General features: G+C 62.7%; 46 protein-coding genes and 1 pseudogene. 23 read left to right on the forward strand and 24 right to left on the reverse strand.

Annotation, left to right across the window (positions count from 1 at the left end; all coding sequences use genetic code 11):
* From Q0602_RS20675 to Q0602_RS20705, 7 genes and pseudogenes are all read left to right on the forward strand, one after another.
* A pseudogene (locus tag Q0602_RS20675) lies at positions 1–457 on the forward strand (lyase family protein); the annotation flags it as partial.
* Positions 458–857: 400 nt separating this feature from the next.
* Positions 858–1,943, forward strand: a complete 1,086-nt coding sequence (fic, locus tag Q0602_RS20680; RefSeq protein ID WP_298847603.1) for a protein adenylyltransferase Fic — start codon at positions 858–860, stop codon at positions 1,941–1,943.
* A gap of 665 nt (positions 1,944–2,608) precedes the next feature.
* Positions 2,609–4,795, forward strand: coding sequence for a sigma-70 family RNA polymerase sigma factor (locus Q0602_RS20685; protein ID WP_298847605.1), 2,187 nt, complete (start codon positions 2,609–2,611; stop codon positions 4,793–4,795).
* 4 nt (positions 4,796–4,799) lie between these two features.
* Positions 4,800–6,302, forward strand: coding sequence for an ATP-binding protein (locus tag Q0602_RS20690; RefSeq protein WP_298847607.1), 1,503 nt, complete (start codon positions 4,800–4,802; stop codon positions 6,300–6,302).
* Positions 6,299–9,166, forward strand: coding sequence for a Z1 domain-containing protein (locus Q0602_RS20695; protein WP_298847608.1), 2,868 nt, complete (start codon positions 6,299–6,301; stop codon positions 9,164–9,166). The genes Q0602_RS20690 and Q0602_RS20695 overlap by 4 nt, the downstream gene beginning before the upstream one ends.
* The gene (locus Q0602_RS20700) at positions 9,150–10,154 is read left to right on the forward strand and encodes a PD-(D/E)XK motif protein (protein ID WP_298847610.1); all 1,005 of its coding nucleotides are present in this window, start codon (positions 9,150–9,152) and stop codon (positions 10,152–10,154) included. Before Q0602_RS20695 ends, Q0602_RS20700 begins: the two co-directional genes overlap by 17 nt.
* A 1-nt stretch (position 10,155) precedes the next feature.
* Positions 10,156–11,961 carry an AIPR family protein gene (locus Q0602_RS20705; RefSeq protein ID WP_298847612.1) on the forward strand — a complete coding sequence of 602 codons (1,806 nt, stop codon included), beginning with the start codon at positions 10,156–10,158 and terminating at the stop codon, positions 11,959–11,961.
* A gap of 111 nt (positions 11,962–12,072) precedes the next feature.
* Here the strand turns inward: Q0602_RS20705 and Q0602_RS20710 are convergent, their stop codons facing one another.
* Complete coding sequence (locus tag Q0602_RS20710) at positions 12,073–13,773, reverse strand: DNA cytosine methyltransferase (RefSeq protein ID WP_298847615.1); 1,701 nt, start codon at positions 13,771–13,773, stop codon at positions 12,073–12,075.
* Between the two features lie 84 nt (positions 13,774–13,857).
* Between Q0602_RS20710 and Q0602_RS20715 the strand changes: the two genes are divergently transcribed.
* Positions 13,858–14,292 carry a very short patch repair endonuclease gene (locus Q0602_RS20715; RefSeq protein WP_298847699.1) on the forward strand — a complete coding sequence of 145 codons (435 nt, stop codon included), beginning with the start codon at positions 13,858–13,860 and terminating at the stop codon, positions 14,290–14,292.
* Between the two features lie 58 nt (positions 14,293–14,350).
* On the opposite strand, the gene Q0602_RS20720 is transcribed toward Q0602_RS20715, so the two are convergent.
* A complete protein-coding gene (locus Q0602_RS20720) occupies positions 14,351–15,214 on the reverse strand; it encodes a YicC/YloC family endoribonuclease (RefSeq protein WP_298847617.1) in 864 nt (287 codons plus the stop codon).
* 173 nt (positions 15,215–15,387) lie between these two features.
* On the opposite strand from Q0602_RS20720, the gene rph reads away from it, so the two are divergent.
* Both rph and poxB read left to right on the forward strand, forming a co-directional pair.
* Positions 15,388–16,110, forward strand: a complete 723-nt coding sequence (rph, locus tag Q0602_RS20725) for a ribonuclease PH (protein ID WP_298847619.1) — start codon at positions 15,388–15,390, stop codon at positions 16,108–16,110.
* Positions 16,111–16,327: 217 nt separating this feature from the next.
* Positions 16,328–18,064, forward strand: a complete 1,737-nt coding sequence (gene poxB / locus Q0602_RS20730) for a ubiquinone-dependent pyruvate dehydrogenase (protein ID WP_298847621.1) — start codon at positions 16,328–16,330, stop codon at positions 18,062–18,064.
* Here the strand turns inward: poxB and Q0602_RS20735 are convergent, their stop codons facing one another.
* On the reverse strand, positions 18,065–18,673 hold the full coding sequence (locus Q0602_RS20735; RefSeq protein WP_295036394.1) for a TetR/AcrR family transcriptional regulator: 609 nt from the start codon (positions 18,671–18,673) through the stop codon (positions 18,065–18,067). It lies immediately after the preceding gene.
* 177 nt (positions 18,674–18,850) lie between these two features.
* Between Q0602_RS20735 and Q0602_RS20740 the strand changes: the two genes are divergently transcribed.
* Complete coding sequence (locus tag Q0602_RS20740) at positions 18,851–19,267, forward strand: RidA family protein (RefSeq protein WP_295036393.1); 417 nt, start codon at positions 18,851–18,853, stop codon at positions 19,265–19,267.
* Between the two features lie 69 nt (positions 19,268–19,336).
* Here the strand turns inward: Q0602_RS20740 and Q0602_RS20745 are convergent, their stop codons facing one another.
* Positions 19,337–20,254 carry an AraC family transcriptional regulator gene (locus Q0602_RS20745; RefSeq protein ID WP_298847624.1) on the reverse strand — a complete coding sequence of 306 codons (918 nt, stop codon included), beginning with the start codon at positions 20,252–20,254 and terminating at the stop codon, positions 19,337–19,339.
* Positions 20,255–20,429: 175 nt separating this feature from the next.
* Between Q0602_RS20745 and Q0602_RS20750 the strand changes: the two genes are divergently transcribed.
* The 3 genes from Q0602_RS20750 to mmsB all read left to right on the forward strand — a co-directional run bounded on the left by Q0602_RS20750 (position 20,430) and on the right by mmsB (position 24,335).
* Positions 20,430–21,740: a hypothetical protein gene (locus tag Q0602_RS20750; RefSeq protein ID WP_298847626.1), complete on the forward strand. Its 1,311-nt coding sequence runs from the start codon at positions 20,430–20,432 to the stop codon at positions 21,738–21,740.
* 90 nt (positions 21,741–21,830) lie between these two features.
* Positions 21,831–23,324 (forward strand): CoA-acylating methylmalonate-semialdehyde dehydrogenase, encoded by a 1,494-nt coding sequence (locus Q0602_RS20755; RefSeq protein WP_298847628.1) that lies wholly within the window; start codon positions 21,831–21,833, stop codon positions 23,322–23,324.
* A gap of 120 nt (positions 23,325–23,444) precedes the next feature.
* Entirely contained in the window at positions 23,445–24,335 is an 891-nt protein-coding gene (gene mmsB, locus Q0602_RS20760) for a 3-hydroxyisobutyrate dehydrogenase (RefSeq protein WP_298847630.1), read from the forward strand.
* A gap of 10 nt (positions 24,336–24,345) precedes the next feature.
* Here mmsB and Q0602_RS20765 read toward each other — a convergent pair whose 3' ends face one another.
* Together Q0602_RS20765 and Q0602_RS20770 are read right to left on the reverse strand one after the other, a co-directional pair.
* On the reverse strand, positions 24,346–25,113 hold the full coding sequence (locus tag Q0602_RS20765) for a glucose 1-dehydrogenase (RefSeq protein ID WP_298847632.1): 768 nt from the start codon (positions 25,111–25,113) through the stop codon (positions 24,346–24,348).
* Positions 25,114–25,138: 25 nt separating this feature from the next.
* Positions 25,139–26,518, reverse strand: coding sequence for a GntP family permease (locus Q0602_RS20770; protein ID WP_298847634.1), 1,380 nt, complete (start codon positions 26,516–26,518; stop codon positions 25,139–25,141).
* A gap of 731 nt (positions 26,519–27,249) precedes the next feature.
* On the opposite strand from Q0602_RS20770, the gene Q0602_RS20775 reads away from it, so the two are divergent.
* Positions 27,250–29,436, forward strand: a complete 2,187-nt coding sequence (locus tag Q0602_RS20775) for a prolyl oligopeptidase family serine peptidase (protein ID WP_298847636.1) — start codon at positions 27,250–27,252, stop codon at positions 29,434–29,436.
* Positions 29,437–29,485: 49 nt separating this feature from the next.
* Here the strand turns inward: Q0602_RS20775 and Q0602_RS20780 are convergent, their stop codons facing one another.
* The 4 genes from Q0602_RS20780 to Q0602_RS20795 form a co-directional block, all read right to left on the reverse strand.
* On the reverse strand, positions 29,486–30,418 hold the full coding sequence (locus tag Q0602_RS20780; protein WP_298847638.1) for an amidohydrolase: 933 nt from the start codon (positions 30,416–30,418) through the stop codon (positions 29,486–29,488).
* A gap of 11 nt (positions 30,419–30,429) precedes the next feature.
* Positions 30,430–31,710: a TRAP transporter large permease subunit gene (locus Q0602_RS20785; protein ID WP_295036382.1), complete on the reverse strand. Its 1,281-nt coding sequence runs from the start codon at positions 31,708–31,710 to the stop codon at positions 30,430–30,432.
* Positions 31,707–32,258, reverse strand: a complete 552-nt coding sequence (locus tag Q0602_RS20790) for a TRAP transporter small permease (protein ID WP_298847642.1) — start codon at positions 32,256–32,258, stop codon at positions 31,707–31,709. Before Q0602_RS20790 ends, Q0602_RS20785 begins: the two co-directional genes overlap by 4 nt.
* Positions 32,259–32,322: 64 nt before the next feature.
* Positions 32,323–33,342 carry a TRAP transporter substrate-binding protein gene (locus Q0602_RS20795; RefSeq protein ID WP_298847644.1) on the reverse strand — a complete coding sequence of 340 codons (1,020 nt, stop codon included), beginning with the start codon at positions 33,340–33,342 and terminating at the stop codon, positions 32,323–32,325.
* Positions 33,343–33,765: 423 nt separating this feature from the next.
* Between Q0602_RS20795 and gshB the strand changes: the two genes are divergently transcribed.
* The 4 genes from gshB (at position 33,766) to Q0602_RS20815 (ending at position 36,470) form a co-directional block, all read left to right on the forward strand.
* The gene (gene gshB / locus Q0602_RS20800; RefSeq protein WP_295035821.1) at positions 33,766–34,731 is read left to right on the forward strand and encodes a glutathione synthase; all 966 of its coding nucleotides are present in this window, start codon (positions 33,766–33,768) and stop codon (positions 34,729–34,731) included.
* A 136-nt stretch (positions 34,732–34,867) separates the two neighbouring features.
* Positions 34,868–35,425 carry a YqgE/AlgH family protein gene (locus Q0602_RS20805; RefSeq protein ID WP_149436222.1) on the forward strand — a complete coding sequence of 186 codons (558 nt, stop codon included), beginning with the start codon at positions 34,868–34,870 and terminating at the stop codon, positions 35,423–35,425.
* Entirely contained in the window at positions 35,425–35,895 is a 471-nt protein-coding gene (gene ruvX, locus Q0602_RS20810) for a Holliday junction resolvase RuvX (RefSeq protein ID WP_298847645.1), read from the forward strand. Before Q0602_RS20805 ends, ruvX begins: the two co-directional genes overlap by 1 nt.
* A 23-nt stretch (positions 35,896–35,918) precedes the next feature.
* Positions 35,919–36,470: a cupin domain-containing protein gene (locus Q0602_RS20815; RefSeq protein WP_298847646.1), complete on the forward strand. Its 552-nt coding sequence runs from the start codon at positions 35,919–35,921 to the stop codon at positions 36,468–36,470.
* 44 nt (positions 36,471–36,514) lie between these two features.
* Here Q0602_RS20815 and Q0602_RS20820 read toward each other — a convergent pair whose 3' ends face one another.
* Genes Q0602_RS20820 through Q0602_RS20830 form a run of 3 tightly spaced genes read right to left on the reverse strand, consistent with a single transcriptional unit; the run spans position 36,515 to position 40,200 of the window.
* Complete coding sequence (locus tag Q0602_RS20820; protein ID WP_298847647.1) at positions 36,515–38,014, reverse strand: aldehyde dehydrogenase; 1,500 nt, start codon at positions 38,012–38,014, stop codon at positions 36,515–36,517.
* Positions 38,011–39,414 (reverse strand): aspartate aminotransferase family protein, encoded by a 1,404-nt coding sequence (locus tag Q0602_RS20825; RefSeq protein WP_298847648.1) that lies wholly within the window; start codon positions 39,412–39,414, stop codon positions 38,011–38,013. The genes Q0602_RS20820 and Q0602_RS20825 overlap by 4 nt, the downstream gene beginning before the upstream one ends.
* 39 nt (positions 39,415–39,453) lie before the next feature.
* Positions 39,454–40,200 (reverse strand): gamma-glutamyl-gamma-aminobutyrate hydrolase family protein, encoded by a 747-nt coding sequence (locus Q0602_RS20830; RefSeq protein ID WP_149436181.1) that lies wholly within the window; start codon positions 40,198–40,200, stop codon positions 39,454–39,456.
* Between the two features lie 244 nt (positions 40,201–40,444).
* Between Q0602_RS20830 and Q0602_RS20835 the strand changes: the two genes are divergently transcribed.
* Positions 40,445–41,821 carry a glutamine synthetase family protein gene (locus tag Q0602_RS20835; protein WP_298847669.1) on the forward strand — a complete coding sequence of 459 codons (1,377 nt, stop codon included), beginning with the start codon at positions 40,445–40,447 and terminating at the stop codon, positions 41,819–41,821.
* A 136-nt stretch (positions 41,822–41,957) separates the two neighbouring features.
* Here the strand turns inward: Q0602_RS20835 and Q0602_RS20840 are convergent, their stop codons facing one another.
* From Q0602_RS20840 to Q0602_RS20880, 9 genes are all read right to left on the reverse strand, one after another.
* A complete protein-coding gene (locus Q0602_RS20840; protein ID WP_298847671.1) occupies positions 41,958–43,271 on the reverse strand; it encodes an FAD-binding oxidoreductase in 1,314 nt (437 codons plus the stop codon).
* A gap of 172 nt (positions 43,272–43,443) precedes the next feature.
* Entirely contained in the window at positions 43,444–44,532 is a 1,089-nt protein-coding gene (locus Q0602_RS20845; protein ID WP_298847672.1) for a spermidine/putrescine ABC transporter substrate-binding protein, read from the reverse strand.
* Positions 44,533–44,593: 61 nt separating this feature from the next.
* Positions 44,594–45,958 carry a glutamine synthetase family protein gene (locus tag Q0602_RS20850; protein WP_295035800.1) on the reverse strand — a complete coding sequence of 455 codons (1,365 nt, stop codon included), beginning with the start codon at positions 45,956–45,958 and terminating at the stop codon, positions 44,594–44,596.
* Positions 45,959–46,037: 79 nt separating this feature from the next.
* Positions 46,038–47,105, reverse strand: coding sequence for a PotD/PotF family extracellular solute-binding protein (locus tag Q0602_RS20855; RefSeq protein ID WP_298847674.1), 1,068 nt, complete (start codon positions 47,103–47,105; stop codon positions 46,038–46,040).
* A gap of 71 nt (positions 47,106–47,176) precedes the next feature.
* On the reverse strand, positions 47,177–47,989 hold the full coding sequence (locus tag Q0602_RS20860; protein WP_298847676.1) for an ABC transporter permease: 813 nt from the start codon (positions 47,987–47,989) through the stop codon (positions 47,177–47,179).
* Positions 47,986–48,897 (reverse strand): ABC transporter permease, encoded by a 912-nt coding sequence (locus Q0602_RS20865; protein WP_298847678.1) that lies wholly within the window; start codon positions 48,895–48,897, stop codon positions 47,986–47,988. The genes Q0602_RS20860 and Q0602_RS20865 overlap by 4 nt, the downstream gene beginning before the upstream one ends.
* An 11-nt stretch (positions 48,898–48,908) precedes the next feature.
* A complete protein-coding gene (locus tag Q0602_RS20870) occupies positions 48,909–50,039 on the reverse strand; it encodes an ABC transporter ATP-binding protein (RefSeq protein WP_298847680.1) in 1,131 nt (376 codons plus the stop codon).
* 29 nt (positions 50,040–50,068) lie between these two features.
* The gene (locus Q0602_RS20875) at positions 50,069–51,361 is read right to left on the reverse strand and encodes an FAD-binding oxidoreductase (protein WP_298847682.1); all 1,293 of its coding nucleotides are present in this window, start codon (positions 51,359–51,361) and stop codon (positions 50,069–50,071) included.
* Positions 51,362–51,813: 452 nt separating this feature from the next.
* Positions 51,814–52,986: an aspartate carbamoyltransferase gene (locus Q0602_RS20880; protein WP_298847702.1), complete on the reverse strand. Its 1,173-nt coding sequence runs from the start codon at positions 52,984–52,986 to the stop codon at positions 51,814–51,816.
* A gap of 167 nt (positions 52,987–53,153) precedes the next feature.
* Here Q0602_RS20880 and Q0602_RS20885 point away from each other — a divergent pair, with 167 nt between their 5' ends.
* Positions 53,154–54,008, forward strand: coding sequence for an SDR family oxidoreductase (locus Q0602_RS20885; protein WP_298847684.1), 855 nt, complete (start codon positions 53,154–53,156; stop codon positions 54,006–54,008).
* 200 nt (positions 54,009–54,208) lie between these two features.
* On the opposite strand, the gene Q0602_RS20890 is transcribed toward Q0602_RS20885, so the two are convergent.
* Together Q0602_RS20890 and uraD are read right to left on the reverse strand one after the other, a co-directional pair.
* Positions 54,209–55,138: an IclR family transcriptional regulator gene (locus tag Q0602_RS20890; RefSeq protein WP_298847686.1), complete on the reverse strand. Its 930-nt coding sequence runs from the start codon at positions 55,136–55,138 to the stop codon at positions 54,209–54,211.
* Positions 55,139–55,208: 70 nt separating this feature from the next.
* Positions 55,209–55,748, reverse strand: coding sequence for a 2-oxo-4-hydroxy-4-carboxy-5-ureidoimidazoline decarboxylase (gene uraD / locus Q0602_RS20895; protein WP_298847688.1), 540 nt, complete (start codon positions 55,746–55,748; stop codon positions 55,209–55,211).
* 108 nt (positions 55,749–55,856) lie between these two features.
* Between uraD and uraH the strand changes: the two genes are divergently transcribed.
* Positions 55,857–56,243, forward strand: a complete 387-nt coding sequence (uraH, locus tag Q0602_RS20900; protein ID WP_298847690.1) for a hydroxyisourate hydrolase — start codon at positions 55,857–55,859, stop codon at positions 56,241–56,243.
* Positions 56,243–57,610, forward strand: coding sequence for an 8-oxoguanine deaminase (locus Q0602_RS20905; protein WP_298847692.1), 1,368 nt, complete (start codon positions 56,243–56,245; stop codon positions 57,608–57,610). The genes uraH and Q0602_RS20905 overlap by 1 nt, the downstream gene beginning before the upstream one ends.
* Positions 57,611–57,671 lie beyond the last annotated feature (61 nt).

Here is a 57,671-nt window from a genome sequence, read left to right on the forward strand (position 1 = left end):
CTCGATCATGCCGGGCAAGGTCAATCCGGTGATCCCCGAGGCGGTCAACCAGGTGGCGTTCGAGGTGATCGGCAACGACCTGGCGCTGACCATGGCCGCCGAGGGCGGGCAGCTCCAGCTCAACGTGATGGAGCCGCTGATCGCCTACAAGCTGTTCGACTCCATCCGCCTGCTGACCCGCGCCATGCACATGCTGCGCGAACACTGCATCGACGGCATCACCGCCAACGAGGCGCACTGCCGCGAGATGGTCGAGAAGTCGATCGGGCTGGTCACCGCGCTCAACCCGCACATCGGCTACGACAACGCCACGCGCATCGCCAAGCAGGCGCTGGCGAGCGGACGCGGCGTGCTGGAGCTGGTGCTGGAGGAGAACCTGCTGGATGCCACCGCGCTCGCCGATATCCTGCGGCCGGAGAACATGATCGCGCCTGGGCTTGCGCCGCTGCGGGGGTAGATGAGTCACTAGAAAGTTAAGGTAGGAATGCATTCTGGTTGGCTCCAGTTTGGCATCTCGAGGTCTAGCCAGATGCGGTATCCGCTTGGTGGAGCCGTCGACCTCCGCGCCTGAAAACGAGATATGGTCGTCGTATGTCACATCCGGCTATCGATGGCGCCAGGAGGGTGTGGACGAGGCGTCTTGGTCTCAGTGATCTGTATAGAATGTTCCGCTTTCTATACAGGTCGCGTGATTCATGTCGAGATTTTGGCGTTTTCTCTATACGACGCGTAGACGTGTCGATAGCATCGACATGACCGCCGCGTCATGTCGATTTTTTTGAATACCGTGAACATGATCTGTCGGATGAGTCGATAGCATCGACACAAGCTAACTGGAACTGTCTCGAGAACTCCCTATGCCCTGGCAGCCCGACACGCCGTTCAACGACATTCCACGCTTGCCGCCAGAAGTCGGCGATATCGAGACGAGGGCCATCCTCAAAGCCTGTATCGAAGCGCGCGCGGCACTGGCCGAACTGAAACAGGCTGGCGAGCTGCTGCCGGATCAGGGGCTATTGATCAATCTGCTGCCAATGCTCGAGGCGCAGGACAGCTCCGAAATCGAGAACATCGTCACCACGACCGACAAGCTGTTCCAGTTTGCCGAAGAAGATACACTCGCCGACCCGGCGACAAGGGAAGCATTACGCTATCGGACGGCGCTCCATGACGGCGTCCGCCAGATCCAATCCCGCCCGCTGACCGTCGGCACTGCTGAAATCATTTGCACAACGCTCAAGGGCATCGAGATGAGTGTCCGCAGGGTGACGGGTACGACGCTCAGCAATCAGCGCACCGGCGAAGTCATCTATACGCCTCCCGTCGGCGAGCCGTTGCTTCGTGATCTGTTGGGGAACTGGGAACAGTTTCTGCACGTCGAAGATGATCTCGACCCCTTAGTCAGAATGGCGATCGCGCACTATCAGTTCGAGGCCATCCACCCGTTTCTGGATGGCAACGGCCGTACCGGACGTATTCTCAATATCTTGTTTCTCATCGAACGCAACCTGCTGACGCTGCCGAGCCTCTATCTGAGCCGCTATATCGTCCGCCACAAGAGCGACTACTACCGCCTGCTGCTGTCCGTTTCCGCCGGCGACGATTGGGAGCCCTGGATTCTGTTCATGTTGAAGGCAGTCGAGCAGACGGCACGCTGGACGACGGCAAAAATCGCGGCGATTCGGCGCCTGATGGGCGAGACGCGCGATCATATTCAAAAGGCGCTACCCAAGCTCTACAGCCACGCGCTGGTACAGCTGATTTTCGAACAGCCGTATTGCCGTATCGGCAATCTCGTCGAGCGCGACATCGCCAAACGCCAGACCGCGTCTGTCTATCTCAAGCAGTTGGTGGAAATCGGCGTGTTGGAAGCGAGGCAGGCCGGAAAAGAACGGCTTTTTATCAATGCACCGCTCATGGCGCTGATGCGGGACGACGGATAGCCGTTGCCTGAAAGTCAGCGCGTCGCCAATGCTGCCGAGCGCCGGCGACACGCCAGTCAGCGCGGGGCGGAGGTTGAGCGCTACCAGCAGCAGCGCGACAAGCGTCAGAATGTCCCGGCGGGGCATCGCGGAAGTCGCTAAGAGGCCATCCTTGGAAATCGAAAGGTATTCCTTCACGGCGGCAAAGCCAAGGACACAAAGGTTGCCGATCACAGCCAGAATCGGGATGGTTTTACGTCGATAGTCGAGGGTTGGTAGTGGTTTTGACTTCAGAGACGGGCTCTGGGCGTCGTGATGTGCTGTTAAGCGTTCAAGGGGTGGAGTTAGTGCTAGGAAGGCGAAGGCCCGCTATTGTCCAACGGGAGTATCGGAATTTGAAATAGGGGTGTTCGTTATTTCAACTTGGGACATAAAATGAAATAGTCTCGCAATATGCGTTAACTTCGAGGCAAGGCGAATGTATCGCGACTTGACCGGTCACCATCTTCCCAGCATCGCTGGCAGCATTATTTGTCAGGCGTTCGTGCCGACGCCGTTGCTGCCCAAAGCACAGTTGTTTCTCTATCTCGCGCTCAGATTGCTGAGGCTGGATACAGAACCTGCCACCAAGGAGTAGCAAGATCAGCAGATCGTGCTTCTCAACAGGAGGGGGTGCCATAAAGATCATGGATAGGCTGTCCTGGGACCTTAGTAGGTGCGCCCAGCAGATAAGCGAAACTGAAAGCCTCGTTCTTGACCCCGTCGAGATCCGGCTGATTGCTGAAGGTAGGCTCGAAAGGCTTGCCGATTTTGCGGCGTCCTCTCGCGTGCATGCTGTCGACCCAAAGGGCGACACGTCGCTCCATCTTGCGGCGCGCAAAGGAAATCTTGCTGTTTGCGATCTCTTAATTCGGTCGGGTGCTGACCCTAGGGCACTGAATCATGACTGGCAGACACCCGCTGACGTGGCATTTGCCGAAGGCAACCGCTTGGCCGCACAACTCCTCTTGGCCGCACAACTCCTCTCCTCGCTTGTTGCGACTTCACTGGCGACGGCCAGCGAGCACGATGATATATCGGAGATCGACACGGCCCTGGGCGGAACTGACGCGGGGTTAGAGCATGGTTTCGATATGGTTAGAGAGATTGAGTCGGATGATACGACCGACGACCCTGATGACATCCTGAGTTTTGAGGCCGAGGCAGAGCCTGAGGAATTCTTCGACCAACATACAGGGGAAACTGCGTCGGGGGAGTTCATTGCGCTCGTCAGCTCGGCATCTGTAGTTTCCGACGAACAGGACGGGGATTGGCATTTAGACCTTTCTCCCGCGCCGATTGCCGGAGAGGGGATTGGCGCCAGCGCCGCAATACAAGCGGATCACGGTGCAGAACATGACTTTCTCAAGGTTCGCAACCGCGGTCGGAAATCACTTAAGCGCGCTGTCATTCAGAGCGGAACGCGGCTTTCGATCGATCCGAAGATCTGCATCAGCTGGGCACAAGAAATATTGGCAAAGGGCTGGTGCTCTATTGATGATGTCGACCAGTTAATTTTCCTCTGCGAAGGTAATGGTGACCTCGACGAACTACGCATCAACCTTCAGCGCACTTTGGAAAGTGCGGGTTTTGACTTTATCGGTCAAGCCCAGGAGTACGAAGCTGGGCTTTGGAATGCCAGATCAATCGTATTGCCTATGGAGCTTGCTGAAGCGATTGAGGCGACCCTGACTCGCAAGACGAGTTTTCCAGGAACGCAACGCTTCGTGATGGATAGGGCAAACGAACTGCAGCTATTAGAACCAATGGTTCGTGCGAAGCAGGAACTCCAATTGGAAATTCTTACTTCCGAAATTGTCGTCGAAATGATCGTCGATGTCCTAGACAGCATCCGCGACGGGACCCGGGAACCCGGTTCGGTTTCGTTGCGGACAATCATTCCGTTGCGCCCCGATCACACCGAAACGGCCGAGGTGATGTCAGCTGTTGAAGCCTTGAGGTCTTGGCAAGCCAATGGTCGCGTAATGGATGGAAAACAGCGACGAGAAGCACTTGCGGCGCTTGAGGCCCTAGACCTTTCTCTTGTGTTCCACAAAGAGTTAGTTCGATCTTTCAAGAAAGGAAGGGAGAGCGTCGATCATTCAATCCGGTTGGGCGAGCTGATTTCAAGGTACGAAGCAGCCAACGAGCGGTTAATTATTGAGCACCTTGCCTATGCGCGGCGTTTCTCAGCAAGGAATGTGGAGGACGGTGAGGACCCGGAAGATGTTTTTCAGGTGGCTTTTACGGGCTTGCAGCGCTCGACGAGGCGCTTTGACCCGACGCGTGGGACCAGATTCGTAATCTATTGTACTTTCTGGATGAAGCAGGCGCTGAACAGATGGCGTGCAGACGAGGGTGCTTCTATCCGTGTCCCTGTGCACAGGCATGAAAATCTCGTGAACCTTGATTGTGCGTTCAAAAATCTGGACATTTGGGCGAATGGCAGGGTTTCCGACAATGAACTCGCTGCGGAGCTGGAATGGACACTTGATGAAGTGCGGCAGTTCCGCAGCATCCCCCGCGAGGCCGAGTATCCCGACAGCATTGATGACTGGGACGATCTGCTGCCCGAGCCTGCGGAAGAGGATGTATTCGATCAGGCTGAAACAGAAGCGATTGTCACGGATATTCTTGCCGAGCTGCAAGAGCGTCAGGCAGACGTAATCCGAATGCGCTTTGGCATCGGATGTGATACCCAAATGACCCTGGAAGAGATCGCTCAGCTCTATGGACTTACGCGAGAGCGTATCCGCCAGATTGAAGCCAAGGGACTCGGCCGCCTGTCCCTTCCGGGACGCAAGCGTCGCCTTCGAGAACTGCTGGGAATGTGATGGCATGAGTGTACGGAATGCTCCTCCTCATGCGGGGGCGATGCTCGAGTCTCTGCGGGGCCTCGGTTATGCGCCTGCGACCGCACTTGCCGATCTGATCGACAATTCGATCTCGGCGAATTCGCGAGAGGTATCTATTCATCTAGAGTGGGCCGGTCCGGAAAGTTGGGTGCGGGTCGTCGACGACGGCGATGGCATGGACGATAGAACCCTTGAGACTGGCATGCGGCTCGGTGCACGCGATCCGAAGGCTGAACGCGCTGCCAGCGACTTGGGGCGCTTTGGGCTGGGATTGAAGACAGCAAGCTTCTCGCAGGCTCGGCGACTGACCGTGGCTAGTCGGAAGAACGGCGGGCCGGTCGTGTGCCTGCGCTGGGATCTCTCTCTTGTTGGTCAAGAACCAGGTACAGAATGGCCACTCTTTGAAGGCCCTGCGCCGGGGTCAGAGCATCTGATTGCGCCACTTGTGAAGATGGAACACGGCACGATCGTGCTTTGGGAAAACCTTGACCGTATCGTGACCGATGGGTTTAACGCCACAGACATGATCGAGCTTGTTGATCGTATCGAGGCGCACCTTGCGATGACCTTTCATCGCTTTCTTGACGGCCCGCAGCCCGACCTTCGCCTTCTGCTCAATAGTAGAGAAGTGAAGCCTTGGGATCCGTATCTTGTGGGGCACCCCGGCAAGGCACTCGAAAGCCCCGTGTATCGGATCCTCCACACCACTGGTGTGACAGCTCAAGGCCATGTCCTTCCTCATCGCGACATGCTCAAGCCCGCCGAGCAGGAAGTCGCAGCGGGGCCTGGAGGATGGACGCAGCAGGAGGGTTTCTATGTCTACCGCAACAAGCGCCTCCTTCTCGCGGGAAGTTGGCTGGGCCTCGGCGACGGCGGTAAGCCATGGTCGTGCGATGAAGCCCACAGGCTTGCCCGCATCCGGCTCGACATACCGAACAGCGCTGACGCCGATTGGAAGATCAATGTCCTGAAATCGACGGCCAGTCCACCAGTAAGGCTGCGCTCTCAGCTCCATCGTTTGGCATCGGAAGCACGCGACACGGCGAGACGGGTTTTCGCCCACCGTGGGTATATCACCCCAGCTTCTGGAACGCGCTCGAGCGCGGTAGCAGGGGCTTGGCAGGTGAGGCGTTCGGTACAAGGGACATCCTACCGGATTGCCCGTGACCACGACCTCGTTGCCTCGATCCTTAATCGCGCCGGTCCGGTCAAGTCCGATATTCTTTCTCTTCTCAGGCTCATCGAGGAGACCGTTCCTGTTCAGCGTATTTGGCTGGATACGACGGAAGATAAGGAAACGCCAAGGACAGGTTTCGTCGGAGCGCCCGACAACGAAGTTATGGAGACGCTGTCCTCTATGTTTGAAGCGCTGGTGACGTTTCGCGGACTTAGCCCGACCGAGGCGCGCGAACGGCTCGGTCGCACGCCCCCATTTGATCGACATCTCGATCTGGTTTCAGCCCTTGAGGTAAAAGACAGGCAATGACGATTTTAAACCAGAAGGCCTTCGATTCAATCCTTTCCATCGCGCAGAACATGCTCCGACTTGCGGCGGAGCGTGCCCAGAGTTCCGTCACCCCGGAGATGATCGAGAAGGAGCTCAACAAGCTCACAATCATGATGGAAGAGGACTTTGCCCTTGTTGATCGGGATGCACTTGTAGACGAGCTGATCCGTCGATCAAGCCGCACCGTGGGTGACAACGCTACGCTATCCAGCGGTGAGGACCATATTGCTTGGCTCGATGCGGAAAGGAAGAAAGGCTGGACGTACTGGCAGCGCTACTCCGAATACATGGAGACACGCATCCCTTGGACGGCCCTCGACGCCCTAGACGTGGCAACGGATGAAGTCCTGTCGCAACTCGAGGACCCGATCCGGGAAGGCGCATGGGATCGTCGCGGTCTGGTCGTAGGTCATGTTCAGTCGGGAAAAACCGGCAATTATACCGGACTGATCTGCAAAGCCGCCGACGCCGGTTACAAGATCATCATCGTGTTGGCTGGCCTGCACAACAACCTCAGAGCCCAGACCCAGATCCGCCTCGATGAGGGCTTTCTTGGCTTTGCCACTATCGCTGACGCTGAAGAGCTTCCAGCAGTAGGGGTGGGACTGATCGACAAGGACATGTCGGTCCGTCCCAACGCTGCAACCAATCGCAGCGACAAGGGCGACTTCAATACGGCCGTTGCGGCGAAGATGAACATAAGCCCGGAGCAGCGACCATGGTTGTTCGTGGTCAAGAAGAACAAGACGGTGCTGGAGCGCCTGCTGCACTGGATCCGCAACCGTGTCGCCAATCACATCGACCCCGAAACAGGTCGTAAACTCGTCACCAACCTGCCTCTCATGGTTATCGACGACGAGTCCGATCACGGATCTGTCGATACGGGCGAAGATATCGTAGACGAGTTCGGCATACCGGATCTCGAACACGAACCCAAGACTATCAACAGATTGATCCGGTCAATACTCCACCACTTCTCGCGAAAAGCATATGTCGGCTACACGGCGACGCCTTTCGCAAACATCTTCATTCATGACCGTGGGGAGACTCAGGAGCACGGACCGGACCTCTTCCCCGCAGCCTTTATCACCAGCCTTGCGGCGCCATCGAATTATGTCGGACCGGGTCGTGTCTTCGGATCAGCTTCCAGCACGCCGGAAGACCTGCCTCTGGTGCGCCCGCTGTCGGACGATGAGTTCCAGCCGTGGATGCCGACACGACATAAGAACGGCTACCGGCCGCGATGGCGGGGGGGGGACCGTGTGCCGGACTCGCTCGCAGAAGCGATCCGCTCCTTCGTCTACGCCTGTGCCGTGAGGAAGCTGCGCGGACAGGGCAGCAAACACTCCTCGATGCTCATCCACGTTACCCGCTTTACCTCGGTACAGAACGCTGTCGTCAACCAAGTCGCAGAGTACGTGCGAGATCTGAAGGGCCGCTACAACCGCGGCATCGAGCTCGAGAACCTCGAGGCGTCCATGCGCAAGGAATATGAAAAGACCTTCCTGCCAGGCATGAAGGGAATCCGCTCTGCCCTCGTCGAAGGAGAAACGCTAGAGGACTTCTCGTGGGCGGACATTCGTGGCGTCCTCCCCGACGTCCTATCAGACATTCGCGTGCGCGAAATCAACGGGACGGCCAAGGATGCACTCGACTACGCCGAAAATGATGCCACTGGCCTCAAGGTGATTGCCATCGGCGGTGACAAGCTGGCGCGTGGTCTGACGCTCGAGGGTCTCTGCACGAGCTACTTCCTTCGAACCGCACGTATGTACGACACACTCATGCAGATGGGGCGATGGTTCGGCTACCGCGACGGCTACCTCGATGTCTGTCGCCTCTACACATCGCAGGAAATGGTGGAGTGGTTCGGCCACATCGCCGATGCGGCCGAAGAGCTGCGCCAGGAGTTCGACAACATGGTCGCGGCTGGCGCCACGCCAAAACAGTTTGGTCTCCGGGTGAAATCGCATTCCGTGCTGACGGTGACCTCTCGGGCCAAGATGAGAAACGCTCGCGCGATGCAGCTGACCTATTCGGGCGATCTTCTGCAGACCATCGTGTTTCCCAACCGCAAGGAAGACATCACTGCAAACTTCAATGCCACGGATCGGTTCATCAGCACGTTAGGTCCATCGACCGATCTGAACGATCAGTATTTCCTTCCACAAGGTCAGAAGTGGAACGGTCACCTTTGGCGGGATGTGTCAGCCCTGAACGTCATTTCGTTCCTGCGGGACTACAGGACCCACTCCGCCAGCTTCCGGATCATGAGTCCGCTGATCGCGGACTTCATCGAGGAGATGAACAAGGATCGTGAGCTGACGAACTGGACGGTCGCACTGATCGGGAAGGACAGCGGCCCGGACGACAAGCACCGCACGGTAGGTGGTTGTTCGGTCAACATGCTCCAGCGCAAGCGCACGACCGAACATGCGGATCGATACTCGATCAAGACCCTGATCTCGCCTCGCGATCAAGCAATCGATCTGACGGAAGCGGAATGGAAGGCTGCACTGGAGCTCAGCCGGAAAACGTGGCGCAACGACACCGATCGCAACGAGGGCAAGGAGCCTCCATCAGAGCCGAGAGGTCCCCAGATCCGTCACGTTCTCGGGGAAGGCGACACCGAAGCAGGCGTCCGGGCTCGCCGGGAGCGTGGTCTCCTGATGCTCTATCTGCTCGATCCCGAGAGTGCCGGCGTCGATGAACTGAAGAATGCCGATCCGGTCGTCGCCTGGGCAATCAGTTTTCCGTCAAGCACTTCCGAGAGAAGGGTGTCCAACTCGAGGTACATCGCCAACAGCGTACTGTGGGGGGGCCTCAATGAGTGGGTGGACTGAAGAAGGACTCGCACGTGCGTGGCGAGCGCTTGCACGTCAGGAAGCGGCGGAAGATTGGCGATTTGTGCATCTCACCGATATGGGCGCCGTCTCGGTCGAGGCGGGGTGTCACTTCCCCCTCGGACGGGAAGCCTTGATCGTTTCCTTTCCCGGATCGTGGCCGGTGAACCCGGCAAGGCTTCCTGAGGGCAAGGGCTTCGACGTCTCCTGCATTGAGGGTCAGTCCGTATTCACAGGCAAGACGGCGATTGCTCTCGTCAGGCGGCCGGAGGGCTCCCCCGACATCTTCGCCATCATGGTCGTGGATGTCTTGAGAACTCTGGATACAGCAGCCAACAGCGCGGGCCGCGATGTTATGGAGACCTTCCTCGAACGGGTCAGGGAATGGCAGGCTTTCATGGCCCGAACGCACCGTCCTCTTTCGTCCGATGCGCAGATCGGCCTGCTCGGCGAACTCTGGATGCTCAGGCTGCTCACGGACACCTCCCTCGGAGCCGGTGCTCTCGACTGCTGGCAGGGGCCGTTGCGGGCGGCTCAAGACTTTCACGTTCGGGATGGCGCGATAGAGGTGAAGAGCACGGTCCGGACCGGCAGCTTCCTCGCACGGATCAACAGCATCGAACAGCTGGATGGTGACCGGGAGCCCAACTTCCTGTGCGCCTTTCGCTTCGAGGAGAATACCGATGGGATCTCGCTCGTAGATCTTGTGACTGAACTCCGAGAGAGGTTCGGACTGGCCGGAGTGCAACGCGGGTTCGAAGCGCTGCTCATGGTGATGGGGTACCTCGACGAGCATGCAGCGCTCTACGGGCGCACACTTACATTGAAGGACGCAAGGGCGTTCCGCGCGGAAGGTGACATGCCGCGTCTCACGCGCGCTGCGCTTCCAGCTGCCATCCGCTCAGCTGCCTATTTGCTCGACCTCGACGCGCTCGAAGCCCCCTCGATCGGACTTTCGGAGTTGATCAACGAATTTGGACTGGATTGACATGAGCCTCGACGATTTTCACCGCAACTTTCGTTCCGATCTGCAGACCATCATCGCCGAGCGCGTAGAGGCCGGCGAAGGCCCATTTCCTTCGGATGAGCTCGTTTTTGCGGAAATGGTCATGGAGCATGTTGAAGAAACCGGGATCTGCGAGGCACCAACCGTTTGCCACTGGAGCGGCAAGGTCGGCAACGCGAAACTCCGCATTACGGGCTATGCGCTCAGCTCCGATGAAACAGCTCTCGACCTCTTCGTGACCCACTATTTCGGGACAGAAGAACTGAGCGATCTCAGGGACTCGGATGCCACCGCAACCGCAAGCGAAGGCGTTCGCTTTCTGTTTCGAGCGGCAAGCGGCAACCTCGATGCAAAGATCGATCCGACGCATCCGGTCAGGGATCTGGTTGCGACCATTCGTTCTCACTGGGGCGACATCGACCGACTTCGTGTGTTCGTGATTACCGATGGCCGAACCAAGAACAAACGCTTCTCGAATAAGGAAGTTCACCAGAAGATAGTGGCCGTCGAAGCCATGGATATGGAACGGCTGTTTAGGCATACCGAAGGCAAGCCGCGGGATGAACTCGCTGTCAGTCTCGTTCAATCGATCGGTCGCCTCCTCCCCTGCGTCCATGTCCCAGACCCTGATGCGGACTACGAGTACGTCCTGACAGCAATTCCGGGGCAGCTCATCCGCGATCTCTACCTGCGGTTCGGTACCCGGCTCCTCGAGGCCAACGTCCGGACTTTCCTCGGCGCCAAGCGCGCAGTTAATAAAGGAATCGTGGAAACACTCCGAAAGGAGCCGGAACATTTCTTGGCTTTCAACAATGGGCTGGTTCTTGTCTGCGACGAGGCCTCATTCGAGCGAACTGACGAAGGGAGTCTGGGCCTTGCCTTCATAAAGGGGCTGCAGATCGTGAATGGTGGACAGACAACTTCATCGATCTACTTCGCATCGCGTGATGATCGAACAATCGACCTTAGCCACGTCATGGTTCCCGCCAAGATCATCATCCTAAAGGGCTCACAGGACGAAGCTCGCGAGAGCCTGATAAGCAATGTCTCACGCTACGCGAACAGCCAGAATGCCGTGAAAGTATCGGATCTTTCGGCAAACCGGCCGTTCCATGTACAACTCGAAAAGCTTGCAAACGACATTTGGTGCCCGGATGGTGTGACCCGCTGGTTCTATGAGCGTGCTGCCGGCGCGTATAACGTCATGCTGCTTAGGGAGGGGACCACACCGGCCAAGCGGAGGAAACTGCAGACAATGGTCGGGCCCCGTCGCAAGCTAACAAAGAACGACGTCGTCAAATATCATGAGGCTTGGCGCGGTAAGCCCTACAACGTGGCTCTCGGTGGTGAGAAGAACTTCGCTGCTTTCATGGCCGCCCTCGATGATGACCCGTCGATCGTCCCGAATCCGCTCGACGCTCGATGGTATCGGACGATGATTGCCAAAGTCATTTTGTTCAAGGCAATCGAGAGCATGATCAAGACAAAAGATGCAAAAGCTATCTTTCGTCAAGGGTATGTGAACATTGCTACTTATGTTGTTGCAATTGTCGCAGATCGTCTTGGAGACAAACTCGACCTTGAACAGATATGGAGAAACCAAACCATCTCCACAAGCCTTCGTAATCTGCTCTGGGATTGGGCCATAATTGTGAACGCGGAGTTCAATAGAATCGCTCCTGGTCAGCAGTTTTCTGAGGTCGCAAAACGCGCAGATACATGGGCAAAGATGAGGAACGCTGAGTTTTCAAGGCCGCCTAGTTATCTTCAGGAGCTGCGTAGCTTATGATGTGAAAATTAAGCTTGAGATTCACATATAATGTCCAAAAAAACAGGCGGGGCGGCAAAATAAGTCATGTTTAACAAGAAGATTTCCTGTTCCACTTGATGCGGATACGTATCAAATCGAACTGATGCGTGATATGTCTTGGTCATGGTTTTTACGTATCAATTCTAGCGCGCTTGCTACTTGGTTAGCTATAAGACGAGCCAGTAGGGGCGGTACTGCATTGCCTACCTGAACATACTGTTGGGTGCGGTTTCCCTCAAAATAGTAGTCATCCGGAAAGGTTTGAAGCCTTGCGGCCTCTCGCACGGTTAAGCTTCTGCATTGACTCGGATCGTAGTGGATGAAGTAATGTCCGTCCTTTGAAATGTGGCTAGTTATGGTCTTGGACGGTTGGTTTTCCAGTATGACACTGAATCTATCGGCAAATTTGCCAGACTTCCAGTTTGCATGGCTAGGAGTAAGGGAGTCGAGATAGATTTCCTGACTGCCCTTCGGTGCACGCCCTGTGACCTTGGCAAAAGAGGCACAATAGAGATACCTGGCTAGGTCCTGTTCCATATGGGCCCGTGTTTCATGGTTGTACCAAGGGCCCTTTTTATTGGGAGCCTGAGAGCCGTGGTACCACTTGCCTAGCCTGTTGGTAGGCCGGATGAGCCTAATGACGGACTCGGAGCTGGGTTTCCTTTTCAGCTCCATGGCCGGTTTGTTAGAGATTCTGCGCAATTCCTCAACAATGAGTTTTCTGTCGGTCGCTTTGACGTGCTCACTGCTATGGACAGTGAGCTCGTCTGCAATCCTGGTTGCTAGGTGTTTGATGATGTCGCACCAAGCTTCATCCGAGTCCTGTTGACGGCTCAGTCCGCTGCGCAGCATGGGAAGCTCGGCAAGCACATCGGCTGCGGTTACCTGCTCATCCAACCCGGCTTTCGGGATTTTTAGAATATCGGCGAGAGTTGGAGCGCCTAAATCTTGCACAATATTGTTCCTGACACCGACGAGAATCACTCTGTGCCGAGCTTGGGGAATGCCATGACGTTCGGCTCTTATGGTAAAAGCTCCATATTTGTCCTCTGCTAGGGGAGAAGATTCGAATAATGTTCCGCCATCCGGATAGTAGACATCGGAATTCTCAAGCGAAAAGATAGTGTATCCGTCCTTTGCGTATGAAGAAAACTCTGTTCCTTGAATCCCGGTAGCTGCAGCCGGATCACGTAGATCGCTGAGAATTTGACCAAATATTCTGTCTCGGCCGACCTTTGACGTAAGTATTCCTTTGACATTTTCCATGACAAAAATGGATGGCTGAAATCTTGCAATGATGTTCAGATATTCTTTGTACAGAAAATGTCGATCATCTTTTTCTGGTCGATAATCCTTGTTGCCGCGATTGCGAGAGCGACCTGCGAGAGAATAGGCTTGGCAAGGCGGGCCGCCTATCAGCACCCAGTCTTGTTCGGTGTCCAGCTCCTCTCCAAGGCGTTTTTCCAGGATTTCGTTTCCATCCTCGCTGCCCAGTGTCAGGCAGAGGGCCTCCTGACGAGCTTGCTCCCATAGATGTTGCGTACTCTCGTTTTCAGACGGATGAGTACCACCCTGAAGATAGCTATAATAGGTCGACATGCCGAGCTCACTGTCACGTAGTAGCCTGTAGAAAGCCCGCAGTGTCAGTGTGCGATGGGCAGAAGGCTCTTTCTCTACGGAGATCAGCGTCTGGAATGCCCGTGAACCATCGGACATTCGAATCGAATTGAAGCCTTCACCCAGCCCTCCGGGGCCGGCAAACAAATCAACTATCTGAATGGGCTTCATCATTTGTCAAATCTGCAACGTGTTAATTGAAATAATAGGGCGGAAGTGATGGCTGATATCGTTGATTCCCCGACTCGCTCCCGAATGATGCGGACGATTAAGGGACAGAACACTCATCCGGAAATCGTTCTGAGAAAGTATCTGCATGCCCGTGGATACCGCTTCAGGCTGCATCGGAAAGGCCTCTCCGGCTCTCCGGATATTGTTCTTCCTCGTCATAATCTGGTGATCTTTGTACACGGCTGTTTCTGGCATAGACATGCCAACTGTTTCTATACCACGATGCCGAAGACTAGGCCGTCTTTTTGGCAGGCCAAGTTTGAGGGCAATACTCGTCGTGATCGGACTGCATACGGAGCCTTGAATCAGGCGGGCTGGCGTATTCTTGTTGTATGGGAATGCGGTATCAAACATTGGCGCGAACAGATGTGCGACATTCCCGAGCTGATTCAGACAACCGATCAATATCATGAATGGCCTGCCAAACCTCCTAGAATGGGTAGAAAGCCGCGACAGACCTAACCATCTCGACCAAGGCATGATACCAAGTTATCTGGGTTGAGCTAGGAGTATCAAACACTCACTCCAGATTCTGAATCTGCTCCCGCATCTGCTCGATCAGCACCTTCAGTTCCACCGCGCAGCGGGTGGTATCGGCGACGATGGCCTTGGAGGAGAGGGTGTTGGCTTCGCGGTTGAGTTCCTGCATCAAAAAGTCGAGGCGCCGTCCGACCGGCCCTTTCTGCTTCAACTGACGTTCCACTTCGGTGACGTGGGTTTCCAGCCGGTCGAGTTCCTCGGCGACGTCGGCCTTGTGCGCCATCATCACCATTTCCGCTTCCAGCCGCTGCGGGTCGAGTTCGGTCTTGGCGGTTTCCAGTCGCTCCAGTAGCTGCGCGCGCTGGCGCTCGAGAATCAATGGCAGGTGTTCGCGCACCCGGTTGACCTGTTCGCGGGTGCCGCTCAGGCGCTCGCGAATCAGTTCCGCCAGGCGCTCGCCTTCGCGGGCGCGGCCGGCGTCCAGATCCCCGAGCGCCGCGTCGAACAGCTCGAGTGCGGCGGCCTTGACGCTCTCCAGGTCGAGACGCTGGGTGGCCATCACGCCGGGGTGAGCGAGCAGTTCCAGCGCGTTGGGCATCGGCGCTTCCGGCAATTGGGCGCGAATCCGCTCCAGCGCCTGGGAGAGCGCGGCGAGCTGATCGGCGTTGATCCCCGGCGCGGCGTTGTCTTCGGCTGGGTCGAAGCGCAGAGAGCATTCCACCTTGCCGCGGGCGAGACGCTGGCGCATGGCGTCGCGGAACTGCGGCTCGAGATCGCGCAGGGTATCGGGGAGGCGGAAGTGCGGCTCCAGGTAGCGCTGATTCACCGAGCGCAGTTCGAGCTGCAGGCTGCCCCAGTCGGCATCACGGGTCTGGCGTGAGAAGGCGGTCATGCTGTGGGGCATGGGAGTTCCTTGAATCGTCGAGCTGATCGATCGAGTGTAACCCATCCGTGAAGCCGTTGGCCGCCGCTCGCCGGCGGTGAATGTGCAGCCGAGCCGTGTAGAATGGCCGGCCTGCTGTGAAGCGTCGAAGGCGTGGCGCTTCTGTCATTGATGTTTTGGATCGAGAGGCTTTCATGCGCCCGAGTGGACGACAACCCGATCAGCCCCGCGAGGTCACGCTGACCCGCGGTTTTACCCGTCACGCCGAAGGCTCGGTGCTGGTGAGCTTCGGGGATACCCAGGTGCTGTGCAACGCCAGCGTCGAGGCCGGCGTGCCGCGCTGGCTGCGCGGCAAGAACCAGGGCTGGGTGACCGCCGAGTACGGCATGCTGCCGCGGGCGACCCACACCCGCGGCGGCCGTGAGGCGGCACGCGGCAAGCAGGGCGGGCGCACGCTGGAGATCCAGCGCCTGATCGGCCGCAGCTTGCGCGCGGCGGTGGATCTGAAGAAGCTCGGCGAGTTCACCATCACGGTGGACTGCGACGTGCTGCAGGCCGATGGCGGCACGCGTACCGCCTCGATCACCGGGGCCTGCGTGGCGCTGATCGAGGCGCTGCAGTACATGCAGCGCAAGAAGATGATCAAGACCGATCCGTTCCGTCAGCTGGTCAGCTCGATCTCGGTGGGCGTCTACAAGGGCACCCCGGTGCTCGATCTGGACTATCCGGAGGACAGCGCCGCGGACACCGACATGAACGTGGTGATGACCGAAGACGGCAAGCTGATCGAGGTGCAGGGCACGGCGGAGGCCGAGGCGTTCTCCCGCGCCGAGCTCAATAACATGCTCGACCTGGCCGAGAGCGGCTGCCGGGCGCTGTTTGCCAAGCAGCATGAGGCGCTGGGTATTCGCCGCTAGTTCGTTGTAGTGATGGCGGCCACCATGGCCGCCATTTCGGGTTTTCTCATCTTCATTCCCTCTAGTTTCTCTTTCTCTTCTCCCTTCTCCCTGTCGTTCCAGCAAGATCGCGTCCGGCTGCAGGGATGCGCACGTCGACTAGACTAAAGCCCAAAGCTATTGGGCAGAGAGGCAATTCTTGTCGTCATTGCCCGTCGTCCATGTCAGGGAGACAACTGTGGCCGAACCGACCATCGCGGATCTCATCATCGAGACGCTGGACCGCGCCGGCGTGCGTAACATCTGGGGCCTGCCGGGCGACTCGCTCAACGGCCTGACCGAGAGCCTGCGACGCCAGGAGCGGATTCGCTGGCGCGGCGTGCGTCACGAGGAGGTGGCGGCACTCGCCGCCAGCGCCGAGGCCGATGCCACCAAGCGGTTATCCGTCTGCGCCGGCTCCTGCGGCCCGGGCAACCTGCACCTGATCAACGGCCTGTACGAGGCCCAGCGCGCCAACGTGCCGATGCTGGCGATCGCCGCGCAGATCCCCTCCAGCGAGATTGGCCTGGGCTACTTCCAGGAGACCCACCCCGAGAACCTGTTCCGCGAGTGCAGCGACTACTGCGAGCTGGTGTCGTCGCCGGCGCAGATGCCGCGGGTGCTGGAAACCGCCATGAACGTGGCGATCACCCAGCGCAGCGTGGCGGTGGTCGTGATACCGGGGGATATCGCGCTGCAGCCGGCACCGGTCAAGGCCTCGAACTGGTCCGAGCCCGTGCGTGCCGTACCGGTGCCGCCGGAGCCGGCGCTCGACGAACTGGCCGAGCTGATCAACGGCGAGCAGCGCGTGGCGATCCTTGGCGGCTACGGCTGCGACGGTTATCACGATCAGGTCGTCGCCCTGGCAGAGCGGCTGAAGGCACCGGTGATCCATGCGCTGCGCGGCAAGCAGTCGCTGGAGTACGACAATCCCTATGATGTCGGCATGACCGGACTGATCGGCTTCAGCTCCGGATACCACGCGCTCAAGGATTGCGACTTCCTGTTGATGCTGGGGACCAACTTTCCCTATCGCGACTTCTTCCCCGAGCACGGCAGGATCGTCCAGATCGACGAACGTGGCCCGCACCTGGGCCGGCGCAGCCCGTTGCTGAAGGGGCTGGTGGGCGATATCGGCGCCACCCTCGAGGCGCTGCTGCCGCGTCTGGCCGAGAAGAGCGATCGCAGCTTTCTCGACGACGCCCAGAAGGATTATCGCAAGGCGCGCCAGGGGCTCGACGATCTCGCCGCGCCGCGAGACAGCGGCGAGCCGTTGCATCCGCAATACCTGACCGCGCGGATCAGCGAGCTGGCGGACAGCGACACCGTATTCACCTGCGACGTGGGCACGCCGACGGTGTGGGCGGCGCGATATCTGGCCATGAACGGCCAGCGGCGGCTGACCGGTTCGTTCATGCACGGCTCGATGGCCACGGCGGTCCCCCAGGCGATGGGCTGGCAAGCGGCGTTCCCGCAACGCCAGGTGGTGGCGCTGGCCGGCGATGGCGGCGTCAGCATGCTGATGGGCGATCTGATCACGCTGGTCGAGCACCAGCTACCGGTGAAGATCGTGGTCTACAACAACGAGACGCTGGGCTTCGTGGCGATGGAGATGAAGGCGGCGGGCTTCGTCGATGAAGTCACCAACCTGCCGGCGGCGGATTTTGCCAAGGTCGCCGAGTCGCTGGGCATGTTCAGCGTGCGCGTCGAGTCCTCGGATGCCATCGACGATGCCCTGCGTCTGGCGTTGGCGCATGACGGCCCGGCGCTGGTCGACGTGCGCACCGCCAAGCAGGAGCTGTCGATTCCGCCGCGCATCCAGGCCGAGCAGGCCAAGGGCTTCAGTCTCTATACCGTGCGCGCGGTGATGAGCGGTCGCGGTGACGAGGTGGTCGACCTGGCCAAGACCAACTGGCCGTGGCGGCGCAAGAAATAGTCAGTACCGCGTGGTGGGTGAATCGCGCGTCAGCAGCCCCGAGGCCAGCTGACGGAACGCGTCGGTGGCTCTGGCCAGCACGCCGGCATCGTCGCTGGCGGCAACCCAGAGCGCGGCGTTGAGTGCCGCGCCATTGATCAGCCGCGCTGCGGCTTCCACGTCCACCGGCTTGACGACCCCTTCCGCGATCAGCGCCTCCAGCGTCGTCATCGTCGCCAGCAGGCAGCGGTTCTGGCTCGGCCACTGGGAGGGATCTCCCAGCACCGCCGGGCCATCCAGCAGCACGATGCGCTGGATCTCCGGATCGCGCGCCAGCTCGATGTAGGCACCGCCCTCCGCCAGCAATCCCTCCCAGGCGTTCCTATGGCGCTGCCCGATCTCGTGGGCGCGAGCGGCCATCTCGCTGTCGAGCCGGTCGACGACGGCAGCGAGCAGACCCCGCTTGTCGCCGAAGTGATGGTAGAGCGCGCCACGGGTCAGGCCGGCGCGGGCAGTGAGCTCATCCATCGAGGCGCCGGCGTAGCCCTTCTCGGCGAAGGCCGCTCGTGCGGCATCGATCAACTTGGCGCGGGTCTCTTCCAGCATCTCGGCGCGACTGCGTCGGGCCATGGTGTCTCCTCTCTTCAAAGCGGACTTCACGGCCCAGAGAGTATCGCAGGGCAAAAATAAATGGCATACGCGGCGTATATTAATTTGACATACGCGGCGTATGCGTCATTAATATACGCTTCGTATGTCAATTCCCTGGCGCCCTCGCGCGTCGCACTCTCCCCAAGGAGTCAAACCATGTCGCAAGCTCAGCCTACCCAGTCGCCGCAGCCGGTCTTTCCGGCCAACCGTAGTGCACTCTACGAGAAGCACGGCTACTCGGCCGCGATTCGCTCCGGCGACCTGCTGTTCGTCTCCGGTCAGGTCGGGAGTCTGGAGGATGGCTCGCCGGAGCCCGATTTCGAACGCCAGGTCGCGCTCGCCTTCGACAACCTCAAGGCGGTGCTGGCCGCTGCCGGTTGCGGGCTGGAGGATCTCGTCGACGTCACCACCTTCCACACCGATCCGGAGCATCAGTTCGAGACGGTGCTGGCGGCCAAGTCGCGCCACTTCCCCGCGCCGCCCTATCCCAACTGGACCGCCGTGGGCGTGACCTGGCTGGCCGGGTTCGATTTCGAGATCAAGGTGGTGGCGCGAATTCCCAACAGCGGCTGATGCCCGCGGCCAGTCGCCCAGGGGGCGAGACGATCCGTCCGGCCAGGCCATGCCAGGGGAGAGAGGGGGTCAATGTGGCGAGCGTTCGAGGCGGTAGTCACGGGGCGCGACGCCCATCACTTTCTTGAACTGCCGGGAGAAGTAGTAGGGGTCCTCGTAACCCAGCCGGTTGGCCACCTGCGCGATGTTGAGATCGGTGACGTCGAGCAGATAGCAGGCACGGCTGATTTTCAGATGCTGGAACGCCTGCATCGGCGCCTGTCCGGTCAGGCGCTTGTATTCACGGATGAACTGAAATTGCGACAGGGCGCTGGTGGCCTCGACCAGTTGCGCCAGTTCGATGCGCTGGTGGATACGGGCCTGCAACCAGGCGTCGACCTGGGCCACGTCCAGCGGTGCGTGTCGTTCCCGATACTGATGCCGCAGCAGCGCCAGCAGTGACAGCAGGCTCTTGAGCCGGTTGGCGGCATGGATCAAGTGCGGGGCGCGAAAGCGGGTCGCGGTGGTGAGCAGCAGTTCCCACTCCTCGAGGATCCTGGAGTGCCTGCCGACACCGATGAGGAAGGTGTCGGCGTCTCCGAGAACGGCATCGAAGTAGGCATCGGCCTGGTGTCCGCCCAGATGGACCCAGTAGATGCTCCAGGGGTCGTGTGGATTGGCGCAGTAGCGATGGGCGACGGCCCGCCGGAGCAGCAGGATGTCCCCGGCGCCCACGGATACCTGGCGACCGTTCTGTTCTGCCGTGCCCGAGCCCGCCACGCAGTAGATCGCGAGATGATCCTTGGGAGCCCGGCGGTACATGTGATGACCGGCGGCCATGGGATAGTAGCCGACCCCGTGGGGCAGGCAGTCGCCACACAGCGGATGGTTCGATAGCGACATTATCAACGGATGCGGGATCACCACCCGGCGGCCGTCGATTGTCAGGGGCCAGTGCGATGTTTCAGCCAATGGGGTGACGTCGTCTTTCGTCTGATGGCGCAACATTGTCCATCTCCCGGCAATTTCCACCATCCTAGTGCCACTGCCAGCGTGATACCTATTAGCCATTGATCGTGCATAGCCGATCCGATCTTTCGTTAAAAAGCCTGAAAATCGAAGCCGATCGAGATAAACAAGAATTCGGCTAAAAAATGCAGTATTACAAGAAAAGAGGTGCGCCATGTTGCTCGCCAGTTTCCTCGGTCTTTTTCTAGGCCTGGCACTGTTGGTCGTGCTGACCATGCGCGGTGTCAATATCATCATTTCGGCGGTCTCCTGTGCCGTTATCGTCACGATCTGCAGCGGACTGCCTTTTTGGGAGACCATGCTCGGTAATTACATGGAAGGCTTTACCGGCTTCTTCATTTCCTGGTTTCCGCCCATTTTGCTGGGAGCGATCTTCGGCCAGCTCATGGACGACAGCGGCGCCGCCCGAACGATAGCGCGGAAATCCCGGGACTGGTTCGGCGAAAAGCGCGCGATCGCGGCCGTGGTGGGGGCTTCAGCGATCATGACCTACGGCGGGGTGAGCGTGTTCGTGGTGGGGTTCAGTGTCTACCCCATTGCCTATGAACTCTTCAAGAGTGCCAATCTGCCGCACCGGTTCATTCCTGGTGCCATGGTTTTCGGTTCCATTTCTTTCACCATGACATCACCCGGTTCCCCGGAAGTGCAGAATCTGATTCCCACCGAATACTTCAACACGACCGCCATGGCGGGTGGTTGGATCGGTCTGTTCTGTTCCGTGACAATCCTGCTGCTGGGTGCCTACTGCCTTAAACTGATGGTCGCCCGCGCCGTGAGATCTGGTGAGCATTTCGATCCTCCGCAGCCTGGCCAGCATCGTTGCGATTCGGAAAAGCACGACGCCATTCCTGCGCTGGCCGCGTTGGCTCCGTTGCTGGTACTGGTCGGGGGCTTCAACGGGCTGTCGTCGGGCATGGAGATGAGTGCCGTCGAGGCGCTGTTGACTTCCATGGCTGCCAGCCTTGCGCTGGGATTCTTGCTCTTCCACCGTCATCTGGCACAGCGCTCGAAGATACTCGGACTCGGCGCCGAGAATGCGCTGATGGCAACCACCAATACCTGCGCCGTGGTGGGGTTCGGCGCCGTCGCCTCCCACACCCTGGCATTTCAATCCATCGTCGGAACGCTCACGGATTTGCCGGGGATGGAGTACGCCGGACTGGCCATGGCCATTACCGTGATCGCCGGCGTCACGGGCTCCGCATCGGGCGGTCTCGGTATCGCCTTGCCGATTCTGGCTCCCGCCTATCAGGCAATGGGCCTGGATAACGGCGCCATGCATCGTATCGCCTCGCTGGCCTCCGGAGGACTGGATTCACTTCCTCACAATGGCTACGTGGTGACGACCATCCGTGCGGTTTGCAAGGAAACCCACCAGCGAGCCTATCCGACGATATTCGTTGTCAGCGTACTGGTACCGACCCTCGTGCTGGTCATGGCGGTCGTGCTCTACACGGTGGCCTGATTCCCCCGGAGAGGCTCGATCCGGCCACCGACCGTGGGTAACACATGAAGATCCAAGCCGTTCCAGCCAAGAATGCCAAAGGAGAGAATCATGACCCGACGCTTACCGCAATTGATCGCGGGTGAGTTCGCCCCCAGCGCTACCGAACAGTGGATCCCCGTGACCGATCCGGCTACCCAGGAGGTGTTGTGCGAAGCACCGGCGGCGACCGAGTCGGAGCTGGCCCGTGCCATCTCCTCCGCCCAGCTCGCCTTCGAGTCCTGGCGCGAGGTGCCGGTGAGCGAGCGGGCGCGGCTGATGATGCGCTATCAGGCGCTGTTGAAGGAGCGTCATGAAGAGATCGCCAAGGTGCTGGCGAGGGAGACCGGCAAGACTTTCGATGATGCCAAGGGCGATGTCTGGCGCGGTATCGAAGTGGTCGAGCAGGCGGCCAACGTACCCTCGCTGATGATGGGGGAGACCGCGGAAAACGTGGCCCGCAACATCGACACCCACTCGTGGATCCAGCCGATAGGGATATGCGCCGGGATCACCCCGTTCAACTTTCCGGCAATGATTCCGCTGTGGATGTTTCCGCTGGCCATCGCTTGTGGCAACACCTTCGTGCTCAAGCCCTCGGAGCAGGATCCGATGACGCCCAACCTGCTGGCGGAGCTGTTCCTCGAGGCCGGTGCCCCGCCGGATCTGCTGCAGGTGGTTCATGGTGGCAAGGCGCAGGTGGATGCGCTGCTGGTGAATCCCGATATTCGGGCGGTCTCCTTCGTCGGCTCGGTGGCGGTGGGCCAGCACGTCTATCGCACCGCTACCGACCACCTCAAGCGCGCGCAGTGCTTCGCCGGGGCCAAGAACCACATGGTGGTTATGCCGGACGCCGATCCGCGCCAGGTGGTCAATGCGCTGGTGGGCTCCGCCTGCGGGGCCGCCGGCCAGCGCTGCATGGCGATCAGCGTGGCGGTGTTCGTCGGCAGCGCGCGCGACTGCATCGAGTCGCTCACCGCCGCCTTCGCCGAGCTGCGTCCCGGCGCCTGGGACGATCCCGAGGCCGCCTATGGCCCGCAGATCAGCCCTCAGGCCAAGGCGCGAATTCTCGACCTGATCGCCAAGGGCAAGGCGGAGGGCGCGACCTGCCGACTTGATGGCAGCGACTGCCAGGTCGAGGGGCTGCCCGACGGCAACTGGGTCGGGCCGACCCTGTTCACCGATGTGACGCCGGAAATGTCGATCTATCGTGAAGAGATTTTCGGGCCGGTGCTCTGCTGCGTCTGCGTCGATACCCTCGACGAAGCCATCGCGCTGGTCAACGCCAGCCCCTATGGCAACGGCACCTCGATCTTCACCGCCAGCGGGGCGGCGGCGCGGCGCTATCAACACCGGGTCGAGGTGGGGCAGGTCGGGATCAACGTGCCGATCCCGGTGCCGCTGCCGTTCTTCAGCTTCACCGGCTGGAAGGGCTCCTTCTACGGGGACCAGCACGCCTACGGCAAACAGGCGGTGCGCTTCTACACCGAGACCAAGACCGTCACCAGCCGCTGGTTCGACGAGGAGGCCATGGCCGGCCCCAATCTCTCGATCCAGTTGAAATGACGGCAACGCGGCGGTCGTTTTCGGTGCTTCGGGGGCTTTACCCCTTTTTGGCAGGAGTTTTACCCCTTTCAGTAGGAGCTTTACCCCTTTCAGTCACAGTCGCAACGCGGGAGACATGACATGGACATTGCATTTTTCGGTGTCGGCAACATGGGCGGACCGATGGCCGCCAACCTAGTCAAGGCGGGCCACAGGGTCCGCGTCTTCGATCTGGTCCCGGCCCTGGTCGAGGAAGCAGTGGAGAACGGTGCCGAAGCCGCGCCGGATCCGGGGCGGGCGGTCTCCGGCGCGGAAATGGTGATCAGCATGCTGCCGTCGGCGCAGGCCGTGGAGGAGCTCTATCTCGGTGAGGCGGGCATCCTTTCGGCGATCGATCCCGCCAGCCTGATCGTCGACTGTTCGACCATCGATGCCGCCACGGCCCGCAAACTGTCGGCACTCGCGGGCGAGAGCGGGCGCACGATGATCGACGCACCGGTCTCGGGTGGCGTCGGCGGATCGCGCGCCGGGACCCTGACCTTCATCTGCGGCGGGCCGGAAGCCGCGGTCGAAAGGGCGCGCCCGCTACTGGAAGTGATGGGGCGCAACGTCTTCCGCGCAGGCGACAGCGGGGCCGGGCAGGTCGCCAAGATCTGCAACAACATGCTGCTGGCCATCCTGATGGCGGGGACCGCCGAAGCGCTGCAACTCGGCGTCGACAACGGCCTGGACCCGGCCGTGCTGTCGCAGGTCATGGCGGAGAGTTCCGGCAGCAACTGGGCCTTGAAGGTCTACAACCCCTGGCCGGGCGTGATGGAGAACGCACCCGCCAGCAACGACTACCGGGGCGGTTTCGGGGTCAAGCTGATGAACAAGGATCTCGGCCTGGCACTCCAGTCGGCGCTGGCCAGTCGCTCCTCCACGCCGATGGGCGCCCTGGCCAGAAGCCTGTACGCCCTGCATGCCAATGCCGGCAACGAGGCGCTGGATTTCTCCAGCATTCAGCGCCTCTACGCGAGCCGAAGCGCGTGATCCCGAAGGTTCACACCACCGAGGTCATGCCGCCGTCGACGAATACGTTCTGCCCGGAGACGAAGTTCGACGCTCCGGAGCAGAGGTAGACCAGCGTGCCCACCAGTTCCTCGACCTGGCCCCAGCGCTGCGCCGGCGTGCGCTTCTCGATCCAGGCGTTGAAATCGGCGTCCTGCCACAGCGCCTGGTTCATGTCGGTCTGGAAGTAGCCGGGCGAGAGGCAGTTGACCTGGATGCCGTAGCGCGCCAGGTCCGCCGCCATGCCCTGGGTCAGCAGTGCCACGCCGCCCTTGGAGGCGGCGTAGGGGACGATGGTCTCGCGGGCGAGCTTCGACTGCACCGAGCCGATGTTGACGATCTTGCCGCTGCCGCGTTCCGACATCGCCGGGCTCACCGCCTTCGACACATAGAAGGCGCTGGAGAGGTTGGTGGCGACGACGGCATCCCAGTCGGCAGGGTCGAAGTCGTTGAACGGGCCGCGTTTCTGCAGGCCGGCGTTGTTGACCAGGATGTCCGGCACGCCGAGACGTTCGATCAGCGGGTCGATGGCCGCTTTCACGGCCCCGGCGTCGGTGACATCGAAGGCCACGGCGTCGACCTTGGCCCCGGTCTCAGCAGCCAGGGTCCGCGCGGCTTCCTCGGCCGCCTCCTGGCGGCGACCGTGAACGATCACATGGGCGCCCTGCTGGGCCAGACCGCGGGCCAGCGCATGGCCCAGTCCGCGGGTGGAGCCGGTGACCAGTGCCAGCCGGTCTTGAATGTCGAAGAGGTTTTTCATGGTTCTCCCTGAGAGCGTCGGGAATTTAGAAAATCAGGTAGACGATGCAGGCGAGCACGAAGCCGACCACCGACTCCAGCGCCTGCTGTACGGTCCAGGTCATCAGCGTGGTCTTGACGTCCATGCCCAGCAGGCGCCCCACCAGCCAGAACCCGGAGTCGTTGACGTGGCCGGCGAACACCGAGCCGGCGGCGGTGGCAAGGGTGATCGCGACCACCTGCATGGCGGAGAAATCGCCGCTGGCGACGGCGGGCGCCATCAGGCCGGCGGCGGTGACCAGCGCCACCGTGGCGGAGCCCTGGGCCAGACGCATGACCACCGCGACCAGGTAGGCGGCGACGATCACCGGCATGCCCAGATCGCTCATCGAGTCGGAGAGCGCGTCGCCGATGCCGGAAGCCTGCAGCACCCCGCCGAACATGCCCCCGGCGCCGGTGATCAGGATCACCGAGCAGATCGGCCCCAGCGAGGAGTCGACGATCTTCTCCAGTGCGCTGCCGCCCTCGCCGCGGCGGCTGCCCAGCACGTAGATCGCCACCAGCACCGAGATCAGCAGCGCGATCGGCGTCTCGCCCAGCGAGGAGAGGAACTGGAACCAGGTGGCTTCGCTGTCGGCCACGCCGGCGGCGCGGGCGAAATCGAGCCCGGTATTGAGGAAGATCAGCGCCAGAGGCAGCAGCAGCAGCGCGATGACCGTGCCGACGCTGGGCGGATTCTCGATCTTGTCGTCGTCACGGCCGCCGAACAGGCTGACTTCCAGCTTGAAGTCGAAGCGGCTGGCGGCGAAACGCCCCCACAGGTAACCCGAGAGATACCACATCGGGAAGGCGATGATGATCCCCACCAGCAGCACCAGGCCGAGGTTGGCGCCGTAGAGCTCGGTGGCGGTGACCGGGCCGGGGTGCGGCGGCACGAACACGTGCATCACCGAAAACGCCGCCGCCGCCGGCAGGGCGTAGAGCAGCACCGGACCGCCGAGGCGTTTCGCCACCGCGAAGATGATCGGCAGCATCACGATCAGGCCGGCATCGAAGAAGATCGGGAAACCCATGATCAGCGAGGCGATACCCAGCGCGAACGGCGCGCGGGCCTCGCCGAAAAGCGACACCATCCGCTCGGCCAGCACCTGGGCGCCCCCGGAGTGCTCCACCAGCTTGCCCAGCATCGCGCCGAAGCCGACCAGCAGCGCCACCGAGCCCAGCGTGCCGGCGAAGCTGTCGGTCATGGTATCGACGATGGCGCCGGCCGGAATGCCGGTGGCGAAGGCGGTCAGCAGGCTGACCAGCACCAGCGTCGGAAAGGCGTGTAGATGAAAGCGGATGATCAATACCAGTAGCAGCGCGATCGCTGCGGCGGCGATGCCGAGCAGCGGCCCTGCCGTCAGGGTCTGCGTCCAGTCGTCCATGAGGCTCTCCCGAAAGTGGTCGTTGCGGTCCCACCGTTGCACGAAGTGATGTGTCTAAAAATACGACGTTGGTTTTGTTGCTCCATTGCTCAGCTCTGTTTCAGGCTCCGAAAGGTGTTGATTTTCGTAAAAAAAATCGTACTTCCGAGCGCGATATCGAACCTCTTTCGTCAAATTCGTTGTTTTTTTACAACGAAGTGCCACGAGGCTTGGACGATTTGAACATTTGTCAGGTGCGACCAACACGTGAAAGGTCACCCTTATCGTCGGACAGCCCATCATGTATCGCCAATATTTTTATTTTCTGACCGCTGCGTTGATCGCGGCCACCTTCGTCATCGGCATTTTCTGACCGCCTCTGCTCTGGTCGCTGCTCCTGTGGATACCGTTGGCACTCGTTGGCTGGCGGGATCTCCGCTCGCCCCACGACGTGCTCTACAACTATCCGCTGATCGGGCATCTTCGCTACCTGCTCGAATTCGTGCGCCCGGCTTCGCGAGCCCAGCGATGGCCGGCCCATCGGCATCGGCCGCTGTCTGGGCAAATGCAGCGAATTTCCGAGCATCTGCAAGGCGATGGTCGAGACCGAGACACTACTCTTCTATGTCATCGTGATCGAAGGTGCCGGAGTCGGCTCCGGGCCGCCGTGGTGGATCGATTCTGAAAACTCGCCTTGCGATAGACCGACGCGTGCTAGGCTCGACGGCAGCCCTCATGGTCTGGAGAACTCCATGCTTTGCTTTCCCCCTCATCGTTATCGCGCGGCCGACCCGGATACCGCCGGCTCCCCGTGCGAAGACCCTCATCGTTGGCTGGAAGCGGTCGACAGTTCCGAGGCGCTGGCCTGGGTCGAGGATCAGAACCGGCGGACGCTAGAGCGCTTCGAAGACGCCGAGTTCGAGACGTTGCAAACGGGATTGCGCGAGATCCTCGACGCCGACGACCGCATCCCGTTCGTGGTCAAGCGGGGCGAGCACTACTACAACTTCTGGCAGGATGCCGAGCACCCGCGCGGCTTGTGGCGGCGGACCACATGGGAATCCTATCGCCAGTCGCGACCGGCGTGGGAGGTGCTGATCGACGTCGATGCCCTCAACGCCGCCGAGGGCGAGAACTGGGTCTGGCATGGCGCCAGTTGCCTGGAGCCGGAGACGCCGGAAGCCCGCTGGGAGCGGGCGCTGGTATCGCTCTCCCGCGGTGGCGCGGATGCCGACGTGACCCGCGAGTTCGACCTGATCGACAAGCGCTGGGTCGGAGCCGGCGATAACGGCGAGGCCGGTTTCGAGCGCCCGGAGGCCAAGGGCGGCATGAGCTGGATCGATCGCGACACGCTGTTCGTCTATACCGATTTCGGTGCCGACTCCTTGACCAGCTCCGGCTACCCGCGCTGCGTCAAGCGCTGGCGCCGGGGCCAGCCCATGGCCGAGGCGACCACGCTGTTCGAGGCGGGCAAACGGGAACTGATGGCCATCGGCTTCCGCGACCGTACCCGCGGTTTCGAGCGCGATTTCATCCATCATGCGCTGGCGTTCTACGAGCAGCGTCTGATCGAGCTGCTGCCCGATGGCGAGGCGTTCCCCATCGAAGTGCCGCTCTCGGCCCAGGCGGTGGTGCACCGGGACTGGTTGCTGGTCCACCTGCGCGACGACTGGACGCAGGGGAGCGAGAGCGAGACCGCCGTGAGCTACCCCAGCGGCGCGCTGCTGGCGATCGACTACCCGGCGTTCAAGCGGGGCGATCGCGGTTTCACGGTGCTGTTCACGCCGGATGCCCACCGCTCGCTGGAGGGTTTCGAATGGACGCGGCACTACCTGGTGCTGGATATCCTCGAGGACGTCAAGCACCGGCTTCAGGTGCTGACGCCGGGCCAGGGCGACGACTGGGCGCCACAGCCGATCCCGGGCTTGCCGGACGCCGGTGAGATCGGCGTCGCGGCCGTGGATGACGAGGAGAGCGATGAGCTCTTCGTCATCACCACCGACTATCTCACGCCCACCACGCTCTCGCGGATGGATCTGGCGCAACGCGATCCGGCGGCGTCGGACGAGCGGCTGGAGACGATCAAGCGCGCGCCGAGCTTTTTCGAATCGCAGGGGATGCGGGTCACCCAGCGCTTCGCCACCAGTCAGGACGGTACCCGGATCCCCTATTTCCTGGTGCTGCCGGCCGGAGTGGAGGGCGCAACGAGTGGCCATGGCGATAGGCCGGCCCAGCCGCTGCCGACGCTGCTCTACGGCTACGGCGGCTTCGAGATATCACTGACCCCGCACTACATCGCCGGGGCCGGGCGCAGCTGGCTTTCGCGCGGCGGCGCCTATGTGGTCGCCAATATCCGGGGCGGCGGCGAGTATGGCCCGCGCTGGCACCGCGCCGCGCTCAAGGGCGAACGCCACAAGGCGTTCGAGGATTTCGCCGCGGTGGCGGAAGACCTGGTCGCCACCGGCATTACCACCCCGGAACGGCTCGGCATCCAGGGCGGCTCCAACGGCGGCCTGCTGGTGGGCAACATGATCACCCGCTACCCGGACCATTTCGCCGCGGCGGTGTGCGCAGTGCCGCTGCTCGACATGCGCCGCTATCACCAGCTGTTGGCCGGCGCCTCGTGGATGGCGGAGTACGGCGATCCGGACAGCGCCGACTGGGACGATTTCCTCAAGGGCTATTCGCCCTACCACAACCTGCGCGAGGGCGTGGACTATCCTGCGGTGCTGTTCACCACCTCGACGCGGGACGACCGCGTACACCCCGGCCACGCCCGCAAGATGATGGCGAAGATGGCGGCGATGGGTGCAGGTGACGTCTACTATTTCGAGAATACCGAGGGCGGCCACGGCGGCGCGGCGGACAACGCCCAGCGGGCGAAGCTGAGCGCGCTGGCGTGGCGGTTTTTGTGGGATCGGTTGGGCGCGGCCGGTTAGAGCGCCTCGTGGCCGCCTGGCAGGCCCGACCGACGCGGGCGCGACGGCGTCAGTCCGACGCGCTCAGCACCGGGAGCCGATACCAACGCACGGCGTTGTCGTGAAGGATCGCCCGACGGGCGTCCGGCGCCGCATCGGCGATGGCCTGCTCGACCATGGCGAGCCAGGTCGCGTAGCTCGCATTGAGCCCGGTAACTGGAAAATTGCTGGCATAGAGACAGCGCTCGGCACCGAAGATGCCGATGGTCTCGGCTAGCAGCGCGATATTCTGGTGCTCATCCCAACTCGCCATGGGGCTTCCCAGTTCCGAGAGCTTGACCGCGACGCTGGGGTTGGTCGCCAGCGCCCGCATGCCCTCGCGCCAGCGTGCCAGTCCTGGCTCGCTGCGGTCCCAGGGCAGGCCGGTATGGTTGAGAATCACGCGCAGGTTGGGGGTCTCTTCCAGCGCCCTGGCGGCATCCGCAAGGTGCCAGGCCGGCACCCGCAGATCCCAGGACAGCTCGCGCTCCTCCAGTAGACGCAGCCCGCGGGTCCAGCCGGCATCCTGCAGCGAGCCGGGTGCGCCAAGCGTACCGTCGTATCGATCGGGACGTGCAGCCGTCACCGGTTTGGCGCGCACGCCGCGAAACAGCGGCGAATCCATCTGGCGATCGAGCTGTGTCTCGCAGGCTGGATCGGCTAAGGCCGCCCAGCCCACCAGTGCCACCGGCAGTCCCTGCTGCTCGGAGAGCTGCGTTAGCCAGCGGGTTTCGACCTCGGGCGCTTGACGAGTCGACTCGGCCTCGCAGTGCACCGTGCCCGCCAGGCGATAGCCCGGAGGTATCAGCGTCCGGATGTCCGCTGGCAGGAACGGTTGGCGAATTGCGGCGTAATCGCCGAGGAAGAAGTGATCGTCGACCTCCTCCTCGAGCCACGGATAGTGCACGCTGCCGTCCAACGCCCAGAAGTGGTGATGGCTATCGATCAGGAGCTGTTCGCTCATAAGGGGGGACCTCAATTTGCCAGCCAGTAGAGCGGCACGGTGATGATCTGCGGGAACGCCACGAACAGCAGCAGCAGTGCGACGTAGGCCGCGACGAAGGGCAGTACGCCCATGACCGCTTTCTCGAACTTAATCTGGCCCACGCTGGTGATGACGTTGAGCACGTTGCCCACCGGTGGCGTGATCAGGCCGATGGCGCAATTGAGCACGAACATGATGCCGAAGTAGACCGGATCGATGCCGGCGATCTTGACGATCGGCATCAGGATCGGCGTCAGCACCAGGATCGTCGGCGTCAGATCCATCACCATGCCGACGATCAGCACGATAGCCATGATCGCCAGCATCAGCAGCCGGGGATGATCGGCCAGCGGGGCCAGCAGACCTGCCACCATCATCGGCAACTGGGCGATGCTGATCAGCCAGGAGGCGACGCTGGCCGCCGCCACCAGGAACATCACCACGGCCGTGTTGCGCGCTGCCTGCGTCAGTACCTCATACAACTCGACGAGATTGAGTTCCCGATAGATCAGGGTGGATACCAGCATGGCGTAGACGGCCGCGACCACACCGGCCTCGGTGGGGGTGAAAATGCCGGTCTTGATACCGCCGATGATGATCACCGGCAGCAATATGGCCCAGAAGCTCTGGCGCAGCGCGGTCAAGCGCTCGGCACCAGTGGCCTTCTTTGCCACCACCAGATCCTCCTTGCGGGTGATGAACATCCACATCAGCACCAGGGTCGCGCCCATGATCAGCCCCGGAACGATGCCGGCCAGGAACAGCTTGCTGATCGAGATGCTGCCCGCCACCCCGATGATGATCAGCGGAATGGAGGGCGGGATGATCGGGGCGATGATCCCGCCGGCCGCCATCAGCCCGGCGGAGCGGCCCTGTGGGTAGCCTGCCTGGCGCATCATCGGCAGCAGCATCGATCCCAGTGCCGCGGTATCGGCGACGGCCGAGCCTGACAGGCTGGCCATGACGATGGCGGCGAAGATGGCAACGAAGCCGAGCCCACCCTTGCGGTGCCCCACGAAGCTCATCGCCAGCAGCACGATGCGCTTCGACAGGCCGCCGCGCGACATCACCTCGCCGGCCACCAGGAAGAAGGGAATCGCCAGCAGCGTGTAGCTGTCGGCGCCGTTGATCAGGTTCTGGGCCAGGATCTGTGAATCGAACAGCCCCAGATGCAGCATCAGCACCACGGCGCTGACCAGCAGGGCGAAGGCGATCGGCAGGCTGAGCCCGATCGAGGCCAGCAGCGAGACGAGGAACAGGCCTATGGTCATGGTGCCATCTCCTGGCGGTTCGGCATCGATGTGGGCGGGGTCGGCATCAGCAATCGCAACGTCAGGATCAGCGACATCAGGACTCCGGCGACCAGCCCGGCCAGATAGAAGACGCCCACGGGGATGCCGCTGATCGGGGACAGGTCGCTCCAGTTGAGCAGCGTCTGGGCATAGCTGCCCTTGACCAGCATCAGACAGCAGACCAGCATCGCCAGCGTCACCAGCCGCCGCAGCACGGCCTGCGCCCTACGCGGCAGGCGATCCGAGAACGTCGTCACGCTGAGGTGTTCGTGTCGCATCAGGCCCACGACGGTGCCGAGAAAGATCACCCATACGAACAGGAACCGCGACAGCTCGACGCTGATCGAGATGCCGCTATTGAAGCCGTAGCGCAGCACGACATTGGCGAACACCAGCGCGATCATTGCCACCAGGGCCAGTACCATCACCAGATTGAGGGTTTTTTCGGTGAGGCGTGACAGGCGACACAGCGTCTTCTGGAACGAGCCAAGGGGCGTACGGACGCTCGCTTGTGCCGGTCTGGACATGATGGGCCTCTCTGCAGGTGGCAATCGGTGGTCGATCGTGTTGGACAGCCGCCACGGCGCCGGTCTATTCCGTTTTGGTCGTCGTGGGCCTTGCCGCCTGGATGGCCTCGATCAGCTCGGTGCCGTACTGCTCGGCGAAGCTGGCCTGCACCGGAGCGGAGACGATATCGCGCATCGAGGCGCGATCCGGCTCCTCGACAATCTGCATGCCCTGCTGCTTGAGAAATTCGAGGTCGCCGGTCAGGCGTCGGGCGAGTTCCTCGCGTTCGAACGTCGCCGAATCGATGGCGGCCTGGACCAGCAGCTGCTGGTACTCCGGGCTCAAGCCATCGAACCTGGCCTTGTTCATGACCAGGGGGGCCGCGGTATAGGCATGCGCCGTGAGCGACAGGTAGTCCTGAACCTCGTAGAAATTGGCCGAGCGGATCAGGCTGACCGGGTTCTCCTGTCCATCCACCGTGCGTGTCTCCAGCGCCGTGAACAGTTCGGTGAACGGCATCGGCGTCGGGTTGGCGCCCAAGGCCTTGAAAGCGGCGATATGGGCCGGATTGGGCGTGGTGCGCAGCGTCAGCCCTTTGATGTCGTCCGCACTCTCCACCGGATGCCGGGAGTTGGTCAGGTTGCGAAAGCCGATCTCCCAGAACGCCAACCCCTCGAGGTCGTGATCGCCGAGCCTGGCGAGCAGGGATTGACCGATCTCGCCGTCCAGCACGGCATAGGCATGGGCGTAGTCGTCGAATAGAAACGGCAGGTCGAGCACGTTCAGCTCGCCGACCAGGCCGGTGTAGTAAGGGTTGCCGGTCAGCACGATATCGACCTGGCCGCCGCGGGCGCTGGCCACCAGGGCGGTGTCGCTGCCCAGCTGGCCGCTGGGGAAGACGCGGATCTGCAGATCGCCGCCGCTGCGCTCGTCGACGAGATCGGCAAAATGCTCCGCGGCGAGATGCTGGGCGTCCTCCACCGGATGGGTGTGGGCGAAGTTGAGCGTCGTGGCGGCCTGGGCGTTGGCGGAAGGCACGAGCACCGCCGCGGCGGCCATCAGGATAGCGAGGAGGGGGCGAGACATTGGGTTCTGGACGGTCATGCAGGCGATCTCCGATTGAGGGCATCCAACTGACGCGTCGATCCTGCGATCAACATGTCCTGGCACGACAGGGAAGCGCCGTGCCGGAAGAGCTCGAACCCGCCGGACGGAAGCCGACTCGAGACGGCTTCTGCGTCGGGGTATGTCGGCGCCAGGCGCGAGCCCGGTTGTCGGTCCATCGATGCGCTTCTGCACCGAGATTGCGCCTAAACGGCTAATGTATACATTATACGTTGGTCGCTTTGGCGTTCCGTGAGACCTAGCCTTTAGTCCCGTAGGCCGTCGTCGGCCGCTGCCGAATGAGCGGCGAGCGCTGGTCACGACCGATCGCCTGCGCTTCGGTTTACTCCGCCCCCCTACAGATGAGACCTGGGCTGCGTCATACTGCGACCCATTCAATCTCTCTTTGGGAAGACCTCACCGATGAGTCAGAACACCGTCAAGCTCGGCGTGGTGATGGACCCCATCGCCGACATCACCTACAAGAAGGACACCACCCTGGCGCTGCTGTGGGCGGCGGAGGCGATGGGCTGGTCGCTCCACTATCTCGAGCAGGAGGATCTCTACCTCTACGAGGGGCGAGCCATGGGCAGCGCGCGCCCGCTCAAGGTGCATCGAGATCCGCAGCACTGGTTCGACCTCGGCGAGCGCGAGGCGATGCCGCTGGGTGAGCTGGACGTGATCCTGATGCGCAAGGACCCGCCGGTGGACGGCCACTTCCTCAACGCCGTGCACCTGCTGGCGTTTGCCGAGCGCGAGGGCACGCTGGTGGTCAACCCGACCCGGGCGCTGTTCGAGTGCAACGAGAAACTGTTCGCCCAGCAGTTCGCCCACTGCATCCCGCCGACGGTGGTGTCGTGCCGCGACGCGGTGCTGCGCGCCTTCCAGGCCGAGCATGGCGACACCATCTTCAAGCCGCTGGATGGCATGGGCGGCACCGGCATCTTCCATATCGGCCCCGAGGGCCGCAATCTCGGCGCGGTGATCGAGCAGCTCACCGAGCGCGGCCAGCGCCAGATCATGGCCCAGCGCTATCTGCCGGAGATCAAGGATGGCGACACCCGGATCCTGCTGGTCGACGGCGAACCGGTGCCCTACGGCCTGGCGCGCATCCCCAGTGCCGGCGAGACCCGCGGCAACCTGGCCGCCGGCGGGCGCGGCGTCTCCCGTGAGCTGACCGATCGCGACTACTGGCTGGTGGAGCAGGTGCAGCCGATGATTCGCGACAAGGGGTTGCTGTTCGTCGGTCTCGACGTGATCGGCGACTACATCACCGAGATCAACGTCACCAGCCCCACCTGCGTGCGCGAGATCGACGACCAGCGCGGCACCGACATCGCCGGGCTGCTGATGACCGCGATCGCCGGACGGCTGGAGGGCCGGGGCTGAGAGCCTGGAGGGGCAGAAGTGTTACAATGAGCCCATTTCCCCTATGACCGGCGCTCGCGGCTCGAGCGCCGAATCGCTGCGCGATGTCCGATGGAGCCCTATGCCAACGATCAGGCCAACATCCATGCCTACGCCGATGCAGAGCCTCAAGCACTACTTCCTGATGGCGATGCCGCACCTGGAAGATCCCAACTTTGCCGGGACGCTGACCTATCTCTGCGATCACGATGACGACGGCACCCTGGGCGTCATCGTCAACCGGCCCTCCGAGCTGACCCTGGATGGGCTGTTCGAACAGCTCGACATCGAATCCGAGCCCGGCCCGCACAACGACGTGCTGGTCTACAACGGCGGACCGACCTATCGCGATCGCGGTTTCATCCTGCATCGCGGCAACGCCAGCGACTGGGACTCCAGCATCCAGGTCGCCGAGGGTCTGGCGCTGACCACATCGATGGACATGCTGCAGGCGATCGCCCAGCGGCGCGGCCCCGAGCACTATCTGGTGACACTGGGCTGCGCGGGATGGAAATCCGGCCAGCTCGAGGACGAGCTCAAGCAGAACACCTGGCTGATCGCCGAGGGTGACGCCGCGATCCTGTTCGATCGCCCGCCGGAGCAGCGCCTGAGCGCCGCCGCCGGTATCCTCGGCGTCGATCTCAACCTGATGACCCGCGACGCCGGGCACGCCTGATGGCATCGGCGACCGGCGACCGGATCGGGCAGCGTTTGGTGATGGCGTTCGACTACGGTACCCGACGCATCGGCGTCTCGGTCGGTAACGAGATGCTGCGCTCCGCCAGTGGCCTGGAGCCGCTGCCCGCCCGCGACGGCATTCCCGACTGGGTCGTCGTCGAGAAGCTCCTGGAGGAGTGGCAGCCGGACCTGCTGGTGGTGGGGCTGCCGATCCACGACGACGGCAGCGAGTCCGACATGAGCGTGCGGGCGCGCAAGTTCGGCAATCGGCTGCACGGCCGCTTCGGCAAGCCGGTGGAGATGTTCGACGAGCGCGGTACCACTCGCGCCGCCAAGCAGATCGCCAGGGAGCAGGGCCACAAGGGCAACTACCGCGATCGTGGCGTCGACGGCATCGCCGCCCAGCTGATTCTCGAAAACTGGTTCAACCGCGAGTCGCTCCCGTCCGGTATCCCCGGCGTACGGTGACCATCGCCTGAGGAAGAGAATGGATGTCTGATGATGTCGGTGCCCGCCTGCGGGCTCTGAGAACCCTACGCGGCATTTCCCAGCGGGAGCTGGCCAAGCGCTGCGGTGTCACGCATTCGAGCCTGTCGCTGATCGAGCAGGGCAAGGTCAGCCCCTCCGTCAGTTCGCTGAAGAAGATCCTCGATGCCATCCCCATGAGCGTGGGGGATTTCTTCACCATGGACCTGGAGAACCGCAACCAGGTCTTCTACGGCGCCGACGAGCTGACGGACGTCGGCAGCGGTGACGTGATCTACAAGCTGGTGGGCGCCAACCGCGATGCGCGGGCATTGTCGTTCATGATCGAGACCTACCCGGCCGGCAGCGATACCGGGCGCGAGATGATCGCGCACCAGGGAGAGGAGGCCGGGGTGATTCTCGACGGCGAGATCGAGATCACCATCGGTGCCCAGACACGGCTGCTGGTGGCAGGCGAGGCGTACTACTTCAACACCAACATACCGCACCGCTTCCGCAATCCCGGCAAGTCGGCCTGCCGTCTGGTCAGCTGCGCCACGCCCGCCAAGACGTTCTGATCGCTCGTGGCAGCCTGCCACGAGCGGCTCGGTTCATGACGGCTTCACGGCGATAGCGACATCCAGACACTCTTGAGCTCGGAGTACTCCTCCAGCGAGTGGTGCGACTTGTCGCGCCCGTTGCCGGACTGCTTGACGCCGCCGAAGGGTACGGTCTGGTCGCCGCCGGCCCAGTTGTTGACGAAGACCTGGCCGGAGTGAAGGCGTCGCGTGACCCGCATGATGCGATCGATGTCCTGGCTCCAGAAGCCAGCCGCCAGCCCATAGTCGCTGTCGTTGGCCATCGCGATCGCCTCCTCTTCGGTATCGAAGCCGAATACCGAAAGCACCGGGCCGAAGATCTCCTCCCGGCCGATGACCATGTCGTCGGTGACACCGTCAAAGACGGTGGGGCCGATGAACAGGCCCGGCCCGTCGAGCGACTTGCCGCCCATGCGCAGCCGCGCCCCTTCTTCCACGCCCTGGCGGATATAGTCCAGCACCCGCTCGTACTGCGTACGGTCGACGATGGCGCCCATGAAGCTGTCGGGATCCAGCGGATCGCCCGGCTGCATCGATTCGGCGGCGGCGAGCAGCTTGTCGACGAAGGCGTCGCGCACGCTGTTTTCCACCAGCAGGCGGGATCCGGCGATGCAGACCTCCCCCTGGTTGTAGAAGATCGCCTCGGCGGCGTGGCGGGCCACCCGGTCCAGATCCTGGCAGTCGGCGAAGACGATGTTCGGGCTCTTGCCGCCACATTCGAGGTACACCCGCTTCAGATTGGATTGCCCGGCATACTGCAGCAGCTGCTTGCCGACGCCGGTCGAGCCGGTGAAGGCGAGGCAGTTGACCTCCATGGAGAGTGCCAAGGCCTTGCCGACGGTGTGGCCGAAGCCCGGCAGCACCTGGAAGACGCCGCTCGGCAGGCCCGCCTCTCGCGCCAGCGAGGCCAGGTACAGGGCGGAGAGCGGTGACTTCTCGGAGGGCTTGAGAATGACGCTGTTACCCGCGGCGAGGGCGGGGCCGATCTTCCAGGCCGTCATCATCAGCGGGAAATTCCACGGCACGATGGCGGCGACGACCCCCAGCGGTTCGCGCAGCACCAGCGCAAGGGTATCGTCGCCGGTCGGTGCCACTTCGCCGTAGAGCTTGTCGATCGACTCGGCCTGATGGCGAATGCAGCCGATGGCGCCGCTGACATCGCTCTGGGCGCTGTTGATCGGCTTGCCCATGTCCAGCGTGTCGAGCAGGGCCAGCGTATCGCGATGGCTCTCCATCAGCGTGGCCAGGCGCAGCATGAGGAGCTTGCGCTCGGTAGGCGCCAGCCGGGCCCAGTCACCGCGCTCGAACGCCGCGCGGGCCACGGTCACGGCCTTGTCGGCGTCGGCGGCATCGCAGCTCGCCACGTCGGCCAGGGTGTCTCCCGTCGCGGGGTTGATCGTGGCGAAGGTCTCGCCGCTTGCGGCCGCCACGAACTCGTCGTCGATGAAGGCGCGTGTCTCCAGATTGGCGGTAACGGCGGCGGCTCTGGCCTGCCAGTCGGCCAGCGTTGGTGTCAGGCTCATGTGAATGTCTCCTTCGTTGCCGAAATGGTGGCCCCTCGGGCCTGCAGCCGGCGTGCCGTTTCATCCAGTGCGGCGGTCGCCAGCGCGATCAGCTCGTCGATCTGCGCCTCGGTGATGACCAGCGGGGGGGAGATGATCATCGTGTCACCCACGGAGCGCATGACCAGCCCGAGCTCGAAACAGACGTCTCGACAGGTCTCGCCGGCCTTGAGGGATTTGTCGAAACGCGCGCCGGTGGCGCCATCGGCCACGATCTCGAGCGCGCCGATCAGCCCCAGCGAGCGTGCCTCGCCAATGAGCGGATGTCGTTCGAGCGCCTTCCAGTGCTTCGCCAGATACGGCCCCGTCACCTGGCGCACCTGCTCGATAACCCCTTCGGCTGCCATCAGCCTGAGGTTCTCGAGTGCAACGGCGGCACAGGCAGGATGCCCGGAGTAGGTGAAGCCGTGATGGAATTCGCCGCCGTCGTCGATCAGCACCCGGGCGACACGATCGCCGACCAGTACGCCACCGATCGGCAGATAGCCTGATGACAAGCCTTTGGCGACCGACATCAAATCCGGTTCGAGACCGTAGTGGACGCTGCCGAACCACTCGCCCAGGCGACCAAAGCCACAGATGACCTCATCCATGACCAGCAGAATGTCGTAGCGCGACAGCACCTCCTTGATCGCCGGCCAGTAACTCTCCGGCGGGATGATTGCGCCTCCCGCGCCCTGCACCGGCTCGGCGATGAAGGCCGCGACCTTGTCCGGCCCCAGCGCCTGAATGCGCGCCTCCAGGTCGTCGGCGCAGACCCTGCCGAACGCTTCGGGCGACATCTCCCGCCCCTCGTCGAACCAGTAAGGCTGGCGGATATGGGCGATGCCCGGCACGCAGGGCCCGCCCTGGGCCTGCATCGGCGCCATGCCGCCCAGGCTCATGCCGGCCACCGTCGAGCCGTGATAGGCGTTGTCGCGGCCGATGACCCACTGCTTGTCGGGCTGACCCTTGAGCGCCCAGTAGCGGCGCACCATGCGTAACACCGTGTCGTTGGCCTCGGAGCCGGAGCCGGTGAAGAACACGCGGTTGATAGGGCCCGGCGCCAGGCCGCAGAGGACTTCGGCCAGCTCGGCCGCCGGCGGGTGGGTCGTCTTGAAGAAGCTGTTGTAGTAGGGCAGCTGCTGCAACTGCCGGGTAGCGGCATCGACCAGCTCCTGGCGGCCGTAGCCCAGGTTGACGCACCACAGCCCCGCCATCGCATCCAGGATCTGCCGGCCTTCGTCGTCCTCGATATAGACGCCGTGGGCACCGGTGATGAGGCGACTGCCTTCGTTACCCAGTGCCTTGAAGTCGGTGAAAGGGTGCAGGTAGTGATCGCGGTCGAGCGCCTTGAGTCTTGCCGCGTCTGACGGTGTCATTGGCGTGGTTCTCATCGTGAAAGCATCTCTAGCGTGCGTTCAGGTGGCATCGCCACGGCAGGCGCTGGCAAACCCCTCGAAGATAGCGGCGTAGAGAGGATGCTCTCTCGGCTGCCACTCGGGGTGCCATTGCACCGCCAGGGTGAAGTTCGGCGCATCGATCACCGACACCGCCTCGATGAGGCCATCCGGGGCAACCGCCTCGACGCGCAGGCCTTCACCCAGACGATCGATGCCTTGTTGATGCAGCGAGTTGACGCTGGCTCGGGGTTCCTGGAAGAGCGCTGCCAGCCGACCGCCGGGTCGAATGTCGAGCGAGTGGGTCGGCGAGTACTGTTCCGACCTGTCGCCCTCCGGCTCGCGATGATCGAGTTTGCCTTCCACTTTCTGGACAGCCTGATAGAGGGTCCCGCCGAACGCGACGTTGAACTCCTGGAAGCCACGACAGATGCCGAGCAAGGGTAGGCAACGCTCGAGCGCCAGGGGAATCCATGTCATTGCCGCCGAATCACGGTCACGATCTTCTCGCGTATTCTCGGCAATGCGGTTGGCACCGTAGCGATCCGGTAGGACGTTGGTGTAGCTCCCCGTCAGCACCAGACCGTCGAGGCGGTCCAGCAGCGCCCCGGCGGCACACGTCTCCACGTCCTCCCATACCGGGAGCATGACCGGCTCCAGCCCATAGTCGCGGAGGGTACGCACGTACTTGTCGGTGACCATGTGGGCGGGGTGGCCCTCCACGATGCGGCGGCAGGCAATGACGCCAACCAGAGGTCGAATGGCCATGGAGCCTCCTGTGTCATGACGGGTGTTATGTTTTGCTCAACATACCGGGGTTCATATTTCTTGCCAAGCCAAAGTGGTCATGATGGCCGCAAGTTAATATTAAATATATGTTTTAAAAGAGTTTATTGTAATTTCTGTCTGCTTTTTCATTTCTTTCATCAGCCATTTGGCGTAAATAATTTGACAACAATCGGCCTCGACGAAAAGATATCGACGATCAAGACAAACGTTCACAGGTGACATCATGTCCACCCTTGCCGCCGACGAGGCGCGTGATTTTCTCGCCCTTCACCCCGAAATAGACAGCATCGACTTGCTGTTGAGCGATCTCAACGGGGTCATGCGAGGTAAGCGTATCCCTCGCGGCAATCTCGAAAAGGTCTATCGGGATGGCGTCAGCCTGCCTGGATCGGTCTTTGCGCTCGATATCACCGGAAACACGGTGGAGGAGACCGGGCTCGGCCTCGAGACCGGTGATGGCGACCAAATCTGTCGGTCCATTCCCGGCACCCTCATGCCCACGCCTTGGCTACGCGGGGGAAAGCAGGCGCAGCTGCTGATGGATATGCGTGACGATGAGGGCGGCCCCTTCTTTGCCGATCCGCGTAACGTGCTCGCCCGTCAGATCCGACGCCTGGCGGAGCTCGGATGCAGGGCGGTCGTGGCTCTCGAGCTCGAATTCTACCTGATCGACCGCTCTCGCGATGACCTTGGCATGGCTCAGCCGCCGCGGTCGCCGGCCACCGGTGAACGTGCCACCGAAAGCCAGCTCTACTCGATCAGCGAGCTCGACGAGTACGCCGATTTCCTGGAAGACATTCAGGCGGCGGCGGAAGTTCAGCGATTGCCGCTGGATACCGCGCTCAAGGAGTGCGCACCGGGTCAGTTCGAGATCAACCTCATCCACACCGATGATGTGCTGCATGCCTGCGACAGTGCCGTCCTGCTCAAGCGCCTGATCAAGGGCGTGGCGCTCCGACACGGCTTCGAGGCCACGTTCATGGCCAAGCCTTACGGCGGTCAGGCCGGCAATGGCATGCACGTGCACATGAGCCTGCTCGACGAGTCGGGCCGAAACGTCTTTGCCGCCGAGAACGAGAATCCGCTGGGGACCGAGACCCTGCGGCATGCGATCGGCGGGCTCATGACCATGATGCCGGCATCGATGGCGCTGTTCGCGCCCAATCTCAACTCTTTCCGGCGCTTTCAGCCGGGCCTTTACGTACCCATGACGCCCACCTGGGGTTACGACAACCGTTCGGTGGCGCTGCGCATCCCCTCCGGCAACAACGCGGCGCGCCGGATCGAGCACCGGGTCGCCGGTGCCGATGCCAATCCCTATCTGGTGCTCGCGACGCTGCTGGCCTCCGTGATCCATGGCATCACCCAGCAGGTCTCGCCGGGGGAAGCCGTCACCGGCAACGCTTACGAGCAGTTCGCGCCGACATTGACCAACAGCTGGTCACAATCGCTGGACGTGCTCGAAGCCTCGGACGTGCTGAACGCCGCGCTCGGCGCCGACTTCCTGAAGGTGTTCCTCGCCAATCGCCGCTCCGAACGCGAGGCGGCAATGCAGGCGGTCAGTCGGCTCGAGTACGACTGGTATCTGCGTCACGTCTGATCGCGACCGCTTTTTTCACTGCTACAGGGCCTCGAGATGATAATCACAACTTTCCCTGGTGTTTCCGTTCCCGTCGAGTCTTGCAGGGGGCGTTGACGTTTCGAGATCGATCTTCGCGTGGTCTTTGGCGCTGCCTTCAGATCCCCAGTTTGTCACGAGTCTCGTAGTACCAGGCGCCCATTGCCGACAGCGGCACACGCAGTAGCCTGCCGCCCGGAAAGGGCAGGTGGGGCAAGCCGGCGAAGGCATCGAACCGCTCGTCGCGCCCGGTCATCACCTCGCTGATCAGGCGGCCAGCGAGATGCGTGCAGGTGACACCGTGCCCGGAATAGCCCTGGGCGTAATAGACGTTGTCGTTGATGACGCCGAACTGCGGCAGCCGATTCAGTGTCATCAGGAAGTTGCCGCTCCAGGCATAGTCGACCCTGACGTCCTTGAGCTGCGGGAATGTCTTGAGCATCTTGGGACGAATGACCGCTTCGATATTGGCTGGGCCTTCGTTGCCGTAGTTGACTCCGCCGCCGTAGATCAGCCGGTTGTCGCGAGTCAGGCGATAGTAGTCGAGCAGATAATTGCAGTCCTCGACGGCGATGTCATTGGGCAGCAATGTGCGAGCGAGATCTTCCCCGAGGGGTTCGGTAGCGATGATCTGGGTACCGCAGGGCATGGACTTGCCTTCGAGTGCCGGCATGACGCCGCTCATGTAGGCATTGCCGGCCATGACGACGCGATCGGCATGAACCCAGCCATCCGCCGTTTTCACGGTTACCGTCTGGCCATGAACGAGACTGACCACGGGGCTGTGTTCGAAAATCTTGCCACCGAGCGATTCGAAGGCCGCGGCTTCCCCCAGCACCAGATTGAGCGGGTGGAGGTGGCCGCCCGAGTGGTCGACCAGTGCGCCGGTGTAGCGGTCGCTGCCGATTTCACGCCGGTAGGCTTTACCCTCCAGCAGCTCGAGCTGGTCGTGGCCGTAACGCCGCCATAGCGCCTGGTGTGCCTTGAGGCCGTGGAGCTGTCGGGCGTTGCAGGCGGCGAAGAGGTTGCGCTCGCGGAGATCGCACTCGATGTCGTAGCTCGCGATGCGTTCACGAATGATGCGGTTGCCCTCGAACGCCATGTCGCCCAGTGCGCGAGCCGTCTCGGCGCCGTACTTGTCCTCGATCACGTCCATGTCGCGGCTGTAGCTGTTGACGATCTGTCCGCCATTGCGTCCGGAGGCGCCATAACCGACGCGAGCCGCTTCCAGTACGACGACGTCAAGCCCTTTTTCGGCCAGATGCAGCGCGGCGGAGATACCGGTGAAGCCGGCGCCGACGATGCATACGTCACAATGGATCTCGCCGCGCAATGGTTGGCGTGCGGGGCTGGAATTGGCCGATGCGGCATACCAGGACGCAGCATGAGACAGGGTGGCTCCGGTGTGCTTGACCCCTTGGCGCGTGGGCATGACAGACTCCGTATTGGTTATTTTATTCAACACTTTATGCCTATTCTACGGAGACGAAGGGCCTGAATCCAATGCAGATGGCGTGGTATATTTGCCACCTGTCGAGAAAAGCGGCGGTTGACGGCTTCCGCCGCCAACCGCCGTTCGGTGACCCGTTCCGGTACTCGCGCCGCTAGCGAGATCGGGCTTCCGACCACAACTGCTGCAGCAGCTGCAACTGCTCGCCGTCGACGGAGGGCGTCAGCGACAGCCGGGAGCGGGTGTCGGCATCGGGCATCACCGGTGGCTCGCGAAGTTCGGCGGACAGCATCGGTTGTGCCGCGGCGTTGGGCGAGGTGTACAGGTTGTAATTGGAAAGCTGGGCCGCGACGTCGGGGCGCAGCAGATATTCGATGAAGCGGCGTGCGTTGTCCGGATGCGGTGCCCGGGCCGGGATGGCCATCACGTCCACCCAGCGCTGCGAGCCTTCCCTGGGCACGAAAAAGCCGATATTGCCGTAGAGCTCCGGGTCTTCGCTCTGCTTGCCGGCCAGGTCGCCGTTGTAGGCAATGCCGGCGTGGATCACGCCGCTGGCGATCTGTTCGATGGTCGCGGTGGCGTCGACGAAGCCGACGAAATTGTCTCGCTCACGGGTGGCGACCACCAGCTTGGCGGCCTCGACCCAAGGGGCCTGGCCGACGCAATCGAACCCTTCGCCGAGATAGGCACAGATGGTCGAGAAGGTGAACTGGGCATCGCCCTTGAGCAGCGCAAAGGGGTAGTCGGCGTTGACGGCGGGATCGTACAGCAGTCCCCAGCTAGGATCCGGGTCGGGGAAGGTGTCGGTATTGTAGACGATGCCGGTCACACCCCACTGATACGGCACGGTGTAGATGTCCTCCGGGTCGTAGGCCGGGTGGCGGAAATCCGACATGATATTGTCGATGCCCTGCAGCGCTTGGCCTTGCTGCGATTGACCTTCCGGGACGAGTGGCTGGATCAGCTTCGCCCCGATGAGACGCGGCACGAAGTAGTCCGAGGGGATGACGATATCGTACTGGGCGTCGCCGCCGGCGTTCAGCTTGGCCAGCATCTCGGCGTTGGAGTTGTAGTAGTTCTGAACCACGTCGATGCCGGTTTCGGCCTCGAAGTCGGCGATGATCCCGGGATCCATGTAGTCGGTCCAGTTGAACAGGTTCAACTGTTTTTCCTGATCGTCGGCCATGGCGCCGCTGCCTATCATGCCGGCTGCGATCGCGATCACCCAGTTCGCGTATTTCATGATATTCCCCTGGTGTCCTGGAGACTTAGGTTCTCCCACCGCACTTCTCGCCTGGCGGTGTTCATACGCGCAGCAGCAGGTGCTCGCGCTCCCACGAACTGATCACGCGGAAGTAGGCGCGGTGTTCGGCGCGTTTGACCGCGAGATAGCTGTTGGTGAAACGTTCCCCGAGGATGTCGGCCAGTTCGGGACATTCCCGCAGCCGGTCCAGGGCCGGGCTGATGTCGTCCGGCAGCTTGCTGCCACTGGACCAGGCCGAGCCGACCATCGGCGGGCGCGGTTCCAACTGGCCGACCATGCCGAGATAGCCGCAGGCCAGCGAGGCCGCCAGTACCAGGTAGGGGTTGGCGTCGGCGCCGCCGAGGCGGTTCTCGACCCGGGTGGCGGCGGGCGAGGAGACCGGCACGCGCAGACCCACGGTGCGGTTGTCCATTCCCCAGTCGACGTTGACCGGCGCGGAACCGCTTGCCTCGTGGCGCATCAGCCGGCGGTAGGAGTTGACGTTGGGGGCCAGCAGCGGCATCGCTGCGGGCAGGTACCGTTGAAGACCACCGATGAAATGGTGGAACAGGGTGCTGGTGTGGCCCTCTTCACCGGCGAACAGGTTGTTGCCCTGGGCGTCGACCAGGCTCTGGTGAATGTGCATCGAGCTGCCCGGCTCGTTGGCCATCGGCTTGGCCATGAACGTGGCGTACATGCCGTGGCGCAGCGCGGTTTCCCGCAGCACACGCTTGAACATGACCACCTGATCGGCCAGCGCCAGCGGATTGCCGTGCTGGAAGTTGACCTCCATCTGGCCGGCGCCCTCTTCATGGATCAGCGTGTCCAGGTCGAGATGCATCGCCTCGCAGTAGTCGTACATCTCTTCGAACAGCGGATCGAACTCGTTGACCGCATCGATGGAGAACGACTGACGGCTGCTCTCCTGGCGTCCGGTACGACCGATCGGCGGCTCCAGCGGGTAGTCTGAGTCGGTATTGGTCTTGACCAGGTAGAACTCGACCTCGGGGGCGACCACCGGGCGCCAGCCGCGCTGTTCGTAGAGTTCCAGAACGCGCTTGAGTACGTGGCGGGGCGAAAGATCGACCGGCTCGCCGGTGAGGTAGTAGCAGTCGTGAATGATCTGCGCGGTGGGGTCTTCGGCCCAGGGCACCAGGAAGGCGGCGTTGGGGTCGGGCACCAGCTCCATGTCCCGCTCGGCGGGATTCCAGAAGCGGATGTCCTCGTCGTCGGGATAACCGCCGGTGACGGTCTGGATGAAGATCGAGTCCGGCAATCTTGGCAGCCCGCCATCGAGGTACTTGCTGGCGGGCATGATCTTGCCCTTGAGGATGCCGGTGAGATCGGTAACCAGGCATTCGACCTCGGTGATGCCGTGCTGATGGAACCAGTCTTTGAGCGCTGGTGTTTCCTGACGGTGACCCATGTGAGCGTTCCGTGTGGTGATGGGTTGCCCGGACGTGGCCAGCGGCCGTGCCGGGCAGTGAGATCGGGAAACGGCGCCTCTACCGGGCCTGCACTTCCGACCACAGTTGCTGAAAGGTCTGCAGCTTCTCGCCCTCGAGGCTCGGGGTGAAACGCAGCACTTTCATCTCCTCGTCGGTGGGCTGGGCCGGCGGTTGCCTCAGTGCCTCTTCCAGATAGGGTTCGGCGGCGGCGTTGGGGCTGGCGTAGTAGTTGTAGTTGGAGAGCTGGGCGCCGATCTTGGCGTCGAGAATGAAGTCGATGAACTTGTGGGCCAGATCCGGATGGGGTGCCTGGGACGGAATCATCATCGAGTCGACCCACATCTCGGCGCCTTCCTTGGGGATCATGAAGTCGAGGTGCGCGAAGGTCTCCGGATCCTCGCTCTTGTACAGCAGGTAGTCGCCGTTATAGGACATGCCGACATGGGTCACGCCGCGCGCGAGCTGCTGCAGCGCCGGGGTGCCGTCGGAGAAGCCGGAAAAGTTGTCGCGATGCTTGGTCTCGATCATCAGCTTGGCGGCGTCGCGCCAGCTGTCGAGGTCGTCGCAGTCGTAGGCTTTGCCCAGCGACGCGCAGGCAGCGCCCATGGCGACCTGGCCGTCGCCCATGATCGCGAAGGGGTAGTCGGCGTTGACCTCGGGATCGAACATCAGCGACCAACTGCGAGGCGCGTCCGGGAAGGTATCGGTGTTATAGACGATGCCGGTCGTGCCCCACTGATACGGCGCCGAATAGGTGGAGCCTGGATCGAAACTCGGATCCTGGAACTGCGCCTTCACGTTGGCGAAATTGGGCAGCTTCGAGCGATCGAGCTTCTGTACCAGGCCGGTCTGGATCAGGCGCGGGACGTAGTAGTTCGAGGGCACGATGATGTCGTACTGGGAGGCCCCGCCGGCATTGAGCTTGGCGAACATCTCCGGCAGCGAGTTGTAGTAGTTCTGCACCACCTCGACGTCGTACTTCTGCTCGAACGCCGTGATGATCCCCGGGTCCATGTACTCGGTCCAGTTGAACAGGTAGAGCTTGTCGTCCGCGGCCTGGGCCTGGCTGACCAGCAGCAGGCTGCAGAAAGCGGCGGTGATGGCACGGGTGACGGGCTTTGACATCGGTTCTTCTCCTTGTTGTTCGACGGCTTTTCTTGACAGTTTTCCGAGCGGGCCCGACGCGGGGCTGGCGCTCAGACCTTGCGTTGGCGATTGAATACGAGACTGATCATGGCGGCCAGGGCCACCGCGCCGATCATCAAGGTGGCAATGGCATTGATCTCTGGTGTAACGCCTTTCTTGATCGCGCTCCAGATGTAGATCGGCAGCGTGGCACTCTCCGGCCCGGCGGTGAAGAAGCTGATCACGAAATCGTCCACCGACAGCGTGAACGACAGGAAAAACGCCGAGATCAGCGCCGGCTTGAGGGTCGGCAGCATGAAGTGAATGACCCGCTTCAACGGCGTGGCATAGAGATCCTTGGCCGCTTCGAACAGGCTCGGATCGAGCCCGACGAAGCGCGAGTAGACGATCAGCGCGACGAACGGGATCTGGAAGGTCACGTGGGCGATGACCATGGTCCCGAGCCCCGGCTGCAGCAGTCCGGTCAGGCGGTGGAACTGGACGAAGAACGCCATCTCGGAGATGCCGAAGACGATGTCCGGCAGCACGATGGGCAGGTAGATCAGCACGATCAGCCAGCCGAGCTTGCGATGGCGATGCCGGTACATGCCGTAGCCGATCAGGCAGCCGATGGCGAGCGCGATGACGGAGGAACAGATCGCCAGAATCAACGTGTTACCGAATGCCTCGATGATCTGCTCGTTGCCCAGCAGCTGGTGATACCAGCGCAGCGAGAACCCGGTCAATCGAGCGGCGCTGTTGGCGGCATTGAACGAGAACAGTACCACCACCGCCAGCGGCAGGTAGAGGAAGATCAGCGTCAGCCACCAGAACGCCGTCAGGGCTCGTCTCAAAGAGCTACGCTTGAGTGTGCGCTTTCTCATATCACCACCTCCTCGCCGCCGCCGAGGCGCTTGCCGATGCGGCGCATCGCGAACAGGCCGATGAAGGTCGCGATCAGCATCAGGATCGCGCCGGCGGCGCCCAGCGGCCAGTTCGAACCGCCGGAGAACTGGGTCGCCACCAGGTTGCCGAGCATCATCGCCTTGCCGCCGCCGAGAAGCTCCGGAATCACGTACATGCCGAACGCGGGGATCGCCACCAGCACCACGCCCGCGAGCAGGCCCGGCAGTGTCTGCGGGAAGACGGCGTGCCAGAACGCCCGGACCGGCTTGGCGTAGAGATCCTGCGCCGCTTCGACCTGGGCAGTGTCGAGCTTCTCGAAGGCGGCGTAGAGCGGCAGCACCATGAACGGCAGGAAGTTGTAGACGAGACCCAGTGTCACCGCGAAGTTGGAGGGATAGAGCCCCATGTTGGGCGAGATCAGGCCCATCATCTCGGCGAGGTTGGAGAGCGGCGTACCCGGCGCCAGCAGGTTCATCCAGCCGAAGGTGCGAATCACCTGATTGGTCCAGGACGGCACTACCACCAGCAGCAACATGATCGGACGCCACCGCGCCCGGCAGGTGGTGATGTAATAGGCGATGGGGTAGGCGACCAGCACCACCAGTCCGGTGGCGACGACGGTCTGCCACAGCGAGCGCAGCAGGGTGTAGAGATTGCCCGGGCTCCAGCCCAGAAAGCCGACGCCCGCCAGTTGCTCGAACGAATTCAGCGACAGCGGCAACTGCGGCAGCCCGTAGGGGCCGTTGGTCATGAATGCCACGGCCATCAGATAGATGCTCGGCAGTACCAGGAACACGATGATCCAGGCTGCGCCCGGGGTCACCGTAAACAGCAGGTGGCGGGTTTCGCTGACCACCGCATGGCGTCGCGAGGGTGTCTGCAGCATGTCGCTTCTCCTCAGGCCGCGACGCGGACCAGATCTTCCGGGCAGAGACCGATCGTCACCCGGTCGCCGACATCGTGCATGCGCTGGCCCAGGTTGCCGGCCACTGCCGTCAGGGGATGATCATTGACGGTCAGGCGGTATTCGATGCGGCTGCCGCGATAGAGCCGCTCTTCGACCGTGCCCTCGAGCCGGTTGTAGTCCGCGGGAATGTCGCCGCCCAGCTCCAGCGTCTCGGGGCGGATCAGCAGCCAGCCGTCGGGGGCGTCGCGCTGCTCGGCGGGGTCCAACTGCAGGCGTCCCAGCCCGGTGTCCACCCAGTTGTCCTCGCTGGCGGTGATGGCGAACAGGTTGTCGTGCCCCATGAAGCGGGCGACGAAGGCGTTGGCCGGATGCTCGTAGACTTCGCGGGGAGTGCCCACCTGCTGGATGATGCCGCTGTCGAGCACCGCGATGCGATCCGACATCACCATGGCCTCGTCCTGGTCGTGGGTGACGAACACGAAGGTCATGCCCAGGCGCTTCTGCAGGCGTTGCAGCTCGACCTGCAGCTGGCCCCGCAGGCCGGCATCCAGGGCTGACAGCGGTTCGTCCAGCAGCAGCACGTCGGGCTCGCAGACCAGCGCCCGGGCCAGGGCGATGCGCTGCTTCTGGCCTCCCGATAGCTGGTCGACGCGGCGCTCGACCAGCGGGCCGAGCTTGATGAATTCGGCCACCTCCGCCACCTTGCGGTTGCGCTCGGCGGCCGGTTCGCCACGCATGCGCAGGCCGAACGCCAGGTTGTCGCGCACGGAGAGGTGCGGGAATAGCGCGTAGGACTGGAATACCGTGTTGACGCTGCGCCGGTGTGGCGGCATGTCGATGACGTCCTTGCCGCCGATCGTCAGCTGGCCGTCGTCGGCCTCTTCCAGTCCGGCGAGGATGCGCAGCAGCGTCGTCTTGCCACACCCGGACGGCCCCAGCAGGGTGAAGAACTCGCCGGCCTTGATGTCCAGGTCGACGCCCGCCAGCGCGATGGCGTCGCGTCCGAATTGCTTGCGTAAACCCTGCATCCTGATCGAGGACGCGCCGCGCCTGTCTCTCGACGCCGTATCTGCCACTTCCGCTCGATCGGCGGTGTCCACGGTGTTCGTCAAATCGGTCATTGGGCAGTCCTCGTCGTTCCCGACGCTCGTCACAGCCGGTCGCGCAGCTTGTAGAAATGGGTCGCCAGTACCAGCAGGGGAGTCCGTAGCCACCGCCCCCCCGGAAATGTCCGGTGGGGCATGGCGGAAAAGAGGTCGAAGCGCTCGCTTTGCCCGGCAATGGTCTCGGCCAGCAGCTTGCCGGCCAGCCCCGCCAACGCCATACCGTGGCCGGAGTAGCCCTGGGCATAAAAGACATTGGGCGCCAGCCGGCCGAAGTCCGGCGCGCGATTCATCGTGATGGCCACGTCTCCCCCCCAGCGATATTCGATATCGATCTCCTTCAACACCGGGAACAGGCGCCGTATCTTGGCGTCGGTGCGCGCCTCCAGACCTTGCGGCGGGCGGCCGTCGTAACTCCCCTCCCCGCCGTAGATCAGGCGCCGGTCTCTCGACAGGCGATAGTAGTCGAGTACGAAGTTGGCATCCGACAAGGCGTCGTTTCTCGGGAGCACCTGAGCGGCCTGCTGCTCGGTCATGGGCGCGGTGGCGATCATGTAGTTGGCCGCTTTCATGATGCGCCCGCTCATTTCGGGCACCAGCCTGTCCCCGTAGGCGTTGGTGGCGATCACGACGTGATCGGCAGTGACGCGGCCGCGTTCGGTGACGACGTTGGCCTGCTGGCCGTGCTGGATATCGACCACGGGGCTGAACTGATGAAGGATCGCGCCGGCCCGTTGAGCGGCCCGGGCCAGACCGAGCGTGTAGTTGAGCGGATGCAGGTGGCCCGCTTCGCGCTCCCAGAGCGCCGCCGGGTAGGCATCGGTGACGACGTGTTCGCGCAGTGCGTCGCCTTCCCGCCACTCGAGCCCGTGATAGTCGAAGTCGCGGGCCATTCGCTCCTGCGACTCCCTGAGCCCGACGACATGGCGAGGTTTGACCGCCGCGTGAAGGTAGCCCCAGGACAGGTCGCAGGGGATCTGGTGATGCTCGACGAGGTGGGCAGTCAGCCTGACGGCTTCACGGCTCATTTCCCAGATATCGCGGGCGGCCGATAGCCCCAAGGCCTTCTCGACGGTGTGTATGTCGGTGCCCAGGCCAGGCAGTATCTGCCCGCCGCTACGTCCAGAGGCCCCATGACCCACGTCCAGTGCTTCGAGCAGGATGACCCGATATCCCCGCTGGGCCAGGTGCAGTGCGGTGGAACAGCCGGTGACGCCTGCGCCGATCACGCAGACATCGGTGCGATGATCGCCCTCCAGCGGAAGCGCTGGCTCCAGCTCGACGGCGATGGAGTCCCGATACCAGGAGGAGGTTGTCGCCGACGACGAATAAACTGTCATAGGATGTCCGTCTTGGGTTGCGCGCTGCGCTTGTAATTGTTGATTCTGCCATGTCGAAGAGTGACGTGACCCGCTCAGTGTGTCACCAGCTCCGTGGTGGATGTCAACTATTTAATAACACTCTTCTTGGCCGGAAGACACAAGTCTCGGCAGGACGCGCAGCCTCTTTTTGCTGAGCTCTATGACGCCCGAAAACGGTGCTGAAACGCGATTTTTCGCCTTTTAATGCCTGATTTTTCGCGATCTTGCAACTGATGCTGGCGCCGGCCGACCCCCTCCGACAGCGAGGGGGACATCAAAAAATATCAGTGGAGTAGTGGAATAATCGACAGCCGGGCCTGAGTCAGGCAGCCGACGAAGGGCATCGGCTGCCGTGTCGTGATCGGCAGGAGCGAGATCGTGTCGCAGCGCCGTCAAACCGAGGGGTGATCGAGCTCCGGGAGTTTGATGGGTCAAGAGCCCGCTTTCAGACTCTCCTCGTCGATGCCGTAGGTGTTCGGCACGAACCAGCCCACGTCGCGTAGACCCCTCTCCACCTGATCCTCCACCTGCAACAGGTGGGCAAAGATCGCCATGCGCATCGGAATGCCGTTGTCGGTCTGGCGGAAGATCGCCAGGCGCGGATCGCCGTTGAGATCGGTGCTGAGGTCGTTGGCGCCGGGGCGGCTATCCCGGGGCAGCGGATGCATGACGATGGTGGTCGGCGAGCAGCGGCGGTCGAGGAAGCCGCGATCGACGACGAAATCCGAGGTCAGCTCGGCGAAGCTCTCCGACATCTCCGCGGTGAAGCGCTCGCGCTGGATGCGGGTGGCGTAGATCACGTCGACGTCGTCGAACGACTCGGCCAGGTTGGGCCGTGTCTCGATGCGGTGGCCGCGAGAGGCCACCAGATCGACCAGATGCTGGGGCATCTCCAGCCCCGGCGGCGACACCAGGGTGATGCGCAGCGGATCGTAGAGCGACAGCAGCTTGATCAGCGAGTGCACCGTGCGTCCGTACTTGAGATCCCCGGTCAGCAGCAGATGCGCCCCCGCCAGCGGCTTGCCCAGCCGCGCGAACTCCTTGGTGATGGTGTAGACGTCCAGCAGCGCCTGGCTCGGGTGCTCGCCCGGGCCGTCACCGCCGTTGATCACCGGCACCTGGGTCGCCTCGGCGAACTCCGCCACCGAGCCCTGCTCCGGGTGGCGCATGACGATGGCGTCGACGTAACCGCCCATCACCCGGCTGGTGTCGTAGAGCGATTCGCCCTTCGCCATCGACGAGAAGGTGAAGCCGGTGGTGTCGCAGACACTGCCGCCGAGGCGGCAGAAGGCGGCGTTGAAGCTGATCCGGGTTCGGGTGCTGGCCTCGAAGAACAGGTTGCCGAGCACCGCGCCTTCGAGCACGCGGGTCACCTTGCGGCGCTGGGCGATCGGCTCCATGCGCTCGGCGATGCGGATCAGGTGGTCGACGGCATCGCGGGAGAGCGAATCGACGGAGAGCAGGTGCGAAGGCATCGGGAAACCTCTTTGGCGGGCAAGTGTGACAGCGCATGCGGCGGCGATAGTGTAGCGCCGCTGGCGGCTCGCTTCACGCCCGGAAAGGCGCGATGCCGCGGGTCCGCCGCAAGGGGCGACAAGGCGGATGGGTGGCGATGGCGGCGGGAGCCGTTTTTAACCTGGGTTAATGATTGATACCGAGGTTTGGAAGAATCCCGCCAGGCTCTCTATGCTGGGGAGGCGTCGCGGTGATTCATGGGAGGATGCCGCGACGGCCGGACAGATTCATTCGATTCGTTCAGGAGGGAGCCGGAATGTCAGAATCGCATTTTCCACCACAGCATCAGACCCATCAGCCGGGTGACGAGCACGACATGCGCCCCGAGCCGGAGTTCATTCGCGACGACTATCGCGGTACCGACAAGCTCGAGGGCAAGGTGGCGATCATCACCGGCGGTGACAGCGGCATCGGTCGCGCCGTCGCCGTCCACTACGCCCGCGAGGGCGCCGATTGCGCCGTGGTCTACCTCGACGAGGATCGTGACGCCGAAGACACCCAGGCGCTGATCGAAGCCGAGGGCCGGCGCTGCCTGTTGCTCAGGGGCGACGTCGCCGATTCCGCATTCTGTCGCGACGTGGTCGAGCGCACGCGGCGGGAGCTGGGCGGCCTCAATATCCTGGTCAACAATGCCGCCGAGCAGCACGACTGGGACGATGTGACCGAGATCACCGACGAGCAGCTGCAGCGCACCTTCGCCACCAATATCTTCAGCCACTTCTACCTGGTGCGCGAGGCGGTGCCGCATCTGAGCGCTGGCGATACCATCATTGCCACGTCGTCCGTCAACGCCTTCAAGGGCAACGACACCCTGATCGATTACTCAGCGACCAAGGGCGCGATCCAGGGATTCGTGCGCTCGCTGGCGCAATCGCTGGTGGATCGCGAGATCCGCGTCAACGCGGTAGCGCCGGGGCCAGTGTGGACGCCGCTGATCCCGGCCAGCTTCGACGACGACAAGGTCGAGGGCTTCGGTGGGCAGGTGCCGATGAAGCGCGCCGGGCAGCCCAGCGAGATGGGGCCGGCCTACGTCTATTTGGCCAGCAAGGAGTCTTCCTACATGACCGGACAGACTATCCATCTGAATGGCGGGGTGATCCTGAATACTTGAGGAAACACTGCATAAATGTCTGCGCAGGCGAATCGGCTTCGTTGCGCGGTGCTGGAGCGCCAGCCCGGTCGAATCCTCACATATACCCCAATATGCTCCGGTTGCTGCGCTCCGTGCGCCTTGCGCTTCATCCTGCTCGACAATTTATTCAGCGTTTCCAAACGAAACATGCCTGCGCTGGGGCGTTTCGGGCCCAACGCCTACGCTGGCGGTTCGGTGGGGGTCTTGCCGCCGATCTTGGCGGTGATCTCGCGGGCGGTCTCCGCGACCAGGGCGGCGAGTTCGGGCAGGCGGGAATCGTCGATCCGGGCCACCGGGCCGGAGACCGAGATCGCCGCCAGCGGCAGGCCGCTCTCGTCATGCAGGGTGGCCGCGACGCAGTTGAGGCCGATGGCATGCTCTTCGCGATCGACGGCGTAGCCCTGTCGACGGATCTCGACCAGTTGGTCGCGTAGCGTACCGACGTCGGTCAGCGTATTGGGCGTTTCGCCCTCCAGCACGCGGCCGGCGACGATCTGCTCGAACTCCTGGGGCGGCATCCACGCCAGCAGCGCCTTGCCGACACCGGAAGCGTGCAGCGGCGCCCGCGAGCCGAGCCGGGTGATCATGCGCATCATCTGTTTCGATTCGCTCTGGGCCAGGTAGACCACCATGCCGTCGTCGCGGATGCCGAGGTTGGCGGTTTCACCACTGCTGGCGGTGAGCCGGCGCAGGAAGGGGCGGGCGGTGGCGACGAAATCCCTCGCTTCGAGAAAGCTGTTGCCGATGCGGAAGGTCTTGACGTCGATCTTCCACAGTCCGCTCTCGACGTCCTGGGTGATGAAGCCCTGCTGGAACAGGGCCTGCAGCAGGCGATGCGTGGTCGAGGGGGCCAGTCCGACGTCCTCGGCGACGTCGGACAGGGCCAGCCCGTCCGGAGTCGCCGCCAGCATCTCGAGGATGTTCAGGCCCCGCACCAGCGACTGACTGTGCCCGCCGCTGCTCTTGGCGCCGCCCGCGGGCCGGCCGACGGCCCTGCGTTTGGATTCCGCTGCCCGATTGTGCTGCTGTTCGGTCGCCCGATGCCGCTGCTGTTCAGTCGCCCGATGCCGCTGCTGTTCGGTCGCCCGATGCCGCTCTTCGTCCGTCACCCGTCGCCGCTCTCGTGTCCGCCCATATCAGGCGCTCAGGATAACCGCTCGATCCCGTGGTGTCTGCGCGCTATCGGCTACGACTTTCGGTCGCGCGCTGTTCCAGCCGCAGTCGCGCAATCCGGTGGATCTGCTCGATGGCGGTCCGGCGCTCCTGTTCCCGGGTATGGTTAAGGCGAGTCTCGAAAGCTGCCAGAATCGCGTGGCGGTCGAGCCCGCGCACGGCGATGACGAACGGGAAGTCGAACCGATCGCGATAGGCCTGGTTGAGCCGCTCGAAACGCGCGAACTCCTCCGGGGTGCACTGGTCCAGTCCGGCGCCGGCCTGTTCCGAGCGGGAGTCGTCGGTCAGCTCGCCGCCGATCGCTGCCTTGCCAGCCAGGTCGGGATGGGCCCGGATCAGTACCAGCTGTGCCTCGGCCGAGGCCGCGTCGACCTGCTTACGCAGCCGTTCGGCCAGTCCGGCGGGCGTGTCCTGGGCTGCGTCGAGACCCTGCTCCCAGGCCTGCGCCGCGATCCAGGGCGAGTGCTCGTAGATATCGCCATAGCGATCGATGAATGCGTCGCGCGCCAGTTGGCTGGGCCTGGGCGTGAGAAGTACCGTTGTCATGAGGCCTCCGATTGACCTTTGTATACAAACCAACTTGAATGAGGCTAACGCTTCGTACGCCCGGCAATCCACCGATTTCGGGCGATCCCGCATCCGACCGAGGCCACCATGAGCGATACAGCCAAAGGCTATCTGACCACCCACGTGCTGGACACGGCGCGCGGTCGCCCTGCCGGCGACCTGCGCATCGAACTCTATCGGCTGGAGGGCGGGACTCGCCTGCGCCTGGCCGATGTGGCCACCAACGCCGATGGCCGCTGCGAGGCGCCGCTGCTGGAAGGCGACGACTTCACCGCCGGGGTCTACGAACTCCTTTTCCACGCCGGCGACTATTTACGGGCCGGCCACACATCCGGCTTACCTGCCGGCCAGTCGGCCGCCGGGCATTTTCTCGACCGGATCCCACTGCAGTTCACGGTCGACGCGCCGAACGAGCACTATCATGTGCCGCTGCTGCTCTCTCCCTACGGTTATTCGACGTACCGGGGTAGCTGATGACCACGACCCTGATCCGCAATGCCGAGCTGATCGCGACCTTCGACGACGACGCGCGCGAGCTGCGCGATGCCAGCATTCTCGTCAGCGGCGACCGCATCGTCGCCATCGGCTCGGCGCAGGAGGTCGCGGCCGAGCTCGAGGCGCCGGCCGACAGGGTCATCGATGCCAGCGGCCAGGTGCTGCTGCCGGGGCTGGTCAACACGCACCATCACTTCTACCAGACCCTGACGCGCAACCTGCCGGCGGGGCAGAACGCCGAGCTGTTCGACTGGCTGTTGACCCACTATCCGATCTGGGCGCGACTCGACCCGGAATCGCTCCACGCCAGCAGCCAGATCGCCGCGGCGGAGCTGCTGCTCTCCGGCTGCACCACGGCGGCGGATCACACCTACCTGTGGCCCAACGGCGCACGTATCGACGACCAGATCGCGGCGGTCTCCGAGCTCGGCCTGCGCTTCCATGCCTCGCGGGGCTCGATGTCGGTGGGTGAGTCCCAGGGTGGGCTGCCGCCGGACAGCGTGGTCGAAACCGAACAGGCAATCCTCGACGATACCCAGCGCGCCATCGAGCGCTATCACGACGCCGCCGAGCGGGCGATGACCCGTATCGTGGTGGCGCCCTGCTCGCCGTTCTCGGTTTCCCGCGAATTGATGGTCGCAAGCGCCGAGCTGGCCCGTCACTACGGGGTGCATCTGCATACCCACCTGGCCGAAACCCGCGACGAGGAAGCCTACTGTCGCGAGCGCTTCGGCTGCACGCCGGTGGAGTATGCCGAGCAGGTCGGCTGGGTCGGCAGCGATGTCTGGTTCGCCCACATGGTGCACCCGCATGCCGACGAGATCGCGCGCCTCGGCGGCCACTGCTGCGGCGCGGCGCACTGTCCCAGTTCCAACATGCGTCTCGGTTCCGGTATTGCGCCGGTGATGGCCATGCACCAGGCCGGCATGCGGGTCGGCCTCGGCGTCGATGGCAGCGCCTCCAACGATGGCTCGCACCTGCTGGCGGAGGCGCGCCAGGCGATGCTGCTGGGCCGGCTCCAGGGCGACATGGACGAATTCACCGCGCGCCGGATGCTGTGGTTCGCCACCCGTGGCGGCGCCGCGGTGCTGGGCCGGGACGATATCGGCCAGCTCGCGGTGGGCAAGGCCGCCGATATCATCGGCTTCCGGCTGGACTCGCTGGCCCTGGCCGGTGGCGCGCTGCACGACCCGCTGGCATCGCTGGTGTTCTGCCAGCCGCCGCAGGTCGAGTTGTCGATCGTCAACGGTGTACGTCGTGTCGAAAGCGGCCAGCTGCTGGGCCACGACCTCGATGCCATGGTGGCGAGGCACAACGCCAGCGCCAGACGGCTGGTCTCGGGTTGAGCCCCTGCGCCGGGCGGCTGTCATCTGGCGGCGGGCCGTATACAATCGATGACGGAGTGGA

This window comes from uncultured Salinicola sp., assembly GCF_937921195.1.
In the GTDB taxonomy this organism is placed as follows: Bacteria; Pseudomonadota; Gammaproteobacteria; order Pseudomonadales; family Halomonadaceae; genus Salinicola.

Bases quoted from the DNA above. Each gene is read 5' to 3' on its own strand.
- fic (WP_298847603.1), top strand. From the start codon at position 858: ATGCCCTGGCAGCCCGACACGCCGTTCAACGACATTCCACGCTTGCCG.
- Q0602_RS20685 (WP_298847605.1), top strand. From the start codon at position 2,609: ATGGATAGGCTGTCCTGGGACCTTAGTAGGTGCGCCCAGCAGATAAGC.
- Q0602_RS20690 (WP_298847607.1), top strand. From the start codon at position 4,800: ATGAGTGTACGGAATGCTCCTCCTCATGCGGGGGCGATGCTCGAGTCT.
- Q0602_RS20695 (WP_298847608.1), top strand. From the start codon at position 6,299: ATGACGATTTTAAACCAGAAGGCCTTCGATTCAATCCTTTCCATCGCG.
- Q0602_RS20700 (WP_298847610.1), top strand. From the start codon at position 9,150: ATGAGTGGGTGGACTGAAGAAGGACTCGCACGTGCGTGGCGAGCGCTT.
- Q0602_RS20705 (WP_298847612.1), top strand. From the start codon at position 10,156: ATGAGCCTCGACGATTTTCACCGCAACTTTCGTTCCGATCTGCAGACC.
- Q0602_RS20710 (WP_298847615.1), bottom strand. From the start codon at position 13,773: ATGATGAAGCCCATTCAGATAGTTGATTTGTTTGCCGGCCCCGGAGGG.
- Q0602_RS20715 (WP_298847699.1), top strand. From the start codon at position 13,858: ATGCGGACGATTAAGGGACAGAACACTCATCCGGAAATCGTTCTGAGA.
- Q0602_RS20720 (WP_298847617.1), bottom strand. From the start codon at position 15,214: ATGCCCCACAGCATGACCGCCTTCTCACGCCAGACCCGTGATGCCGAC.
- rph (WP_298847619.1), top strand. From the start codon at position 15,388: ATGCGCCCGAGTGGACGACAACCCGATCAGCCCCGCGAGGTCACGCTG.
- Q0602_RS20735 (WP_295036394.1), bottom strand. From the start codon at position 18,673: ATGGCCCGACGCAGTCGCGCCGAGATGCTGGAAGAGACCCGCGCCAAG.
- Q0602_RS20740 (WP_295036393.1), top strand. From the start codon at position 18,851: ATGTCGCAAGCTCAGCCTACCCAGTCGCCGCAGCCGGTCTTTCCGGCC.
- Q0602_RS20745 (WP_298847624.1), bottom strand. From the start codon at position 20,254: ATGTTGCGCCATCAGACGAAAGACGACGTCACCCCATTGGCTGAAACA.
- Q0602_RS20750 (WP_298847626.1), top strand. From the start codon at position 20,430: ATGTTGCTCGCCAGTTTCCTCGGTCTTTTTCTAGGCCTGGCACTGTTG.
- Q0602_RS20755 (WP_298847628.1), top strand. From the start codon at position 21,831: ATGACCCGACGCTTACCGCAATTGATCGCGGGTGAGTTCGCCCCCAGC.
- mmsB (WP_298847630.1), top strand. From the start codon at position 23,445: ATGGACATTGCATTTTTCGGTGTCGGCAACATGGGCGGACCGATGGCC.
- Q0602_RS20765 (WP_298847632.1), bottom strand. From the start codon at position 25,113: ATGAAAAACCTCTTCGACATTCAAGACCGGCTGGCACTGGTCACCGGC.
- Q0602_RS20770 (WP_298847634.1), bottom strand. From the start codon at position 26,518: ATGGACGACTGGACGCAGACCCTGACGGCAGGGCCGCTGCTCGGCATC.
- Q0602_RS20775 (WP_298847636.1), top strand. From the start codon at position 27,250: ATGCTTTGCTTTCCCCCTCATCGTTATCGCGCGGCCGACCCGGATACC.
- Q0602_RS20780 (WP_298847638.1), bottom strand. From the start codon at position 30,418: ATGAGCGAACAGCTCCTGATCGATAGCCATCACCACTTCTGGGCGTTG.
- Q0602_RS20785 (WP_295036382.1), bottom strand. From the start codon at position 31,710: ATGACCATAGGCCTGTTCCTCGTCTCGCTGCTGGCCTCGATCGGGCTC.
- Q0602_RS20790 (WP_298847642.1), bottom strand. From the start codon at position 32,258: ATGTCCAGACCGGCACAAGCGAGCGTCCGTACGCCCCTTGGCTCGTTC.
- Q0602_RS20795 (WP_298847644.1), bottom strand. From the start codon at position 33,342: ATGACCGTCCAGAACCCAATGTCTCGCCCCCTCCTCGCTATCCTGATG.
- gshB (WP_295035821.1), top strand. From the start codon at position 33,766: ATGAGTCAGAACACCGTCAAGCTCGGCGTGGTGATGGACCCCATCGCC.
- Q0602_RS20805 (WP_149436222.1), top strand. From the start codon at position 34,868: ATGCAGAGCCTCAAGCACTACTTCCTGATGGCGATGCCGCACCTGGAA.
- ruvX (WP_298847645.1), top strand. From the start codon at position 35,425: ATGGCATCGGCGACCGGCGACCGGATCGGGCAGCGTTTGGTGATGGCG.
- Q0602_RS20815 (WP_298847646.1), top strand. From the start codon at position 35,919: ATGTCTGATGATGTCGGTGCCCGCCTGCGGGCTCTGAGAACCCTACGC.
- Q0602_RS20820 (WP_298847647.1), bottom strand. From the start codon at position 38,014: ATGAGCCTGACACCAACGCTGGCCGACTGGCAGGCCAGAGCCGCCGCC.
- Q0602_RS20825 (WP_298847648.1), bottom strand. From the start codon at position 39,414: ATGACACCGTCAGACGCGGCAAGACTCAAGGCGCTCGACCGCGATCAC.
- Q0602_RS20830 (WP_149436181.1), bottom strand. From the start codon at position 40,200: ATGGCCATTCGACCTCTGGTTGGCGTCATTGCCTGCCGCCGCATCGTG.
- Q0602_RS20835 (WP_298847669.1), top strand. From the start codon at position 40,445: ATGTCCACCCTTGCCGCCGACGAGGCGCGTGATTTTCTCGCCCTTCAC.
- Q0602_RS20840 (WP_298847671.1), bottom strand. From the start codon at position 43,271: ATGCCCACGCGCCAAGGGGTCAAGCACACCGGAGCCACCCTGTCTCAT.
- Q0602_RS20845 (WP_298847672.1), bottom strand. From the start codon at position 44,532: ATGAAATACGCGAACTGGGTGATCGCGATCGCAGCCGGCATGATAGGC.
- Q0602_RS20850 (WP_295035800.1), bottom strand. From the start codon at position 45,958: ATGGGTCACCGTCAGGAAACACCAGCGCTCAAAGACTGGTTCCATCAG.
- Q0602_RS20855 (WP_298847674.1), bottom strand. From the start codon at position 47,105: ATGTCAAAGCCCGTCACCCGTGCCATCACCGCCGCTTTCTGCAGCCTG.
- Q0602_RS20860 (WP_298847676.1), bottom strand. From the start codon at position 47,989: ATGAGAAAGCGCACACTCAAGCGTAGCTCTTTGAGACGAGCCCTGACG.
- Q0602_RS20865 (WP_298847678.1), bottom strand. From the start codon at position 48,897: ATGCTGCAGACACCCTCGCGACGCCATGCGGTGGTCAGCGAAACCCGC.
- Q0602_RS20870 (WP_298847680.1), bottom strand. From the start codon at position 50,039: ATGACCGATTTGACGAACACCGTGGACACCGCCGATCGAGCGGAAGTG.
- Q0602_RS20875 (WP_298847682.1), bottom strand. From the start codon at position 51,361: ATGACAGTTTATTCGTCGTCGGCGACAACCTCCTCCTGGTATCGGGAC.
- Q0602_RS20885 (WP_298847684.1), top strand. From the start codon at position 53,154: ATGTCAGAATCGCATTTTCCACCACAGCATCAGACCCATCAGCCGGGT.
- uraD (WP_298847688.1), bottom strand. From the start codon at position 55,748: ATGACAACGGTACTTCTCACGCCCAGGCCCAGCCAACTGGCGCGCGAC.
- uraH (WP_298847690.1), top strand. From the start codon at position 55,857: ATGAGCGATACAGCCAAAGGCTATCTGACCACCCACGTGCTGGACACG.
- Q0602_RS20905 (WP_298847692.1), top strand. From the start codon at position 56,243: ATGACCACGACCCTGATCCGCAATGCCGAGCTGATCGCGACCTTCGAC.